This window comes from Mesorhizobium sp. SP-1A (genome assembly GCF_032460275.1).
GTDB lineage: Bacteria > Pseudomonadota > Alphaproteobacteria > Rhizobiales > Rhizobiaceae > Mesorhizobium.
Map to the genome: position 1 here is coordinate 54327 of NZ_JAVXZD010000007.1, position 57089 is coordinate 111415.

The following is a 57089-nucleotide window of genomic DNA, read 5'->3' on the forward strand; positions in this document are numbered from 1 at the left end:
GCCCTGCACCAGCGACGAGGCGCAGTTGCCGACGCCTACAATGCCGATGCGTATCTTTCTTCGTGCCGTCGCCATGCCGTGCACCTTGTTTCGGGGAGTGTCGGGCCGAACCGGCGAACCGAAGGAATGTTCCTTTCGAGGGGATTTTAGCGCGGCGCGAGGGATCAAACCCGACCTCCGCCCGTTCGGGTCGACCCGTCTGCCAGCGAAACGGCGATCATGATTGTCTACGGCGACCATATACGGTGCGAACCGGCCTCCAGTGTCTCGGCCTCGGTCGCGCAGGCGCTGGGAGAAGTTGGCCGCATGTCGCCGGGCATAGACCGGCACGCCGCCCTGGTGAGTGCCTTCGTCCGCGCCGGCGAGCTGGTTCAGGGCATCGCCGATGCCGAGTTCGAGCAGAGGGGATGCGACGCCCAATCTAAGGCACAGGAGGCGGGGGCGGCGGTGCTGGCCGCCATGGCCGCAGCCATAGACCGTTCATGGCAAAGCGGCTTCACGGCCGATCCCGACACCGGCCATCTGGTGCGGCGGCTGAACGGCCTCGCGACGGCCGGCTTCGTCCGGACCCGGACAGGCGAAGGTTACGCCCATTATGGACTGTATCCGGAAAGCTATCTGGCGGCGGCGCGCTCGTCGGGGCTCGGGCCCGATACCTGTGTCATCGGCATCAGGAGCGTGGGCGTCAGCCTGGCGGCGCTCGTCGCTTGCGCCCTTGGCGCGCGGGTCCCATTCAGCGTGCGCCCTGTCGGGCACCCTTTCGACCGCGAGATCCGGGCTGCTCCCGACCTTCTCGCCGAGGCGGACCGGCTCGGCGATTTCGCCGTCGTCGATGAAGGCCCGGGACTTTCCGGCAGCTCCTTCGCAAGCGTCGCGAAATGGCTTGTCGCGCAGGGCGTCGGCATGAATCGCATCCATTTTTTCCCGAGCCATGACAGCGAACCGGGCGCCATGGCGAGCCCGGATACACGCCGTATCTGGCAACGATGCGCACGGCATCCCGCTTCGTCGGACGCGGTACTTGGCGCAAGCGGCGGACTGCAGCAATGGCTGGCCGGCCGGATCGGCCCGCTCACTCGTCCGCTGCGACAGCACTCCATCGCTCCATCGATCCCGCAGGATGCGCGCTTCGCCAGAAGCAGGTTCATCGCCGATACCCGCGCCGGCCGTTGGCTGGTGAAATTCGCGGGTGTCGGGCAAAGCGGCAGACTGAAGCTCTTGGACGCTCAGGCTCTGGCCGATGCCTGCTTCGGTCCGCAAACGGTGGCGCTTTGCTACGGCTTTCTCGTGCAGAAATGGGCAGATGGCATCCCGATGACGGCATGCCGATATGATCGCGGCGAATTTCTGAAGCGGCTTGCCGCCTATCTGGCCTTCAGGGTGAGGCGGTTCGGCATGGCCGGTCCTGGCGCTTCGCTCGGCGAGCTTCGGCATATGGCGATCGAAAACAGTCGCGAGGCCCTGGGCGCCGAGGCGGCGCGGCAGATGGAAATGCGGCTGGCGGATCTTGAAACGCTCAGCGGCCGCATTCACCGAGTGCGCACGGACAACCGGTTGCATGCCTGGGAATGGCTGGTCACGAATGACGGCTTCCTCAAGCTCGATGCCGTCGACCATTGCTGTGCCCATGATCTTGTCGGCTGCCAGGACATCGCATGGGATCTGGCGGACGGCATTGCCGAGCACGATCTCCAGGCGGATGAAATTGTCTTGCTGGGCGAGTTGCTGAAGCGTGAAGGCATCGAAGTGGAGCGCGAACTGACCTCGATGCTGCTGCCCTGCTACCTCGCCTTCCAGCTCGGCATGTGGACCACAGCAGAGGGGGCCGGGCCGGGCAATGCGGGGGTTGCCGAACGCTACGCGCGAAAATTATCGCAGGCCTTGCGCGAAGCGCCGCTTTGAAACGGCCGTACTCACGGCAACCCCAATGAAGTGGCGAGGTCTCTTCTTTCAGGGCCGGCATTCTTCACGTCGGGAAGCGAGCGCCGGAAATGGCGCACGGTCATGGCGAGCCCTTGCCGCAGCGGGGTCTTGGGCTGCCAATGCAGGAGATTTCGGGCGCGGCCGATGTCGGGTCGGCGGCGGCGCGGATCATCGACCGGCAGCGGCATGAAACGGATTTTCGACGACGATCCGGTCATGTCCAGGATCAGCTCGGCCAGCTCCAGCACCGTGAATTCATCGGGATTGCCGAGGTTGACGGGGCCGCTCGGCGGCGGATCAACTTCCATCAGCCGGCAAAGCCCGTCGATCAGGTCGGCGACGTAGCAGAAGGATCGGGTCTGCGAGCCGTCGCCGTAGATCGTCAGCGGTTCGCCTTTCAGCGCCTGGACGATCAGGTTGGAGACGACCCGGCCGTCATGCGGGTGCATCCTCGGCCCGTAAGTATTGAAGATGCGCGCCACGCGTATGTCGGCGCGGCCGCTTCGGAGGAAATCGAAGCACATCGCCTCTGCGGCGCGCTTGCCTTCGTCATAGCAGGCGCGAGGCCCGGTGCAATTTACGCTGCCCGTATAGGCTTCCTCCTGCGGATGCAGATCCGGATCGCCATAGACTTCGCTGGTCGAGGCCTGGAGGAAGCGGGCTCCGCAGCGTTCGGCCAGTTCGAGAAGGTTGAGGGTGCCCAGGACGCAGGTCCGCATGGTGTGGACCGGATCGGCCTGATAGTGCGGAGGCGAGGCGGCGCAGGCGAGATTATGGATGCGATCGATCGGCCGGTCAGGCCGGATGGGCTCGCATACGTCATGTTTGAGCAGCGAAAAGCGGGGATGATCTTTCACCGGATAAAGATTGTCTTCGTTGCCGGTGATGAAGCTGTCGACGCACAGCACATGGTTCCCGCGGTCGAGCAGCATCTCGCACAAATGGGAACCCAGGAAGCCGGCGCCGCCGGCGACCATTGCAGTCCTTGGTTTTCCGGGACGGGCCATTCTCTTTCCCTTGCTATTGCTACGCCGCGCATGGGCCGGCGACATCGACACGTGACAGGCAATGCAGAAATTCGCGCGCCCGAGCCGTTCCGGTATGTCTGTCCAATACCAGGCGGCGTGCGCGGTTCGTGATTTCTTGCCGCCGCGGCTCGCCGGTTTCGGTCAGGATCGCGCAGACGTCCTCGGCGGTCGTGGCCAGTTGGATCGCCTCGCCCGGCGTGAAGAAGTCTTCGAGGCCGCGCCATGGATCGCTGATCGCAGGGCAGCCGCAGGCGGCGGCCTCGAACAGCCTGACGCTGGGGGACCAGCCGGCCGCGACCATGTCGGCGCGCGTGAGGTTCAGGGTGAACCGCTGCCGGCTGTAGAAAGATGCGTGCTGCGACGGAGGCAGATGGTCCATGCGCTCGATGTTTTCAGGCCAGCGGATCGTCGCCGGGTACTGCGCGCCTGCAACGACGAAGCGGCGTTCCGGCAGTCGTTGCGCGACCTCTATCAGAAGCCGCTCCAGCGCGGGCTGGCGGTCCGGGCTGTAGGTGCCGAGATAACCGAGATCCCAACAAGGCGCTTCCCCGGTCGGCGCATAGCGGGTCTCGTCGACCGAGCAATAGAGCGGCTCGGCGCGACGGGCATGAAATTCGTCCTGCAGGCGCTTCAGCGTCGGGCCGCCGGTGAAAGAGAAATACACGTCGAACAGGCGAAGTTGCCGCCGGGCGATGTATTCGTCGGCACCGCATGACAGCTTCGCAAGGGTGACCGGGGTGTCGATGTCGTAGAAGCAGAACAGGCCGGTCGAAAGCGTCGCCACCGTAGCGATGACGGCTACGCCGTCGGGCACGAAGGAGCCGACGATGACCACGTCGGCGCGCCTGATCCTGTCGGCATGAACCGTGTCGAGGTCCTGCACCTTGTCGTAAAAGATCAGGTCGCAGAAGCCAGGCTCCTTGAGGTCGCGATGCCGGGCGTACCAGGGCACGTCGCGCTCCAGGAAGGTCAGCCGATGGCCCAGTCCGTGCAAGCCCCGCATCAGCGCACGAAAGGTGGTTGCGTGACCGTTGCCCCACGACGAGGACAGTGAAAGTCCGAGAATGAGTATGTCGAGCGATCGCGCGGTCATTCAGCCGCCTCCACTGTCGACCGGTGCGCAAGGCGGCGGAAAGTCTCGTCGGCCAGCTTCGCCCGTTGTTCATAGGTGTGTTCCGACAGAACCCGCGCAAGCGCGGCTGTGCCGATCCGGCGTGCCCGCTCGGTGGAAAGCCCTTCGAGGACATCGACGACATCCCGGCCGTCGCGCGCGACAAGGATTTCCGCGCCCGGTTTCAGGAAAAGCTCGATCCCTGCCCAGGCGTCGCTGATCAGACAGCCTCCGGCGCCGGCGGCCTCGAAGATGCGGGTGGCGGGAGAAAAGCCGTTGCTGGCCATGCTCTCGCGGCTGATGTTGAGCACGGCCTTGGGGGTTGTGTTGAAGGCATTGTGGTCGCGCGTGCCGACATGGCCGATCCAACGGACGTTCGGCGGCACCGGCCTGTCCGCCCAGCCGGCTCCGCCGAGAAGAAAAGCCCTTGCCGGCATCTGTCCGGCGGGTCCAAGGAAGAACGTCTCCACCCGCCTTTCACGATCCGGCAGCCGGTTACCGAGAAAAGCGAGATCGCACTCGAAACGATTTGCCGGTTGGACGGGATGATGCGTTTCGGGATCGAGCGCGTTGTAGATCGGCACGCAGTGCCGGGCGCCCAGTGACTGGTAGGCACAGACGACCGGCTCGCCGCCTCCGTAGGTAAGAACGAGATCGATCCGCCGCAGGCACCGATGCAGCGGATGGTCGGGTTCGGCGCGTAGCCGGGCGAGGGTGGCAGGCGCATCGACATCCCAGAACACCGTCAATGCACCGGGACGCGCATGGCGCAGCATTTCCAGCAGGAGCGCCTCGTCTTCGTAACCCACGCCGCTGGCCTTGATGGCGATGTCGGCTTCGGCTGCCTGCGCCGTCACTTGCATCAGCGCCTGCGGTGTCGGTTCATAGACGACGACCGAACACCAGTCCGGCACGTCGATGTCGCGATGCTTCTGCCGATCGTAGACGTCAGGTTCATAGAAGGTGATTTCGTAGCCGCGCCGTGCAAGCGCCTTGAGAAGCCCGCGATAGTAGGTGGCGGCGCCGTTCCAATAGGAGGAAAGCAGGCTCGATCCATAGAAGGCCATCTTCATGCGGCGGCTTCCTTCTGCTTCATTTGACAGACGACGCCCACTGTCCCGCACCGCGACAGGATGTCGAACAACTCGTCGACGCGGTGGCCGCATGTGTGGCGCCCGGCAATGGTTTCAAGTCCGTTCGCGGCGAGCGCCTGAGCCAGATCCCCGTCGTTCAGGATCATGCGCAATAGCTGGGCCATCTCCTCTCCGCTGCGCGCGCGCAGATAATCGATGCCGGTGCGGAACAATCCTTCGTCGTCGTGCCAGGGCGCGGAGACGAGCGGTATGCCGCAAGCCAGCGCTTCGAACATGCGGATGGTCGGGATGCCGGGTAGGCTCTCCACATAGGGCCGCCGAGGAATGTGGACGGTTGCCCGGTGGCGGGCAAAGGCGGTGGGCACGTCCGCATTCGGCAGCCAGCCGCGATAGTCGATCCCTGCGTCGGCCAGCGCGGAAAGGGCAGCCGTCGGGTAGCGTACGCCGTGAACGCTCGCATTCAGCGCGAGGCGCTTCACCGGCCGGATCAGATATTCGTCGATTTCGTCCGAGCGCTCGTCATCGCCCCAATTGCCGATCCAAATCAGGTCGGCCGTTCTGGCGATTCTGGTGCGTGGCCGGAACAACCGTACATCGGCCGCCTCGTGCCAGGTGTAGACATTCTTTCCCCATCCCGCTCGCAGATAGCGCTCGCGCAGGGTTTCGCCGAATGCCAGCACGGCGTCATAATCATCCAGCGCCAGCGCCGATATCGCCGCGGTTTCCGAGACAGCGCGATGATGGGTGTCGTGAAATAAAAGCGTGAACCGGCCCCCTCCGCGCCGCGCCAGACCGAGCCGCCGGACGAGCGCGGGATCCGTCCATTCATGGACGACGACAATATCGGCTTGGAAAAGAAGGCTCTCATGGTCGAAATCGGCGTCATAGGAAATGGATTTCAGTTCGGGAAAATCCGTGGAGAAGCGGCGCGTCGCCTGCTGCCCTTGTTCCTTGAGAAGATTTGTCCTGCTCCACCCGTCCGCCGGTTCCAGCGCCGCCACCTTGTGCCCCCGGGCGACGAGTTCGCGCATCACGCCTCGCACGAAATGGGCGTTGCCGTGGTTCCAGTCCGAGACGAGGGAATGCGTGTAGAACAGGAAGCGCATCAGCATCTCCCGGCATGGACGGAGGTTGCTCGTTCATATGCGGCGCGCATGGCCGTGGCTTGCCGCGCAAGGGTGAAGGAAAGAGATCGGCGCAGGGCTGCCGCACCCAGCGCGTGGCGCAGCGGCGCATCCTCGATCAGGCAGTTTAATGTCTGCGCCAGCGCTTGGGCATCACCGGGCGGGAAAAAGGCCGCGGCGCCGGACCATAGTTCGCGATAGGTGGGAATATCGGCCAGCACCAGTGGCGTTCCTGCTGTCGCCGCTTCGAGCGCGGCCAGTCCGAACGGTTCATAGAGGGAAGGGGAGACGAAGATCCCGCAGCACGCCATCCGCTCGCGGATTTCCGCATGAGAGACCGGTCCAAGTCCGTTTGCCGACCGGAACACGAAACCGGTGCCGTTCGGACCATTCCCGGGCCCGGCGGCAATGATCGGCCACGAAGCCAGGGTTGACGCCCGGTCCAGAACCCGTGCGTTCTTGCCGTCGTCCCACCAGCGGCCCGCCGCGAAAACGGTGTCTTTGCGCTGTGCTGCATGGGTCGGCGGCTTGACAGCGTTGTGCACGACGATGGCGGTGCGACGAAGCTGATAGCACGCGTCCAGAGCCGCAGCATGGCTCGCGCTGGGAGCGACAACCAGATCGGCTTGCTCAAGGCCCGTGCGTGTCCGTTCGAAATGCCAGGTCCATTCAGGTGGCGGCGGTTCGTTGCGGACGGCCCGGAACCAGGTGCCGATGCAAGAGTGGGACACCGCCACGACGGGGCAGGGGAGGTCGAGGCCCACGGCTTGGCCGGGCTCGTTGAGATGCGCCAGATCAATGGCATGGTCGCGCAGCAACTCGGCAATCTCGCGGCGCAGGCCGGCCAGCTCCGCTTCGGTTCTTGCCATCCAATCGGGGGGTGTTTTCAGCCAGACGAGAGTGGCGAAGGCTTCGGCTTCGGCCTTTTGCTCGGCGCTGGGCGGAGGGCCCAGCCCGGCAAGCACGATCGCTTCGCCCGAACGCGACAGTTGCTCGGCCAAGGCCATGGCGTACTGCCAGACGCCGCCGACCGCGTCCACGGTCATCAATATTCGCTGCGGACCTGTTCTCAAGCGCTGGAGCATGGCTGCCCCCCGTCACCGGATGTCCATGTGGGCGGAAGGCTCATGCCACGAATCTTTCTGGCAGGCCCCGGGGAGCAGAATCGGCCAGCCATCGAGCGAGATCTTCGATCCCGCTCCGCCAGCCGATTTGAGCTTGCCATCCGACGGCATCGCGCAGACGGGTGGTGTCGGCTACGAAATAACGCTGATCGCCGGGACGTGGCTCTGCGCGATGGACCTGCGGCCGGCGGTCGGCAAGCTCGGCGATCAGGTCGAGAACGAGATTGAGGCTGACCGCGTTCGATGGCCCGCCGCCCAGATTGAAAGCCTGGCCCCGTAGCCGGTCGATATCCGCCAGCACGGCACGATAGGCATGGACCGCGTCCGATACATGCAGGATGTCACGGACCTGCCTGCCGTCGCCATAGATGGTGATCGGACGTTCGGCGAGAGCCTGGATGAGGAAATGGGCAACCCAGCCCTGGTCCTCGGTGCCGAACTGGCGTGGCCCGTAGATGCAGCTCATCCGCAGCACCGCGGTGCGCAGCCCGTAGGATTTGGCGTAGTCGAGCACATATTGGTCGGCCACGCCCTTCGAGCAGCCATAGGGCGTGCTGAAATCCAGCGGACGGGTCTCGTTGATGCCATGGCTGCGGATGGTCCCGTCGAGCGGCCAATAGCGGCCCTCGGCATGGCTGGTTTCGAGATCCGCCAGCGCGCCATAGACCTTGTTGGTGCTGGCGAAGATGACCGGGATGTCGCCGCCCGCCGCGCGAACCGCTTCCAGCACGTTCAGCGTGCCTCGTGCATTGACCTCGAAATCCTCAACCGGATCAGCCAGGCTGGTGGTCACCGCCGTCTGGGCCGCGAAATGGAATACGGCCTTTGCGTCGGACAGAATGGGCCGCAGGGCATGTGAATCGCGAACATCGATGATGTCCGCTCTCAACCGCCGGCCATGGCGCTCCCGCAGCCAGGCCAGATTGCGTTCGACGCCCCGCCGGCTGAGATTGTCGACGACCGTGACGTTTTCCCCGTCAGCCAGCAGTCGGTCGGCGAGATTCGAGCCGATGAAACCGCAGCCGCCGATGACGACGATTGCTCCACCTTTGCCCTGGCGCCTCATGAGACCAGTCCTCTGGCTTCGAGCTGCTGTCTCATTTCAGCGCCGCGGTCGACGGAGACTGCTCCGCGAACCCATGCCACGATCTCATGAAGCGATTGCTCCAGCGGACGGCTTGCCTGATAGCCAAGCAGCTCCCGGGCCCTACCGATATCGGCGAAACAATTCCGGATATCTCCGGTTCGCGCCTTGCCGAGAATCTCCGGCGCGCGATCCGGAATGCCCATGGCCTCGGCGAGCAGCCCTGCCACCTCGGCGATGGCATAGCTTCGCCCGCTGCCGATGTTGATCACATGGCCTTTTGCCTGCGGCTGTTCGAGAGCCAGCCGGAAGGCACCGGCCACGTCGCGCACATGGACGAAGTCCCTGCGCTGCCGGCCGTCTTCGAAAACCATAGGTCGTTTGCCGTTGACCAGACGAGAGGCGAAGTTGGCGAGCACGCCGGTATAGGGGTTCGACAAGGCCTGCCCGGGCCCGAATACGTTGAACAGCCGCAGGGCGACGGTATCGACGCCGTAGGCCTCGCCGAAGATCATGACGGCACGTTCCTGGGCGTATTTGGTCAAAGCGTATATGGACGCCAGATCGACACGCTTTTGTTCGTCGGTGGCGATCGGCGAGAGCGCCTCGCCTTCGGGCGTCAATGGATCCCACTGTCCTGCCTTCAGCCGCTCGGGATCGCGACGTGCGTCGTCGACGCCCCGCCCGTCTGGGGCGGCATAGGAGCCTTCGCCATAGACGCTCATTGAAGATGCGACGACGATCCGCTCGACCGGGTTCTTCAAAAGGCATTCCAGCAGGACGGCGGTGCCCAGATCGTTGGCGCCGACATAGCGGGCGATCTCGTACATCGACTGGCCGACACCGACCTCGGCGGCGAGGTGCACGACGGCGTCGATGCCCTGCAAGGCTTTCGCAACCGCTTCAGGATCGCGGATATCGCCTTTCAGGAGATCAGCTCCCGCCGGGAGCTCGACGTCGCCTGCGCCGTGGACCTGTTCGATAAGTGCGTCGAGGATGCGCACCTCGAAGTTCCGATCCAACAGTTCTGCCACGACATGACGACCGATGAACCCGCCGCCGCCGGTTATCAGAATGTGCTTCACAGTGTTTTCCCTCGGGTGGTGTCCGGTTTGCCGAACAAGCAGGCCAAAGGTTTGTTCCTTCGCCGATCCCGATCTCGCCAGGAGCCACGCAGAGGAACATAGCTTCGCTTCACCGGTTAGGCGCCGACGAAACCGAAGGGAAAAACCATGCGGGTGACTGTAGTTGGAGCCGGCTATGTCGGACTGACGACAGGTGTATGCCTATCGCAACTCGGCCATGAGGTGATCTGCGCGGACATCGACCGTGATCGGATCGGCCGCCTGAACACGGGCGTACTGCCGTTCAAGGAAGACGGGCTGGACGAGCTCGCCGCTGAAAACATCGCGCGCGGACGCTTGCGGTTTTCGGACGATCTGGCGATGGCGGCTGCGCGACGCGACCTTCTTCTGATCGCGGTCGGCACGCCCAAGGGCGCCGACGGGGAAGCGGACCTTTCCTTCGTCCGTCAGGCGGCGCGCTCGATCGCGCCGGTCATGTCTCCGAAGACCGTGGTCACCCTGAAGTCAACGGTTGTCGTCGGCACGGCTCGCGAAGTCCGCGAGATCATTGCGGAGGAACGTGGCGCGCTCGATTTCTGGGTCACATCGAATCCGGAGTTCCTGCGAGAAGGCACGGCCGTATCGGATTTCCTTTGTCCCGACCGCATCGTCATCGGCGCCGACGACCGCGATGCCGGCGAGCGGCTTGTCGAGCTTTATCGGCCAATTCTCGAAAAGGGGGTGCCGCTGCTCGAAACGGGGACGGCGAACGCGGAGCTGATCAAGTATGCGGCCAACGCCTTTCTTGCGCTGAAGATCGGCTTCATCAACGATGTCGCCGATCTCTGCGAGAGCATGGACGGCGACATAGGCGCGGTGGCAAAGGGGATAGGTCTCGACAGCCGCATCGGCTCGAGTTTCCTGATGCCCGGCCCCGGTTATGGAGGTTCCTGCTTCCCAAAAGACACGGAGGCCTTTGCGCGGACGGGCCGCTCCTACAATGTTCCGCAACCGCTCATCGAAACCCTTATCGCCAGAAACGATCTCCGCAAGCAGCGTATCGCCCGGCGTGTGCTGGAGGAACTGGCCGGGATTTCCGATCCGACGGTTGCCGTCTTCGGCGCCGCGTTCAAGGCCAATACCGATGATGTTCGTGAAGCGGCGGCGCTCCACATCGTGCCGGCACTGCAGCAGTCCGGCGTCGCCGTCAGGGCCTGTGATCCCTGGGCTCGGCACAATGCGGCAAGGTTGCTGCCATCCGTGGTCTGGGACGACGATCCCTACGTTGCTGCCAGCGGCGCGGACCTGCTCCTCATTCTCACCGAATGGGAGATTTTCCGCTTACTGAACTTCGGTCAACTCGCGGCCGCCATGCGCGGACGCAGGATCTTCGATTGCCGCAACCTGCTGGAGCCGCAGGAGGCGATGAGGCATGGCTTCCGTTACGTCAGCCTGGGCAGGGCGCCGATCCCCAAGAGAGAAAAGAAGATGGCGCACGCCGCCGGAATTCGCTGCGCGAACCGCCGCTTCCGCTCGCCCAACTGAGCCTCAGGGCAAAGAATTTCAAAGCAGCAGCATCTTTTTCGTGGTGGGCCCAGGCTGCTATCGCCGTTTGGGAGCAAGATGGGATTTCGAATTTCGCCGAGGCTTTTCTTCCGAGGTAGGAAGCAAAGCCAGCCTCGTGCCTATCGCAGCCAGCGCAAAGCTCGCACCGAAAGCCCATGCCAGCATCGCGATGGCGAGCGGCTGTCCGCTGAACAATGACGCGTAGAAGCCGATCACCACAAGGACAACGATGACTGCCGCAAAGAAGATCGGCCAAAAACCGCGTTGCCACATCATGGCCGTCTCCTTCCGCAGTCAAACTGCCTGCTCGGTCCGTGAGGGCCGAGCAGCGGTTGATCAGCGCATTAAGCCAAATGGCGCTTGGTGCCTCTCTGTCGATGCCGCATCACGCGTTGAGAACAGCCACGATCTTCAACGTGTCCGGATCGACGATCACGATGGTACCGTCCTCCATCACGAAATATTCGTAAGCTTTGTATTCGGGCACGATCTTGACGATGCGCGCCGGCAGCCTGTGCAGACGGATCTTCTTCGGGACCTCGGTTCCAACCGAGATCTGTATGTCGGTGCGACTTACCGGCTTGATCTTCTCTTCCTTGATGACGTTGCGAATCTCGGTGCGCTGTTCGACCGTGACATTGGCGGTCGATCCGACTGTGGTCTGGTTTTTGGACGTACCCTGGCTTTGCATATTCTGTTCATTGGTCGTGCTGGATTTGGTCTGCCCGGTTGCGGATTCGCCCTGCGTGCTCGTGCCCGACTGTCCCTGCACCTTCTGGGTCTGCTTGGTGCCGGAACTTTGGGTCTCGTTGGTGCCGGAATTGCTTTGCGTGCTCTCCTGCTTCGTCGTTCCGGACTTGCTCTGGGTGCTCTGCGTGCCCTGAGTGTTCTGTTTGGTCGGCTCATTGGCCTGGTTTTGACCATTCTGCCCGGACTGCGACTTCATGCCGTTTGTCCCCTGGGCATTCCGATCAGTCTTCATGGTGGGTTCGGCCTGCTGCTTGGTAGCCGCGCCGCCCTTGGTTTCAGAACCGGTGGACCGTTGTTTGCCCGAAGAGGCACAACTCTGGTCGCCCGACGGGCAGTTCGAACTGGCCCCGCCTTGCGTGCCGCCCTGCACGTCCTGCGTCGTGCCGCTCTGCGCAAAAGCCGCACCGGCGCCAATGCCGAGGCTCAACGCAATTGTACTTGCAACTAGAATTCGTCTCATGGGAACCTCCTTAAGTTCGTGATCCGAACAAGCCGTTCCCCATTTTGTTCCCGCCGTGGCTCATGGCAGGTAGGCCAGCCGACATGAAGGCAGATCCTTGGAGGCCGAGCCGAGTCCGCACCGCCCGGCGCCCCGCAAACCCTATTTTGAAGGGCGCACCTTGCGGTCATTCGTTCAGCCCGGCAGGTACTGTTTCGATGTTCAGCGCTCGTCGCGCTTTATGAACTCATGGCTGTTGTCGAGGACACCCGGTTGCTCCGGCTGCACCACGAGCGCCAGGTCAGCGTCATCGAACATCCTGAACCACTCGTCCCATTCGACCAGTTCGATGCCACCTGAGTTTGGGGGCCGCTCGGGCCTGTCCTGATCCTGGTAGGCCGCCTGATCGAAAACGATAAGAAGTTCGGGTTGAACACCGGCCTGGGGGGATACGTCGACGACGGCGGGAATTCCCATTCGGGCCGCCGCCCAGTCTCGAATCGCATCGTGGTCGGTCAGAACCGGTTTGTCGGCCATCGTGCACGCACTCCTTGTTGCAGACAGAACTGAGCTTCGGCTCGACGGTTCCTTGGAATTTGCAGCCCGTCACTCTCAGCGCCGACGGTCCTGCTCCACCGAGCACCTAGCGAAATGCAATGTCGTTCGATTGACCGGGGTGTCCAAAAGCCGATTCGACGTCACTCTGCGCGCAATTATTTTCGTAGATGCGGTCCAGAATGTCGGCCACTCTCGTAAAATCTTGCGCATCGGCGTTGAAGCCCGGGTCTGAGGCCAGCCGATGTGCCCATTCCCCAGCGGCGCGACCGCCCCATGCATCGGGGGGCGAGACGAGGACTTCGCGGCTGGTGCCGCGACGGAGCTCCGCCCTGAAGTCGTAGAACGAGCCGGCGACATTCGAAAAGGCCAACGCTCCTTCGGTTCCGAAGAAGGTTGCGCCGATGACGGCGTCGCGGCCGGCATGAAGATGCCAGGAGCAGGTGAGGCGCGCCACCTGATCTGTCTCGAACTCGAGCGTTGCCTGGGCGTAGTCCTCAACCTGATCGGCGCGACCGTGCAAGCGGCGACCGCGTGCGAACAGTTCGGCGCGGACCGCACCCAGTGCAGGGGAACCGAGCGTCCATAACAGCAGATCTACCAGATGGACGCCGAGATCCATCACGCACCCGCCGCCGGACAAGGCGGCGTCGTAGAACCAGGACTTGTCCGGCCCATAGGCGTTGTGGAAGGTCAGATCGGCGGCATAGACGCGGCCGATCGACCCTTCGCGGATCAGCCGGCGCACAAGCTGCATCGCTTCGGTGTGGCGATAGGAGAAATCGGCGCCAAGGAGGCGGTCGTTGCGCCGTGCCGCCTCGACCACAGCGGCGACTTCCGTTCCATTGATCCCCAGCGGCTTCTGGCAGAAGACGGCGACGCCGCTGTCGAGAGCCCGGATGGCCTGTTCGGCATGGAGCGCGCTCGGCGTGGCGATCAAAACGCCGTCAGGCCTCGTGCCCAGAAGCTCCTCCAGCGAGCCTGCCCTGACCGCATCGGGTGCGACCGCAAGTGCGGCATCGATCATTTCCGCGGAAGGGTCGCACACGGCGCAAGCCTCGTTGCCCGGCTGGGCAAGCACGGCCTGCATGCGATTGCGGCCGATCCAGCCGACTCCCAGGAAGGCCAAACGAAGTTTCTTCGCGCCCGGTCCGTTCTGCATCATTGCATCATCACCAGCGCCTTGACGAAGCCAGGCGGGTGGTCGCGGGTCGCTTCGATGGCCGAGCCGAGGTCCGGCAGCGCGAAGCGATGGGTGTAGAGACGTTCGGGAGAAAGAAGCCCGGCCAGGCACGCCTGCACGGCTTCCTCCACGCCTCCTACACATATGGTGCGGTCGCGCTCATGCGCGTTGACCACGTCGATGCCTTTCCAGTTCCACTGTTGCATGTCGACCTGTCTCGGTCCGTCCTGATGGTAGCCGGCGATGACCAGGCGGCCACCTTCGCAAACGAGTTCGCCGCCCAAGTCGAGCGGCCACTGCTTGCCGGTAGCTTCGATGACGCGCTGGCAAAAGGCACCGCCAGTGATCGTTCGGGTGCGCTCGATTATTGCGGCGTGATCGTCCATCACAATGGTTTCTGCCGCTCCCATCTCGCGGGCGAGGTCAAGGGAGGCACGGCGTCGCGAGACGGCGATGACCTGCGCGCCCGCCTGCGTCGCCAGCCTTGTCAGAAGGGCGCCCAGAAATCCGATGCCGATGATTGCGACCCGCTGGCCCGCCTTGATGTCGCTGCGGCGCAGTATGTTCATGGCGCATCCAAGCGGTTCGCCCGGAAAGGGCGATCCCGACAGCGACGACGGCAGTCTGACCACCGAATCGGCGTCGCCGACGTCGTATTGGGCGAAACTATTGGTGAAGAGGGTGGCCACGCGGTCGCCGGCCTTCACCGACGTCACCTCCGGACCGACGGCATCGACCACGCCCCAGCCCTCATGGCCAAGCGCACCGGGAGCCGTCGGGAAGCTCATCCAGTCCGGCCCTTCCCAAGGCGTGACGTTCGACGCGCAAACGCCGCAGCCTTCAAGGCGGACCCGCACCTGGCCCGGGCCCGGTTGCGGGACGGGAACCTCGACCATCTCGACCGTATGGGGAGCGACGACGACGGCAGCCTGCATCGTCTTTCCGGTTGCCTTGCCTTGTCCGCTTTGCGCGGCCGGCATATCCATAAAAAGCTCTTTCCGTGGTTGCTATCGGAGGGATTGGATCGCGATCCGGGCATCCGCGACCTAGGCGTCACGCTCCACGAATTTGTTGAAACGGCTTTCGCCGCCGCTCGAGGTTTTCTTCTGATAGAGAAAAGCGAGACCGTTACGGTCGAATATCTGGAAGAACCGGTCCCAGCCGATTTCCTCCAATTCGTCTTCCGGCTCGCCGAAATCGATCCTTAATATGCCGCCTGGCCCCGAGGTCTTCACGCGCGCAGGCTTTCCGCCTCGATCCTCGGCCCAGCGGCGAATTTCGTCGTGATCGGTGGTTGTGATCGCTTCGCTCATTGCGACCTCCATGTGATTTTCGCTGTAACAATGGATGAAGCCGATTGTTCCTTGGCCGCGGCGCCCGGCGAGGCCACCGGGCGCATCGAGATCAGTCGAATTCGCGCACCAGATGTGCTTCCTGTTCCAGGATCTCCACGACTTCCTCGCGCGGAAGATGGGTGAGCATCAGGCTCACGCAGCATTCGAGATAGGTCACGGAAGCGCGACGCAGGTATTCTTTCGTCCTCTCCTGGGAGTGGTTTTCCAGTCTTCTCCTGTCGATGCCCATGGAATTCTCCTGCGGCCGAAATCCCGACGACTTGTGGCGGCGGGCACGCCTTCAACCTCACGACCTGTGACTGATTTATCGGCCCGACTTTGGCGTAGATCGAAACTACTAACTGCCGGAACTCGACTTTGTTTCAGCCTCCGGCCTCGCCATGGACGATGGGCCAATTGCTCGGCGAAGATGCTCGCACAGTTGCGAATGTGGCCCGTCCTTCTGCCCGGTCCATAGGTAAGCACCTGCGTATACGGGTACGTCGCGGTCTATCGAGGATTTGAAAGGGAAGACGGCTGGTTTTTCACCGTGTTCCCATCCTGGGCGACCATAGGTCTCTGCATTCTTCCGGCCTGTCAGTTATCGATCTCCGCCGGCTGATATTGAAGGAATTGAAGGAACAGCTCCCGCTCCGTGGTAATGTCGAGTTTCTCGTAGATGCGGCGGCGGTGGTTCTTGGCCGTTCCCACGGTGATGCCGAGCCGCTGGGCGATGGTCTTCGTCGGATGGCCGGCCAGAATGAGCTGGACCAGTTCGCGCTCGCGCGCGCTGAGTTCGGGCCAAAGACCTTCGGGCAGAGCCGGCTCGCGGCGCGGCAGCGCCCCCAGGGCGGCTGGCGCTGAAGTGCGGGAGAAGTCCGGCTCCTTGGCCCTGATGTCCAGCGCGTGCAGGGAGGCGAAGACCGGGAGCCTCTCCGTGAGCAATGCCAGCTCGGAATCCCGGAACGGCTTTTCGGTCCGGTCCAGAAAGATGCCGAGGCACCAGTCGCCGCCGTCGGCCAGCAATATGCCGACCTCGTCGCAGATCCGCGACTGGGCGAGGAATTCGGCGATGTACTGGCCGCGCTTGACCTCGTCGTCGGCCAACGTCCTCAGCGGCACGATGCCGAGGCGCTGCTCGCGCCGCCAGCAGGCATAGAAGGGATCGAAGACATAGTAGTTTTCGAGGTAACGCCGCACCATCTCGTCGGAGAAACGCCGGTGCTTGACGAATTCCGGCATCCGGGTGGCCGAATAGCGGGTGACCGTGACGAGGTCGTGCGGGACGTCGGCGCCGATCAGGTCGATCAGCCGGTCGACATGCTCGGCCGTGCCGGTGGCGGCGATCGCTCGCGCCAAAGAGTCCCAGATCCTGCCTGTGCGCATGGTTTCTTCTCGGTGATCCATCCCGCCCCGTCATTGTGTCTTTAGGCATATGGCGTGGTCGCGCCGCACGAATCTAGGCTCGCCCTATCGTAGCCAAGTTTGCGGAAGGCGACAGTGAACCAACCAATCGTTATCGGTATCGACGCCGGCGGCACCATGACCGACACGATCCTCGTGGATAGCCAGGGGCACTTCAAGATCGGCAAGTCGGCGACGACGCCGAAAAACGAGGCGGAGGGCTTCCTCGCCTCGGCGGAAGACGCCGCCGACGCCTGGGGCATTTCGCTGGAGGCGCTGTTTTCAGGCGTCAACGTGGTGCTTTATTCCGGCACCGGCATGCTGAACACGCTCCTGTCGCGCACCGGCAGGAAGCTCGGCCTCATCACCACCAAGGGCCTGGAAGACATGATCCTGATGGGCCGCGGCCTGCAGGCCTGGGCGGATTATTCCTACGCCGACCGGCTGCATGCCGTCACCCACCATCATCCCGACCCGCTGGTGCCGCGCCGGCGAACCCATGGCGTCACCGAGCGCATCGACCAGTTCGGCGACGTCGTGCTGCCGCTCTACGAACACGAGGTGCACGAGGCAGCCTGCAAGCTGATCGCGGACAAGGTCGATGGCATCTGCATCATGACCATCTTCTCCCATGTCAATCCGGCGCACGAGAAGCGCATCGCCGAGATCTGTCGCGAGGAGATCAACAGGGCCGGCGCCGACATCACCGTCTACACCTCGCACGAGGTGCGGCCGGTGATCCGCGAGCAGTCGCGGCTGAACTCGGTGCTGATCGAAGCCTACGCCACCTCGCGCGGGCGCAGGCAGCTCAAGGGCATCGAGGATGTCTCGAAGAAATACGGCTTCAAATACGGCGTGCAGACGCTGCTCTCCTTCGGTGGCCTGACCTCCATCAACCATCCCCGCTTGCACGAGACGATGATCTCTGGTCCGATCGGCGGCATTCTCGGCGCGGCCTATGTCGGCAAGCTGATCGGCAACGACTCGCTCATCTGTTCCGACATGGGCGGCACCTCCTTCGACATGGGCGTGATCACGCGCGGCCAGACCCGCATCGAGAACGAGCCCTTGATGGACCGCTTCAAGCTCAACGTGCCGACGCTGCACCTGGATACGATCGGCGCCGGTGCGGGCATGATCCTGAAGGTCGACCCGCTGACGAAGAAGGTCTCGCTCGGGCCCGAAAGCGCCGGCTCGGATCCCGGCCCGATCTGCTTCGCCAAGGGCGGCACGGAACCGACCATCGCCGATTGCGACGCCATACTCGGCCGTCTCAATCCGAACTATTTCCTCGGCGGCAAGGTCAAGCTCCAGGTCGAGAAGGCCCGCAAGGCCTTCAAGGAAAAATGCGCTGATGTGCTTGGCGTCGGCGTGGAGGAAGCGGCCGAAGGCATGATCGACATGCTGGAAGCCGATGCCAACAACGCGCTGCGCCGCGTGATCTCGGGGCAGGGCATCCACCCGTCCGAGTTCACGCTTTTGTCCTACGGTGGCTCGGGGCCGCTGCATCTGGCGGGCTGCTCGAAGGGCATCGGCTTCAAGGATATCATCACCTTCCAGTTCGCGGCCGCCTTCTCGGCCTTCGGCTGCACGACGGCGGACTTCATGCGCCGCCATTCGGTTTCCACGCAAATCGATATTCCGGCCCGCGCTGGCGATGCGGAACTGGAAGCCTTTGGCGAGAAGGTCACCATGGTCTGGAACGACCTGACCAGGGCTGCCGTGGACGAGATGATCGCGGATGGCCACGCCCGCGAGAAGATCAGGACCGTGCCCTTCCTGATGATGCGCTACACCGGTCAGCTCGAGGACGTGGAGGTGATGGCGCCGTTGTCAGCTGTGAACTCGGCCGAGGATATGCGCAAGGTCATCGCCGAGTTCGAAGCGGTCTATGCCAAGGTCAACCATCGCGTCTCGCGCTACGGCGAGGCGGGCTTCTCGATCACCGAACTCGGCCTGATCGCGACCGCCGACAAGGTGAAGCCCGTGCTGGTCAGGCGGCCGCTCGGCAAGTCCGACCCGTCGCCCGCCCACAAGGGGGTGCGCGAGGCCTATATCGGCGGCCGCTGGCACAAGGCCGACCTCTACGAGATGGACTGGCTCCAGCCAGGCCACGAGGTCGTCGGCCCGGCGATCATCGAGCACCCGGCGACGACGCTGGTCGTGCACCCCGGCGATCGCGTCTGGGTCGATGAATGGACCCTGTTGCATTACTCCCATGCTTGAGAAGGCGAGACCCATGCTCGACAAACCCGCCTCCGCGCTTCGCATCCGTGAACGCCTGCTCGAGTCGGAGCGGCTGATGGAAGAAACCGGCTGCTACGACGGCATCACGGACCTGACGCTACGCAACCAGGATCCGCTGAAGTTCGAGACGCTGCACACCAAGCTGCGCGCCTATTGCGTGTCGGCGCGCGAGATGGCGCGGCGCATCTCCGCTTCGCCCGGCGTGCGCGAAGTCGGCGAGATGGTGGTGGCGATCTATACGCCGGAGGGCGACGCCATCGCGCTGTCCAACGGCATCATGGTCCATGTTCACACCATGAGCCGCTTCATCAAATGGATGATCCGCGAAGGCTACGAGGAGAACCCCGGCATTCGCGATGGCGACATCTTCGCCAACAACGATGCCTTCATCGGTACGGTGCAGGTGCCGGATGTCATGGACGTGGTGCCGATCTTCCATTCGGGAAAGCTCGTCGGCTGGGCCGGCGCGGTCTGCCATGAGCTGGAAGCGGGCGGCATCACGCCGGGCGGCGACGTGGCGCTGGCGCAGGAGCGCTTCACCGAAGGGCTGTTCGTTTGCGCGGAAAAGGTCGGCGAGAATGACGAGTTGCGTCGCGACTACGTCATTCGCTGCGAGCGCAATCTCAGGATGCCGATCTACTGGGTGCTGGACGAGAAGGCCAAGGTGGCGTCGTGCATCGACATGCGCGAGAGCGTCAAGGCGCTGATCGACGAGATCGGTCTGGATTACTGGATGCAGATCTCCAAGGAATTCATCGAGGAGGGCCGCCGCGCGCAGCTTGCGCGCACGCGCCAGCTCACGGTGCCGGGCATCTATCGCGGCCACACCTTCTACGGCCACGTCACCGCCGGCAAGCCGGGCTACCAGCCGCTCGGCGATCCCGACTGGCTCTACAACATGCCGATCGAGATGACCGTCTCCACCGACGGCAAGATCACCATGGATTTCGAGGGCACGCAGCCATGGGGCTACCACTCCATGAACTGCACGCCCGCCGGAATGGATGGCGGCATGTTCGTGACGCTGACCCAGCACATGAACTTCGAGGGGCTGGTCAATGACGGTGCCTGGATGGCGACGGAGCTGAAGCTGCCCGCCGGCACCTGGACCAACCCGGACAACGAGATGGTGGCAACCGCCACCTCCTGGGCGCTGCTGCTGCCGGCCTACGGCGTGTTCCAGCGGCTTTTGTCGCGCTCCTTCATCGCCCGCGGCTTCGTCGAGGAAGCCTTTGTCGGGCAGGTCAATTCGCCGATGATCGAGATGGGTGGCACCAGCCAGTACGGCACGCCCTTCGGCATGGCGCATTTCGAGTGCGCGGCGGCGGGTTCCGGCGCGCTCGCCATCAAGGATGGGTTGGACACGGCCTATGTCGGCTGGAACCCGGAATCGGACATGGGCAACATCGAGATCTGGGAACAGAACATGCCGATGGTCTATATCGGCCGTTCCATCGTCCCCAATTCCGGCGGCGCCGGCAAATACCGGGGCGGCTGTTCGTTCCTGTCCACCTGGCTGATCAACAAGACCGACCATCTGCGTCTGGTCACCTCCGAGCATTCCAGTCGCGTGTTCGACAATGGCGGTCTGTGCGGCGGCTATCCGGCGCCCACCTGCCAGAAGCACCGCGCCGTGCGCGGCTCCAACATCTTCGAGCTGGCGCAAAAGGGCGCGCCGCTGGCGCATCACACTGGCACCAACCCCTACCGCTCCGAACTGGAATTGCGGTTCGAAGGCGAACAGGTGACAGCGGAAGGCCCCTACATCACCGCGCCGCACAAGTCGGGCGATATCTTCACCCATTCCTATAATGGCGGTGGCGGCTACGGCGATGTGCTGGAGCGCGATCCGGTCAAGACCGCATGGGACGTGGAGAACGGCTTTCTCACCAAGGAGTCGGCCGAGGGCGTGTTCGGCATCGTCATAGAGGAGGACGCGGATGGCTTTCCGGTCGCCGATCTGGAGGCGACAAAGCGTCACCGCTCCGAACTGCGCGCCCGGCGCCTGGCGCGGGCGAAACCCGTCTCGGAGTGGATTTCGACCGAGCGCGATCGGGTAAAGGCGGCCGATTTCGCGCCGGAGGTGAAGAAGATGTACGCCAGCGCGATCAAGCTGTCGCCGCGCTTCACCAAGGATTTTTCCGATTTCTGGGGCGTCGACGGCAAGGCCGCCTTCGGCGTGGAGTGAGACAATGAGCAGCTACAGCAAGGAAGTCATCGCCGATCTGGTCGCGGGCACGCTGCCCTGGCCGCAGACGCGGCGCATCATGAGCGCCTACAAGGACGACGACCGGTTCTTCAAATATATCGCCGTGCTGCAGGACCGCGTCGGCTGGCAGGACCAGATTCTGTTGCCGGTCAGCGACCACCTGTTCATCTGCGAAAGCGCGGAGGGCCGCGTGACGAAATGCGAATGCGGCCATTCTTTCGGCGACTATCGCAGGAACTGGAAGCTCAAAGCCGCGATCATCGTGCGCGACACGGAGGAATCGCTGCGTGAAATCTATCCGAACAGCGACTTGCCCGATCCGGAATGGATGGAGATCCGCGAATTCATCTGCCCCGAATGCGGCACGCTGCACGAGGTCGAGGCAGCCGCTCCGGGTTATCCCATCGTGCATGATTTCGAGCCTGACCTCGAAGGCTTCTACCGCGACTGGCTGAACAAGCCCCTGACGCCGGATCGCTGACGGAAAACAACATGAGAACATTGAGCGGACGCAGCGCGGTCATCACCGGAGGGCTGACGGGACAGGGGCTGGCGATCGCGCACGCCTTGGCGCGGGAGGGCGCCAATGTTGCCGTCGGCTCCTATGTCAACGAAATGGCTGGCCGCAGCGGCGACGCTGCCGCCTATCCCGATCCGGCCGAGATCGCAGAGGTGCGCAAGGCGCTGGAAAGCCACGGCGGCAAGGTTTTTGCCGGCCATCTCGACGTGCGAGACAGCGCGGTGATCGAGGCGTTCGTGGCCGGGGCGGAACGCGCCTGCGGCCCGGCCGACATTCTGGTTAACGCCGCCGGCACCACGGCCGAGCAACCGGTCAGCGGCCATTCGGACGAGTTGTGGCTGAAGATCATCGACACCAACCTCAACGGCGCCTTCCGCATGACGCGCCGGCTGCTGCCGGGCATGATCGAGCGCGGCTTAGGCCGCATCATCAATATCGGCTCGACGGCAGCAACGGTCGGCTGGAAAGACAATCCGGCCTATTGCGCGTCGAAATCCGGCCTGCTCGGCCTCACGCGCTGCGTGGCGCTGGAGGGTGCCGCGCATGGCGTCACCTGCGTGATGATCAGCCCCACATGGGTCGAGACCGAGCTGATGCGCCGCAATGTCGCCCAGGTGGTGGCGCGCGAAGGCAAGGGCCGTACGACCGAGCAGGCGATGGCCGAGATCGCCGCGCAGAATCCGCAGCAGCGCATCATCCAGCCCGAAGAGATCGCCGCGCTCGCCGCATTCCTCTGCCGCGAGGAGGCGAGGGGCATCACCATGGAGAATATCCAGATCACCGGCGGCGCGCTTTGGTAGCGCCCAACCGGCGTCGCGCAGCGCGAGAACCGGCGTGCGCACCCGGTCGGTCTCGTCGCTGTCCTGCACCGGGATGGGTGATCTCGGAGCGGATGGAAGCGTTCCATGACGACCGGCTCGTCTTCGAGCGCGACCGCAACGCCCGAGTCCCGCGCGATTGTGTGTAAGGCAGGGCAGCGCGGCGGCGGTGCCGCGGACAGTTCGCGTCAAACTTCGTATTGTCGCGGCTGAAATCTTCCTCCAAATTCGAGTTCGGCCCTCGGCACGGACTCGGTCCATGCTTGAACATCGACATCCTCGTCAGATCGCAACGGTGGTTTCCGCCGATGCCGTCGGCTTTTCCAAGCTGATGCACATTGACGACGAGGCGGCGCTGCGCCTGTTCGACGAACGCCGGGCGCTGATCGTGGAGACGGTCGAGCGTGCCGGCGGCAACGTTTTCGGCGCCGCCGGCGACAGCATCATGGCCATGTTCGGCAACCCGATCATCGCGCTGAGCGCGGTGCTCCAGTTCCAGAAGGCGATCGGCGCCGCGAATGTCGCCGTGGCGCCAGACCGGGCCATGCCGTTCCGCACCGGCATCAGCTCCGGCCCGGTGATGATCCGGACCGACGGGGTGTTCGGCGATACGGTCAACATCGCCGCCCGCGTGCAGGAGTTCTCGCCGCGCGGCGGCGTAGCGCTCGCCGAAACCGCCTATTCCCAGCTCATGGGACGTTTCGAGCTCCACTTCACCGATCTGGGGCCCTTCCAGCTGAAGAACATTTCGGTGCCGGTGCGCGTCTTCGTGGTCGATTTCGACCGGCGGGATTTCACGCCGGGCGCCCTGACCGAAATGCGGTCGGTGCGGGCAGGCCAGACGGTTGCGGGCGGAGCGGACGATCTTCCGGCTCTTGCCGTGCTGCCGTTCCAGAACCTGACCGGCGACCCCACGCTCGCCTATCTCTGCGACGGCATCGCCGACGACATCCTGTTGGGCGTCGCCAACACGCGGTCGATCCCGGTCATCGCCAGGGATTCCAGCTTCCAGTTCCGCGATCCTTCGCTGACGACCGCCGCGATCGGTCAGTTGCTCGGCGCGCGCTATGTCGTTTCCGGGTCCGTATCCGGGGACATGAAGCAGATCAATCTCAATGCCTCGCTGGCCGACAGCTCCAATTCGCGCGTCATCTGGGCGGGACGGCTGGAGCGCGGCCTTGAAGAGGTGCAGCGGCTGCAGAGAGAACTGGGCGGCGAGATCGTCTCGCGGCTGGAGCGCGAAGTCGACCGGGTCGAACAGGTGAGGACGTTCCAGGTGCCGCCGGAAACGCTGTCCACCTGGCAATTGCTGCGGCGCGGACGATGGCACATGCAGCGCCGCTCCTCCGCGGATACGGCGCAGGCCTTCGCCTATTTCCGCCAGGCCTATGACGAGGACCCCAATTCGAGCGCGGTGCTCAATGAACTGGCCTGGTGGCACCTGTGGAAGGCGTGGCTGAATTTCGCGGATCGCGAGGAACTCAAGATCGTCGCCAACTATGCGCGCCGCTCCTCCCTCATGGACAGCCTCGACGCGCGCCCCTACTGCTATCTCGGCTTCGTCGAAATCCTGGAAGGCCGGCCGCAATCGGCCATCGATCTCTGCCGCCAGGCGATAGACATCAATCCGAGTTTTTCGCTTGCGCGCACGGGACTGGGCAGCGCCAGGACGCTGCTGCTGGAAACCCGCGAAAGCATCCATCAGTTGAGGGAGGCGATCCGGCTCAGCCCCTTCGAGACCTACCTCTTCCACAATCTCGGCGAACTGGCGGCGGCCCACACCGTCGATCGGAACTGGCGGGACGCAATCGACGCGGCGGACCGCTCCCTGTCCCTGGCGCCGAACTATTTCTACGCCAGCTATCTGAAAGCCGGCGCGCTGGCGCGCTGCGGGCGCTTCGAGGAAGCGAAGCGGGAGGCAGGATTTTTCCATGCCCGCCACCCCGGTTTCGAGCGCAAGTGGATCGAGTGGATTCCCTTCCGCGACAAGTCGGTCAACGAAGGCATGATCGGGAATTTCCAGCTTGCCGACCGATAAGGCCGCGGAGCGGGACGACATGTGAAGTTTTTCACAGAGATGAATTGCAGGAAGGTCGATCGCTAGAACAATCCGGGTCGAGGGGCGTCCATGATGTTCAAGTGCAGCCCGAAATACTTCCAGGGGATATCGCAGGCGCAGGCCGCGCTCCCGATCGGCGCGAATGTTCCGCCCTTCGATCTCGAACGAATGCGCTCAAGCGGCTGGACCGCGCGCGCGGTCGGCTATCTGTTCGAGCATCCCGATTGGTGGCTTTCGTTTTTCCGGACGTTCTGGCCGCGGGCGCGCTGCGGGCGTTTCCTGCTTCTGACGCGTAACGCCGATGTGCGCGAGGTGCTGGAACGGCAGGCCGAATTCGAGACGCCCTACGGGCCTGAAATGGTGGAATTCGCCGGCGGATCGGATTTCATCCTCGGCATGGCGGATGGCGCGGAATACCGGCGCCTGAAGTCCGTCGTGCTGGGCGCTTTCCCGCCGGCGGAGGTCGAAGCGCGCGTGCGGCCCATCGCTGCGCGGCGCGCGCGCGAGATCGTCGATGCGGCCGGCGACCGGCTGAACGCCGCCTGGGATTTGTTCCGCATTGTTTCGTCCACGATCTGCCGGGAATATTACGGCATGAAGGTGGACGATGAGGGGGCCTTCGCCGACTGGGCGATCGCGCTCAGCACGATGTTCTTTGGTGATCCGACCGCCAACCGGACGGTCCGCGAGCTGGCGATCGCCGCCGCCCGCAACATGCAGGCAGCCATCGACGGGTCGATAGACGCGATCGTTGCCGGCGGAGCGCTTCAGGACAGGCCGCTCGACCGGTTAGTCGCGGCCATGCAGCAAGAGCGCGTCAGCAGGTCCGAAATCCACGCCATCATGCTCGGCATGATCACCGGCTTCGGGCCGACCACATTGCTCGGCGGCGGCAATTGCCTCGACGTCGTCCTCTCGCGCCCGGAGATTTTCGCCGAACTGGCCACGGCGATCGCCGACCGGGACGACAAGCGTCTGGACAAGGCCATCGTGGAAGCGATGCGGTTCAAGCCCATCTGGGTCAGTCCCTGGCGTTACGCGCGGGAAGAACAGAAGATCGGGGCCGGCACCAGGAAGCCCTATAGGGTGAAGGGCGACACCGTTGTCTGGCCGGCGACGCGCTCGGCCATGTTCGACAAGCGAGCCGTGGAAGATCCCTGGAGGTTCAAGCCAGATCGCCCGAGCCAGGACTCGCTGGTCTTCGGCCACGGCATCCACAAATGCATAGGTGCAGCGCTGGCGCGCGTGCAGACGGCGGAATGCTTCCGCGCCCTGTTTTCACGGCCGGGCTTCCGCCGAGCCGCAGGCAGGCAAGGCCGGTTGAGACGGCTCGGTCCCTATCCCGACCGGCTGATGGTCGAGTTCGATCCGGCCGGCCAACAATCGCTGATCACCGTGATCGTGCCGGCCAGGCCCGGCGTGCGGAAGGAAGAGGTTGAGGCTCGCCTCGACGCCGTCGGCAACCCGTCGAACGGCGAGGTGCGCCAGAAACTCGACGCCGTCGGCACCATCCATTTCACCTCGATCTCGATCATCGAGACCGGGACGGCTGCGGATGGAAGCGCCAGGCTTCATCTTGTCCTGGAGATCGTGGGGGACGGAAGCAAGGCGGCCGTTCTTCGGGCCTTCGTCCATGCGCTCGGGGACCAGACGCGGCAGATGCTGGCGGAAGCTTCGGCCGATCCCGTCGGCGCCGATCTCGCAGCCTTCATGGACCGGCACGCCGAAGACGTTTCGCCGGATTTCGGCAGCCTGAACGGGCTCGTTTTCAGCGGCACGCCGGGCCACACGGTCGACCGCATCCTGCGTGAAGACAGATTGGCCAAAACGGCGATGCGAACCGTCGAGGAGCTTTCGGCGCGACCGGGCAGCGATGCCGCAGCCGTCCTGCAGGACGTGCGCAGCAGATTGCGGCGCGACAGGAGCTTCGACTGGGCCTTCATACCTGTCGCCAACGCTCTGGACGATCCGCCGAAGGGCGGCTGGAGCGCCGTTCAGCGTACTTTCCTGGCCAAGCCGGTCTACCTGACCGTCCTGGCGATCTATGCCTGCTGCTGGGCGCTGACTTACTACATGCTGTTTTATCCGACCCCGACATGGCCGCATTTTCTGCTGCGTCTCGGAACGGCGCTGATCCTCTCCGGACTCGGGATATTGTCGACGCTGGCTCTTATCGTCGCGCTTCTTCTGGTCTGGCTGCGGCGTCTGGAGACGGCCTCGACGGCCTCGATGGATTCCATCTCGCTGAAGCGGCTGGAGGAACTGCAGCAGCGCGAGGATCGCGGCATGCAGAACCACATGACCGCTGTCTCCACCATCAAGCCGGGTATTTTCCGGCGTCTTCTGCTGCGGTTCGTGTTCTATATCATCTCGATTGCGGCCACCCATATTTTTCGGCCGGGCTTCCTCTCCAGCATCGGCACCATTCATTTCGCGCGGTGGGTCTGCATTCGCGATACGGACACGCTGGTCTTTTTCAGCAACTACGGCGGCAGTTGGGAAAGCTATCTGGAGGACTTCATCACCAAGGCCTCCAAGGGCCTGACGGGGGTGTGGGGCAATACGGAGGGTTTTCCGCCACCGCGGTTCCTGTTCTTCTACGGCGCGCGCGACGGCGACCGCTTCAAACGCTGGGCAAGGACCCAGCAGATCCCGACCCGCTTCTGGTACAGCGCCTATCCGCACCTGTCGACCACGCTCATCCGCAAGAACGCCTTGATCCGCCAAGGGATATGTTCCGCTAAACTGAGCGAGGCGCGGGACTGGATCAGCCTGTTCTCATCGACCGAGCGGAAGCCTTCGACCCGGCTCGACCGGATACAGCGCCTGCTGCTGCCGGATGAGCCTCCTGAGGAAATACTGGAGCAGGGCGAAATCCAGTCCGTCGTCTTCGGGCCGATGGGACGCTTGGCGCATGGCAGGATGCTGGCGTTCCAAATACCGGAAAAGATCGACATGGAGCGGCGCAAAAGCTGGCTGGGCTATATCGCCAGCCATGTTTCCTTCGGCGATTCGGCTCCCGCCCACAGCGCCATGACGGTCCTGTTCGCCCCCGATGGCCTCTTGCTGCTGGGGCTGGACGGAGCGGCGGCGGGCGACGATCCGCTCGCCAGTTTCCCCCTCGCTTTCCGACAGGGCATGTCGAACCCCTATCGAAGCCGCATACTGGACGATGTCGGGTCGAGCGATCCTTCCGAATGGCTCTGGGGCTCGGGCAAGAATACGGTCGATGTGATCGTCAACTGCTACGCCGACGGTCCAGCCACGCTGGAGGGGATGGTCGAGATGCTGGAAAAGGCGTCATGCGAGGCAGGCATTCCTGTCGTGCACAGGCTCGATCTGTCCGTCATCCGGCCCTACACGACGGTTGCGGACGGCAACAGGCCGAAGGCGCGCGAGCATTTCGGCTTCCTGGACGGTATTTCGCAGCCGATCATCCGCGGAGCCGGGCGTGGTGCCGCCAATGCGGTGCCGCCCATGCATCTTCTCAATCCAGGCGAGTTCCTGTTCGGCTATCGGGACGAGCACGGCTTCTATCCTCCCGCCCCGGTCGTCCCGAGCGCGGCGGACCCGCTCGGCATCCTGCGGGCGATCAAGACGGACGGCAGCATCTCCGCCGTGGACCGCCCCTTGCACGATTTCGGGCGCAACGGCAGCTTCATGGTGGTGCGGCAGCTTTGCCAGCATGTGGACCGCTTCAACGACTACTGCCGCCAGGCCGCGCGTGAAGTATCGAAGCTCACGCGCGAACCCGTGACGCCGGACTGGGTGGCTGCCCGTATCGTGGGCCGGTGGAAGGACGGCACCTCGCTCATTCGCAGTCCCGACAAGCCTGCCGGCGGCACGCCCGACAATCAGTTCAGCTTCGGCGCGGAGGATCCCCAGGGCCTCAAATGTCCGCTGGGCGCACACATGCGCCGTTCCAATCCGCGCGCTTCACTCGATACCGATCTCGACACGCAGATACGCATCACCAAGCGCCATCGCATCCTGCGCGTCGGGCGCACCTACTCGGCGGACGGCAAGGACGGGAAGACCGAGCAGGGCCTGCTGTTCATGTGCGTGAACGCCAGCATCGAGCGGCAGTACGAGTTCATCCAGCAGACCTGGATGTCGGCCCGGAATTTCAACGGGTTGCGCGACGAGAAGGACCCGCTGATCGGTAACCAGACCGTTGACGAGGCAGGCGATCCGGTCGGGCGGTATGCAATTCCGCGATGGGAAGGATCAATCGCCCTGCAAGGCATGCCGTCCTTCGTCACCACGCGGGGAGGCGGCTACTTCTTCCTGCCCAGTAAATCGGCGCTGCGCTACATGCTGTCAAGATTGCGTTAGAGCACCTCGAGGACGCCAGCGATTGCACGATCGGGCAGGGGGTCAGCCGCCGTCTTCGCTCGTCATCTGGCGCAGTCCGCGCGCATTGACCACCTTGATGCGGCCGCGCCTTATGTCGATGAGCGCGCGGCTTCGCCAGTCGTTGAGCAGCTTGTTGACCGACTCCCGTGTCGCGCCCAGGAACTCGCCGATCTCGCTTTGGGAAATCGCGACCCAGCCGGTGGGATCGGCCAGGATCTCGTTGAGCAGGAGCAGCCGTTTGGCAAGGCGACCCTCGATCCCCAGGAACGCGTGGTCCCCCAGGGATTCGGTCACCCAGCGCACGCGCCTGCACACGAGGCGCAGCATCGAACGCGCCAGCAACGGGCTTTCCTGGATGCGTCCCAGCAATTGCATGCGGTCCAGCGAGACGATCATGCAATCGGTGCGGCAGATCGCCGTCGCCGTGCGCTGGCCGCCGTCAAGCGCGCCGATTTCGCCGATGATGTTGGGCGCGGTCTGCATGTTGGCGACGAGCTTCTGGCCGTCGATCGAATAGATCGAGATCTCGACCGAGCCGTCTATCAGCCCGAAGACCCGGTCGGCCCGGTCTTCCTGCAGGAACAGATGCCGGCCGGCCGGCATTCTGTCGGCGACGCAATTGTCGAACAACAGTTCGAAAAGATCGTGATCCGAGAAACTGCGGTCGACGATGCCGTCTTCCTCTTCCTCGAGCTCCAGCCGCGACATGTTCGCTGGCCGTGACTTCGGCCTGTGCGCGTCCAGCCAGATTATCTTGTCGGGAAAGTAACTCTTTCTGACCATGGCCGCGTCACCCTTCCTTGACGCTACGTAACATTGCCAGACGATCGCCCCCCGAGACAAGCGGCAATGCCATGAGAACCTGTTGCGGACGCATTTCCTTTCGGTCGCGTTCGAATTCTTTCACAAATGTGAGCTGTCTCACGGAGCGAGGCCCGCCCTTCAGTCATGGTTCGATCTCCGGTGAAGATGAAGGCACCCAGATGGGCAACGAGTTCGACGCGGCGGTTCCTGTCGGTTCGATCAACCGCTCGGCCGTGGCAAACAGCTTTTCCCGGTCCGTCCTCGCTTTCGGCAAGCCGTCGGGCAACATGATCCGTTCGCGGCTCATGGTCGGCATGCCGATGCGGAAGGGTGCCGATCGCCGGTCCCGGCCACTGACGAGGGGGGCATCTCTCTGCAGGTAGCAGTCGCAAGCGGGGGCGCCGGCTGCTCCTGCAGAGAGAGTTCTGCCGATATCCGTGCTGCCGCCAGGCCAAAAGAGACCAGAGGTCAGCGATGCCCGACCAATTCGAACCCGAAACGCGCCAGCCGCCCCATGCACCGACCATCGTCATCGTTGCGGGGCAGACGCTCGTGCGCACCTGCATAGTCCGCTTCCTGAAACATGAACTGGCGGGGTGGGACTTCATCGATACGGTTTCGACCGAGCATCTTGAAACCGCCCGTGCGGGCGATGTCCGCCTCGTCGCCCTGGACATGGCCGGCAGGGATATCGACACGCCGAGCCTGCGCACGGATCTGGCGACGATCGGCAGGTATTTCCCCAATGCCGCGATCGCGCTTTTGTCCGATACGGACGATACCCTGGCCATGTCGCGGGCTCTTGAGATGGGCGTTCGCGGCTATTTCACCATTTCTCTTGCGGTCGAGGTTGCGCTTGCGGGAGTCAAGCTCGTGCTGGCGGGCGGCGTGTTCTGCCCGCATCCGCTGGCTACGTTGCAACATGGCTCGGGGGTCGATGGGCCGGGCGCTCCCGCGAAACGCGCCGCCCCCGGCGACAAGCGGGAAATCGACCTGGACAGCACCGCGCGGCGCGACGGCGATTTTGCCGGCTTCACACCCCGCGAAGGGGACGTCCTGGCCGAACTGCAATGTGGCCACCCGAACAAGGTCATAGCCGAGAACCTGAGCATGTCCGGCAATACGGTGAAGATGCATCTGCAACACATCATGCGCAAGCTGCGGGTTCAGAACCGCACGGAAGTGGTTCTGCTGTTGAATTCCAGGAAACTCGCCTGGCGCGACGCACCGGCTCTATAGCCGGTGCGCGATACCACTTTCGCCGTACGGCGGTCCTTTGCGGACAATTGTTAAACTTATTCATGAATCCTAATAAAGCTAATACTTATGAGGTAATTCGCCTTGGGCGATTAACCATGACTCGGTCCTGAAATAGCGATAGCTTACAAGCGTCGGGCGTCTGAGAATCCTTGGGCAGGGAGAGAACAGGGGCCGGCAATGTCCGGCGATGCCGAAGATAGGAAAGATGGCGCGCAGACCATCGTCGTCGTGGCGGACCACACGCTAATCCGCACAAGCGTCGTCAGGTTCCTCAAATATGAGCTTGCCGACTGGAACTTTGTCGACATGGTGTCGACCGACGGGCTCTCGGACGCGCGCGGCAAGGACGTCTGTCTGGTCGCCCTCAGCGTGGCCGGACGGGATGTCCGAAGCAGCAGCGTATGCGACGATCTGGAAACCGTCGGCCGGGAGTTTCCCAAGGCCGCCGTCGCGCTTTTGTCCGACACCGACGATCTGCTGGCCGAGTCCTGGGCGCTGGAGATGGGTGTGCGGGGGTATTTCACCAATTCGCTTCCCATCGAGGTCGCGCTGGCCGGGGTCCGGCTCGTGCTTGCCGGCGGTGTCTTCTGTCCGCATCCGCTGGCGACCCTGAAATACAGCACCGAAAGCGGCTCGGGCGGCGGCACGCCGGGGCGGGACGTCTCGCCGGGCGACGAGCCTATCGAAGTGGGCGGTGCTGCGCGGCGCGAGGGGGTCGCAGGGTTCACGCGACGCGAGGCCGATGTCCTGGCCGAACTGCAACTCGGCCATTCGAACAAGGTCATCGCCGAGAAGCTCAACATGTCCGGCAATACGGTCAAGATGCATCTTCAGCACATCATGCGCAAACTGCATGTCCAGAACCGCACGGAGGTCGTCGTCCTGCTGGCGCCGAAGGAGGCAGCCTGGCGCAAAGGCGCCGTGGCCGAGTTGTCGAACGGCCTCGCACTGTGAACCGGTGGAGGCGTGAACCGGTGGAGGCGACGGGCAGTCCCCCGGTCAATTCTCCCGGAACGAGCGGTTGAAGCTGTCGAAGAGCGGCCGGAGCAGGTAGAAGGCGACGCTGCTCTGGCCGGTTTCGATGAGCGCCTGGGCGGGCATGCCCGGCACCATGTCGATCTCGCCTGTCTTCGTCACCCGCTCATCCGTGATGCGGATCGTCGCCGCGTAATAGGATTGTCCGGTCGCCTTGTCGGTGAGCCTGTCGGCCGAGACATAGGCGACTTCGCCCTTGAGCAGCGGAACGCGGCGCTGGTTGTAGGGCAGGAGATGCACCTGGGCCTTCAGCCCCGGATGGACGAGATTGATGTCCTCGGGCCTGACATGGGCCGAAACGATCAGCCGGTCGTCCGCCGGCACGAGGTCGAGCAGCGGCTCGCCCGCGCCCACGACGCCGCCGGTCGTGTGGATGCGCAGGTCGACCACCACGCCGGCCTGGGGAGCCCGCACGTCCGTGCGCGACAGTTGATCGTCTGTGGCCTGCAGGCGGTCGCCCATCTGCAGGATCTGGCTTTCGGTATCGCGCAGGTTCTGGGCGATCTCGTTTTGACGGTCGCTTTCGATCTTCACCAGACTGGCCTGCGCTTCGCTTATCACCTGGTAGGCGCGTGAAATCTGTGCCGCGGTTTCGCCGATCTGGCCGTCGAGGTCGGCCTTCATCTGTCCGAGATCGAGGAGTTTGGTCTTGCGCTCCACGCCCTTGGCCACCAGAGAGCTGATGGCGTCCAGCTGCTGCCGGGTAAGCTCCGCGCGCGTCGTCAGCGCCTCCTGCTGCGCGGTCAGGCCGGCGATTTCCTGCTTGACCTGGTTCATCTTCTCGTTGGTGACGGCGATCTCGGACTGCATCACCATATGGCGGGCCTCGAATATCTTCTTCTGCCCGGAAAGGATGGCCTCCATCGACGCGTTCTTCTCGGCCAAAGTCAGCAGCACCAGCGGGAAGCTGATCCGGTCTTGATTCTGCTGTTCGGCGACAAGCCGGGCGTGGCTGGCTTCGGCATCCCAGAGCTGGGTCTGCAGGCTGTCGAATTCGGCGCGCGGCTTGGTGTCGTCCAGCTTGATAAGCACCTGTCCGGGAACGACCGTCTCACCATTCTTGACCAGGATGTCGCGCACGATCCCGCCTTCCAGATGCTGGATGGTCTTGCGGCTCGATTCCGGTTCGACGACGCCAGTTGCGATCGCGGCGCTCTTCAGCGGAGCCAGCATCGACCAGACGCCGAAACCCAGCAGAAAGACGCCGACGAGGAGGTTGCCCGTCCAGGCGACGGCGCGGAGCTGCGGCTTGGCCGGCGCATCCGTCGGCACCTCATAAGCCGGCCGCCGCAGGGCCGGACGCGTCGAGGGGGCCGCTTTCTTCGGTGCCGGGAGCTGGCGGCGCGCCACGAGCGCGTCCGAAACCTTGACCGGCAAGCTCGCCATGAGAATCGGGATCACGATCTTGTCCAGCGTGTGGTTGCGTACCGACCTGGGATCGATCCAGTCCGAGATCGCGGACGCGGCGGTTCTCAGCATCTCGGAACGGAGCGCGAAGGGAGAGCCGAACTGCATATCCGTTCACCTCGCCCCGACGGCCGTCCGTGCGGGCGGCTGGAGATAGTTCTCGAATATCTGCTCGCTGTCGCCGAAGGCGGCGATGGTGCCGTTGCGCAGGATCGCGATCTTGTTGGTGACGGGCAGGATGCCCATGCGGTGCGTGATGATGACGGTGGTGATCTGCCTCGCTTTCAGCCGTTCGATCGCTTCGAACAATATGCGCTCGCCTTCGTAGTCGAGGCTCGAATTCGGATCGTCGAGCACGATCAAGGCGGGGTCGCCATAGGCGGCCCGTGCCAGGCCGAGCTGCTGCCGCTGCGCGCGAAGCAGGGTGCTGCCGCCGTCGCCGATGTCGGTCTCGTAGCCGTATGGCAGCCGCATGATGGTTTCGTGGAGCCCGGCGAGCTTCGCCGCCTCGACGACCTTGCGCGGGTCGGCGCCGTCGAGCCTGCCGATGACGTCCTTGACCGCGCCGCCGAAGAGTTCGATGTCCTGCGGCAGATAGCCGATCCTGCGCATGCCGGCGCAGCGGCGCAAGGCGGAAATGTCGACCCCGCCGAGCAAGGCGCGCCCGGACGTGGGCCGCGAGACGCCGGCAATGATGCGGCCGAGCGTCGACTTGCCGGCGCCCGAAGGCCCGATCAGCGCCAGGCAATCGCCCGCGGACAGATGCAGGCAGACATTGCTCAAGACCGGCGTTTGTGAAGCCGGCAACGCAAACCCGATATTCTCCAGAACGAGGTGGCACTTCGATTCCGGCAGCGTTATGGTCATGCTGAGCGAGCCGGGTGAAACAGCGTCGAGTATCCTGTTGAGGCGCTCGAACGCGTCGCGCGCCACCGAGAAGCCGCGCCATGCGCCGATGGCGCCTTCGACCGGCGCCAAGCCGCGGCCGAGAAGCAGGCTGGCGACGAAGATGATACCGGGGCTGCTGTTGTCCGCCAGGACCAGCCATGTCGCGGCGCCCATCACCAGGATCTGCGTCAGGGTGCGCACGGATTTCGACAGCGCGAGCATGATCTCGCTTCGCCGCACGGCCATGTCCTGCGCCGTCCGTCCGGTTTCGGCGTCGTGCACGATCATGCGCAGGGCGCCCTCCTGCATGCCCATGGCGCGGATCATGCCGAGATATTTCAGCGTCTGGGAAAACCGCGAATAGCTTCTGGCATGGGCGAGGTTCGCCTGCTCATGCGGTTCGCGGGCCGCGAATTCGGCCAGCACGGCAAACAAAAGCAGCAGGAGTGCGCTTGCCAGCCCGATCGCGCCGAGCAGCGGATGGACCATGAAAAGCAGGAGCAGGAAGACCGGCGCCCAGGGAATATCGAACAGCAGCGCGCTGGAAGGCGAATCGAGAAAGCTCCTCAGCGTGGAGAGATCGCGATAACAGTCCGCGGCGGCGACGGGATCGGCACGGGCCGCATATTCGAGCGAACCCGCCAGCACGATCGGTCGCATCCGCTGGTCGAGCCAACTGCCGATGCGCGAGAGCGCGGCGCGGCGCACAACATCCAGCGTCGAACCCACCACGACTGCCACTGCAATGATGATGGTCAGCATCGCGAGCGTGTCGGCGCTGCGGCTGGACAGCACGCGATCGTAGATCTGCAACAGGTAGATGGAGGGCGCGAGCAGGAAAATATTGTAGCCGCAGCTGTAGAGGAAGACGAGGCCGAATGCGCCCGCGCAGGCCCGCAATGCCATGACCAGAGGAGTCGCCTTGCGCCTGGATTGTCTAAGCGCCATCCTCGCATCTCCTCAACGAAGCTTTCGACGCCATTCGGCGCAAAGGCGAGCCGGTCAGGCGATCGTTTGGAGATCGTTCCCGGACGATGAGACCGGCGGCCGCGCCGCCGGTCCCGAGACAAGCATCAGATGGGCAGATGACTGAGATCGATGTCCACGAAGCTGTGGTCGAAGCTATGGTCGACACTGGTCGTGGTGGTGTTGGTGGTCGTGGTCGGATCCGAATGCACCAGCGCCGTCGAGATGTCGCCGCCGCGGGCCATGTTGCCGTTGCCGCCATTGCCGCCGACGCCGGCGAGAATGTTGGCGTGCTGGTCGGCGAACAGTTGCGTGTTCTGGGTCGCGCCCGTATCGGCATGGACCGCCGCCACGTCGCCGCCGGTCGCGGCACCCTGGTTACCGTTCGAATTCGCGCTGCCACCGGCTCCGCCGGATCCATTGTTGGTGATGGTGGACAGGAAGCCGTTTTCCGCCTCGGCTTCGCCGCCGTGTCCGGCCGTTCCTGCACCCCAGTCGGCCGATTGCCAGAGGTGATCGCCATTGTGGAGATCGACGTCGGAACCGGTTACGGACTGTGTGTTCGCCACATAGGCCGAGGGGTTGTAGTTGATCGTGCCGTCATTGTAGCCATCACCGCCATTGCCCGCATTGGCGTCGCCGGCATGGACGTGGCTCAGATTGATCGTATCGGACATCGTTGGGATTGCCATGTGAAAGTCCTCCGCTTTGATCTTGGCCCCCGCAGTTGCGACATGCTTCCGGCACCATGACCGGGGGAGGGAGCCGCGTTAAAACTGTGCTCGCGATGCCCTGTCGGAACCAGATGGAAATTGTGGCGTGTCCTTTTGGGTGGGGTGGGTGTAACCGCAAAAAGGAAGAAGCCGCGTCCGTCCCAGGCTCTCTGTTTTTCCAAAGGAGCACTGCCGGGACCGGCCGCGTCACCGCCGGCTCGATCCTCGTGGGTCATCGCAGGATTTCGTGGCGGTACACGCGGATGGGCAGCGGCCATCCGCCCAGTACGTGCGGGAATGCCGCCGCGTCGCCAGCGTTCGAAGCTTGGCCGGGCAAGCGGCTTCAGCTATGTATCAGGCCGAAGATGTCGTCGACCAGCGAACCGTGCGCGGCGCCGGTGGCATCGTGGCCGCCGCCCAGGCCACCCACGCCCGCCACCTGAAGGGCATGCTGATCGGAAAGGACATGGTCGATCTGTTGCGCGTCGGCCGTGCCGCCGGCGGGAACCGCGATGTTCATCGGCTCGAAATAGCCGACATTGACGTTGACCACGCTGCCGTTCGACACGCCTGTGCCGCCGCCGCCATCCGCCATGTTGCCGGTGAAGATGGTGTCCGAGGCCATGTTGAAGCCTCCGCCGTTACCGCCTATGCCGGCGATCTGCGTGCCGCCCTGGTCGAAGACGACATTGTTGGTCTGGTGGGCTTCGGCGTCGCCGCCGGCCGCACCGACGGCGATGTTTATCGGCGCGAAGATCGCGACGTTCACGTCCACCATGCTGCCGAGGAAGATGCCGTCGCCGCCGTGCCCGGCATAATTGTCGCCCGTGTAGATGGCGGTCGAACCGCCCGAGGAATGGCCAGTGTCGCTCCCGGCGAAATTTCCGCTGCCGCCCGAACCGCCGATGCCGGCGATCTGGGTCGTGCCCTGCTGCAAGATGGCCTCATTGGTCTGGTTCGCAACGGCCGATGAATGCGGTCCCGCCGCCACCGCCGTATTGACGGGTGCGAATGCGGCGACATCGGTGCTGACCAGACCGCCGATGAAAATCCCGGAGCCGCCGCTACCGGCATGATTGCCGCCGCCGGCGACGCCAAGGGCCGTGTTGCCGTCGCCGCCGTCACCGCCGAGGCCGGCCATTTCCGTGGAATGTTGATTGACGAACGCGCCATTTCCCTGATCCGCGCTGGCGGTGGAATAGGGCCCCGATATGGCCAGGTTGGACGGAACGAATATGGCGGTGGGCTGACTGCTGATGACACCTACGCTGATGCCGTCGCCGCCGCTGCCGGCCGAATTGGCCGGGGTTACATCCAGCGGCATCCATGTCGGCACCAGTGCCAGGTGCCCGGCGGCCGAGCCGGACAGCGTGTTCTGGCTGGCGCTCGTGTTGAGCGCGTCCTCGGTATTTTGACGAGGCTCAGTCATGGCCGTCTCTCCGAACCGGCTGCGCCGAGGGCATCGAGGCTGTGTCGCCCCCGACATGCTCCGACCTGGATCCGCGCGACACCGCAAAGACGTCACTCGGAACCGCTCGTATTATGAAGCTGTCGGAGAAAAAGCGGAGCCTGCAATTCGTCTACGCCCATTCAGGTGGGGAGGGCGGCAGGCCGTCGGCTATCCTTTCGCCGGTCGGGCCCAGGCCGTCATCCCCGGCCGGCGACGCGCCGGTCCTGCTTGCCTTCGTCAGCTATGTGCCCGAGCCGGCTCGACAAATCGGCGGCCGCATCGAGCAGGGTCTTGAGGTAGCTCGCATGGTTCCTGAGGCCGTCCTCGCGCGGGGCGACCAGACACAGCGTGGCAATGCAGACGGAATCGGCCCGATAGACCGGCACCGCGAAGCAATGGGTGAAGCTCTCGACCACGCTGTTGAAGGTATAGTAGCCGACCCTGGCCGCCTCGCGCACCTCGGCGATGAAGACGGCGGGATCGAGCCACTGCCCGTCAGGTAGGCGGAAGTCTTCCCTGGGGATGAAATCCAGGATTTCCTGATCGCTCATATGCGCGACCAGAAGCCGGCCGGATGCCGTCCACGGAATTGCCACGGGGTCGCCGACATTGGACGAAATGCGGAAGGGGCGCGACCCCTCCTTCATCTGCGCGACGGTGTATTTGTTGCCTTCCAGAAGGCACATCTGCGCGGTCTCGCGGGTCTCCTCGGCGATGTGGGTGAGCAGCCGGTCGCACTCCCGCATCAGGTCGAACTGCTCGGCATAGGCCATGCCGAGGAAATAGAGGTTGCGACCGAGGAACACGCGGCCGTCCTCGCCGCGATATTCCAGCACGCCCTGGCGCATCAGCTGGTTGACCAGCTCATAGACCGACGAGCGCGGCGCGCCGATGCCCGACGCGATCTCGTTGGGGCGCAGCGGCTGGCGCTTCAGGCGCAGGAAGTTGAGGATCTCGAAGGCGCGGTCGAGGCCGCGCGCGCGCCTGCTGACCATATCGTCCCGTGCGTCATCCACGCCTCACCTCCTTGATCGACTGTCGCGGAATCTAGTGCCGACTCACGGGGCTTTGTAGGCCACGCAGTCGATCTCCACCTTGCAGTCGACCATCATGCTCGACTGCACGCAAGCGCGGGCCGGCGGATGCTCCCCGAAATATTCGGCGTAGACGCCGTTGAAGGACCAGAAATCGCGCGGGTCGTCCAGCCAGACGCCGACGCGCACGACATGCTCGAGGCCATATCCCGCCTCCTTGAGGATGGCGATGACGTTCTCCATGGTCTTGCGCGTCTCGGGGATGATGCCGCCGCCGACGATCTCGCCGTTTTCCATGGCGACCTGGCCCGACACGTAGAGCCAGCCGTTGGCTTCGACGGCGCGGGCGAAAGGCAAGGGCTGCTTGCCGGCGCCGGTCTGGCCGGTGCCGTAGCGCTTGATCGTCATGTCTGTTCTCCGGATGCTAGTTGAATGTTGAGGTCTTGAGAAACTCGGCCAGCCGCTCGGTTTGCGGCTTGACGAACATCTCGCGAGGATCGCCTTCTTCGCCGATGCGGCCCTGGTTCATGAAGATGACGCGCGTCGAGACTTCGTAGGCGAACCGCATCTCATGCGTGACGAGAAGCATGCTCATGCCGTCGCGGGCGAGGTCCTTGATGACCTGCAGCACCTCGTTGACCAGTTCGGGGTCGAGGGCGGAGGTGACCTCGTCGAACAGCATCAGCTTGGGGTTCATGGCGATGGCGCGGGCGATGGCGACACGCTGCTGCTGGCCGCCCGAAAGCTGGCCCGGATAGCGGTCGCGACGTTCGGCGAGGCCGACGCGGTCCAGCCATTTCTCGGCCAGGCCACGCGCTTCGCCGCGGCTCATGCCCTTGACCTTGACCAGGCCGAGCATGACGTTTTCGGCGGCAGACATGTGCGGGAACAGGTTGAACTGCTGGAAGGCCATGCCGGTCATCGCGCGCTGGCGGGCGATTTCCTTTTCCTTCTTCTTGCGGCGCGCGCCATTGACCGTTTCGTAGCCGATCTCCTCGCCGTCGATGCTGATGGTGCCGCCCTCGAACTCCTCCAGCATGTTGATGCAGCGCAACATGGTGGTCTTGCCGGAGCCGGAGGAGCCGATGATGGAGATGACGTCGCCCTGGGCCATCGTGCAATCGACGCCCTTGAGCACTTCGACGTCGCCGTAGCTCTTGTGCAGGTTCTTTATTTCGAGAAGGTTGCTCATTGGAAGCCTCACGAAGGGACGGAGGTTTTGCGTTCGACGTAGCGGCCGAAACGTTCGATGCCGTAATTGATGACGAAGTAGAGGAAGCCCGCGAACAGGTAGAATTCGAGGCTGAGGAAGGTGCGCGAGATCAGCTCCTGCGTGCGCAGCAGAAGCTCGCTGACGCCGATGATCGACAGAAGCGTCGAGGCCTTGACCATCTCGGCGGCGGTGTTGACCCAGGCCGGCAGGACCTGCCGCAGCGCCTGCGGCCCGAGCACATAGGCGAAGGTCTGCGCAAAGGTCAGGCCGATCGCCTTGGCGGCCTCGGTCTGGCCCTTGGGGATCGACTGCAACGCACCGCGCACGATCTCGCCGACATGGGAAGAACAGAACACGGCGAGCGCCAGCACGCCCGCCTGGAACGGCCCCAGGTCGATGCCGACCGTGCCGAGCACGTAGTAGCTCGCCAGGACCAGCACGAGAACCGGGGTGCCGCGGATGAAATCGGTGTAGCCGCGCACGAGCCAGCGCAGCGGTCCCTTGCCATAGGTCAGCGCCAGCCCGACGCCAATGCCGACGACGGTGCCGACGAGGATGGCCAGCAGCGAAATGGAGACGGTGACGCCCAGTCCCTTGAGGATGGGGATGCGGGCGATCCAAAGCGTATTGAGGAAGGCGACGATATCCATGTCGATCACCGCGGAAGGGACATGCGCTTCTCCAACTGGCGCAGCAGGGCAGCCAGGAAGGAGCAGGTGGCGACGTAGAGAAGGCTGGTCACGATCCACGTCTCGATGACGCGGAAGCTCTCGACATTGATCTTGCGCGCCTCGAAGGTCAGTTCCGGCACGGCGATGGCGGCGGCGAGCGAGGTGTCCTTGAACAGCGAGATCATGGTGCTGGAGAGCGACGGCAGCACGTTGCGCAGCATCAGCGGGATGACGATCAGGTTGCGGATCTGCGACTGCCTGAGCCCGATGGCGAGCCCTGCTTCCTTCAGGCCGCCGGGCACCGCGACCAGACCGCCACGGAAGACTTCGGCCAGATAGGCGCCGGCATAGACCGACAGCGTGATGACGAAGCTTTCGATCTTGCCGAGGCGGATGCCGAGTTGCGGCAGCGCGAAGAAGGTGAACAGCACCAGCACCAGGATCGGCGTGTTGCGGATGATGGTGACGTAGATCTGCGCCGGCCGGCGCAGCAGCGCCTGCCTGGACAGCAGGCCGAAGGCGGTGACGAGGCCGATGATGCAGCCGATGGCGATCGCCACGAAGGCGAGGCCGAGGCTGAGCGCCAGTCCTTCGAGCAGCAGGTCGAAGCTGCGCCAGACCGCGGAGAAGTTGAGGGTGTAACCCATTTTGCGTCCTATAGGGTGCGGCCGATAGGGATGCGCCGGATCGCGGAGCGATGGCGCGGCACAAGATGTGGCCGCGCCATGCGGGTGCTTATTTGTATTCGACCGGGAAGCCGATCTGCGGCGGCGACAGTTCCTTGCCGAACCAGGTCTTGTAGGAGTTGGCGTAGAAGTCGAACTCGACGCCGGTCATGGCCTCGTGCAGGGCGGTGTTGACGAAGTTCAGCCAGTCCTGGTCGCCGCGCTTGACGCCGCAGGCGTAGGTCTGCGGGTTCCAGCCATAGCCGGCGTCCTTGTAGCGGTTCGGGTTCTGCTTCATGTACCAGGACAGCGACGACTGGTCGGTGGCGACAGCGTCAGCGCGACCGGATTCCAGGGCCTGGTAGATCAGGTCGACCGACTCGTACTGGTCCACCTTCGCCTCCGGCAGGGCGGCGTGCACCATGGATTCGGCGTAGACGTTCTGCAGCACCGAAACGGTCACGCCGGAGCCGGCTGCCTTGAGCGCGGCATAGTCGGCATATTTGCCGTCCGCCTTCAGCATCAGGCCAACGCCTTCGCGATAATAGGGAATGGTGAAGGCGATCTGCTGGGCGCGCTCCCCGGTCACCGTCATGAACTGGCAGGTCAGGTCGACCTTGTTGGTGGTGATGTTGGGGATGCGGGCATCCGACGACTGGTTCACATACTCGATCTTGTCAGGATCGCCGAACAGCGCCTTGGCCACGATGCGGCCCATGTCGATGTCAAAGCCCTGCAGCTTGTCGTCGGCGCTCTTGAAATGCCACGGCGCGTTCGTGCTGCCGGTGCCCATGATCAAATGGCCTCGCGCCAGAACTTCATCGAGCTTGCTTTGATTTTGCTGTGCGCTGGCAGGCATCGCAGCCAAGAGCGCCAATGCGGCCCCGGCCGCAAAGAGAGCCGTCTTCATCTCCCGTGTCCTCCGAAAAAGGGTTCCTGGTAACCTGTCCATTATTGTGGACATATGTCCGAAATAGTGGATTGACTGATCTACTGCCGCGCTGCATTGTTTGTCAAGCGGTTCGGAGGGATGATCCCGACGCTTCGACTTTTGGAGGTTTGGCTAGCGATGCATGACGAGATTCAGACGCCGGCGGTGCTGGTGGACATCGATGTCGCGAGGCGCAACATCGAGCGCTTCCAGGTTTATGCCGACAGCCACGGCCTCAAGGTCCGGCCGCACATCAAGACGCACAAGCTGCCGGTCTTGGCGGAGATGCAACTTGACGCCGGTGCGGTCGGCATCACCTGCCAGAAGGTCTCGGAAGCAGAGGCCATGGTCGCGGGCAGCAGCCGCCTGAGCGACGTGCTGATCACCTACAACATCCTCGGCCAGGACAAGCTCAGGTCGTTGGTCGCGCTGGCGCGCAAGGTGCGGCTGGCGGTCGTTGCCGACAACGCCACTGTGGTAGACGGCCTCTCGGTCGCCTTTTCGGCTTCCGGCGAAACGCTGGACGTTTTCGTTGAGTGCAACACCGGCGCCGACCGCTGCGGCGTCGCCTCGCCGCAGGACGCGGCCGATCTCGCCGGCCGCATCGCCGCGGCGCCCGGTTTGCGTTTTGCCGGTTTGATGACCTATCCGCCGGTCGGCGGCGCGGCGCGCGTGCAAGCCTTCATGACCGAGGCCAAGGCGCTGATCGAGGAACGCGGCATTCCCGTTCCTGCGATCACGTCGGGCGGCTCGCCCGACATGATGTCGGCGCACCTTGCGCCGGCGACGACGGAATATCGCCCCGGCACCTACGTCTACAACGATCGTTCGCTGGTGGCGCGCGGCGTCTGCGGCTGGGAGGATTGTGCGCTTACGGTGCTGGCCACGGTCGTCTCGGTTCCTGCCGCCAACCGCGCCATCATCGACGCCGGATCGAAGACGCTGACATCCGACCTGCTCGGTCTGACCGGCTACGGCCACGTGCTGGGCCGGCCGGACATCGCGATCGATCAGTTGTCGGAGGAGCATGGGCGCCTGCGCAGCGACGGCGACATAGGACTGAAGGTCGGCGAGCGCCTGCGCATCGTGCCGAACCATGCCTGCGTGGTGACCAATATGGTCGATGCCGTCTATGCGCTTCAGGCCGGGCAGGCACCGCAGCGCTGGCCTGTGCCGGCGCGCGGCAAGATCGTGTGACGAGAGCTTGCAATCACGCGCGGCAAGGTTGACCCGCACAACGGTGGCAGCCTGTCGCGGCAGTGGAAGCGTTCGAAACCATGCGTCCGCGCGAGGGCAAGCCGTCCTGAACCCGCCGGGCCGATCACGACAACCTGAAGCGGATCCGGATCGAAAGACTTGCCATGGCGGCAAGCAGGCCGTATCCTAATTTCAGAAGTTTCTGAAACTTCAGGATGAACAACATCACATGGACCTGCCGCCTCTCATCCAGGCCTTTGTGCTGCATTTCGGCGAGATGGGCAGCCGCTGGGGCATCAACCGCACCGTCGGCCAGATCTACGCGTTGCTATATCTCTCGCCCCGACCGCTCTGCGCCGAACAGATCGCCGAGGAACTGGGCGTCTCGCGTTCGAACGTGTCGATGAGCCTGCGCGAACTGCAGGCGTGGAACCTCGTCCTGCTCAAGCATCTGCCGGGCGACCGGCGCGACTTCTTCACCACGCCGGACGACGTCTGGCAGATTCTTCGCACGCTAGCCGAAGAGCGGAAGAAGCGCGAAGTGGATCCAACGCTCTCGGTCCTGCGCGAACTGCTGATGCAGAAGCCAAAGAGCGAACAGGAACGCTTCGCGCAAACGCGTTTGACCGAGATGTACGGGTTGATCGAGCAACTCACGAACTGGTACGACGACGTCAAGCGTCTCGAAACCGAGCGATTGGCGACGTTGCTTCGTCTTGGCTCGAAGGTCACGAAGCTCCTCGACGCGAAGGATCGGGTCGTGTCGCTTGGACGAAAGCACCGCGCGGCGCCGCAGGAGTGAGCCGATGCCTGTTGCTTCCAGGCCGGATCGTCGGCCAGCCTCGATTCCCGCCGCTATGCCGGACATGGTTTCGCTTGAGACGGCCGCGAAGGAGAAGCGTGCCGGAACCGAAACGGGCACCGTAGCCCCGGCTCCCTTCCTTGGCAGCAGGGCAGCGGCGTGGCTGCAGATCGCGGCCAGTCTCGTCTTCATTCCCCAGGCCGCAGCCATCTGCGCCGCGGTCGGCGCGATCGCCGTCGGCGGCGGTTTGCGCCAGGCGATCTGGCCGGCGGCCCTCGTCGCGGTGCTTGGCATCGTCAAGGCGCTGCTCGAGGCAGCCGGCAGCAGGATGGCTTTCAGGTCGGCGCGCGCGAGGCTGTCGGAACTTCGGGCGCGGGCGACGCTTGCCCTGTCGGCGGCGTCTCCGCTCGACACGGGCCGGCCGTCCTCGGGGCAGGCGGCCAGCGTGCTTGCCGAGCAGGCCGAAGCCGTGGTGGCCTATCTTGCCCGCTTTCGACCGGCGCGGCTGCGCGCGACGGTCGTGCCGCTGGTCATTCTCGCGATTGTTTTCGCGGTGTCCTGGCTGGCCGCGCTCGTCCTGCTGCTGGCCGCTCCGCTGATCCCGATCTTCATGGCGATGGTCGGCTGGCGTGCGAAGGAGGCATCCGAGAGGCAGTTGGGCAAGATGGGCAGCATGAACGCCTTCCTCCTCGACCGGCTGCGCGGCATCGCCACGATCCGCTCGCTGGGCGCGGTGGATGCGACGGCGGAGCGGGTGCGCGCTGAAGCCGAGGGCCTGCGCCGCCGCACCATGGCCGTGCTGCGCATAGCCTTCCTGTCCTCGGCGGTGCTCGAACTGTTCGCCGCGCTCGGCGTTGCCATGGTCGCGGTCTATGTCGGCTTTCATCTGCTCGGCCAGATCGGCTTCGGTGCCTGGGGCGCCAGGCTAAGTCTTGGCGAGGGGCTGTTCGTGCTGTTGCTGGCCCCGGCCTTTTTCGAGCCGCTGCGCGAACTTTCGGCGGCCTGGCATGATCGGGCGGCGGGCGAGGCAGCCATCGAGGCGCTGGAGCGTTTGGCCGACCGCCAAACGTCGTTGCCCGGAGCCGACGATGAAGTCCGGCACACGGTGCCGGTGCTCCACGCCGCGCCGGCAGTCCGGATCAACGGGCTGAGCTACCGTCATCCGGATCGCTCGCAATGGATTTTCGACGGCTTCGACCTTGCCATCACACCGGGGGAGCATGTCGCGCTGCTGGCGCCGAGCGGTGTCGGCAAATCGACCTTGCTTGCGCTCGTCGCCGGGCTCGCATCGCCGCAGGCAGGCCGCATCGTGATCGGTGGCACGCCGATGGACCAGGCCCACGCCATGGAACTGAGGCGATGCATGGGCTGGATCGGCCAGGCGCCGCATATTTTCGCCGGCACGCTCGCCGCCAACGTTTCGCTCGGCCGGCCGCAGGTCTCGGCGGGCGACGTCGCGGACGCGCTCGGCGCCATGGGTCTTGCCCATGTCCGCGACCGCGCTGCCATGGCTGTCGGTGAAGCCGGCGCCGGCCTTTCGGGCGGCGAGACGCTCCGGCTGGCGCTCGCCCGCGTCGCCGCGACACCCGATGCGACCCTGATCCTGGCCGACGAACCGACCGCCCATCTCGACAGCGGGACGGGACGCGAGATCATCGCAAGCCTGCTGGAACTGGCGCGCGGCAAGACATTGATCGTGGCAACGCACGATCCCGCGCTGGCGGCCCGCATGGACAGGGTGATCCGGCTCGAGAGCTCGCCTTTGGAGCGGGCCGCATGAAACGTGATCTCCAGGCGCTGCGACCCGTGCTGGCCCTGTTTTTGGCCGAACGAAGGGGCCTGCTGCTCGGCGGCGCGCTGTTGTCGGCGGTGGCGCTGCTGAGCGGCGTGGCTCTCATCGGCCTCTCTGGCTGGTTCATCACCGCGACCGCCATCGCGGGCCTGTCGGCCGGCACGGCGCTCGCCTTCGATGTCTTCGCGCCCGCCGCCGCCATCCGCCTTCTGGCTTTGGCCCGCACTGGCACGCGCTATGGCGAACGGCTCGTCACCCATGACGCGACGCTGCGTGTCCTCGCAGCCCTTCGCCAGCGCCTGTTCCGTGGCTGGGCCGAAGCACGATCCGCGCGGATCATGACGATGCGCCCGGCCCGCACGCTCTTCCAACTCACTCTCGATCTCGATGCGATGGATTCGCTTTATCTTCGCGTCCTCGTCCCGGCAGTCGCCGGACTTGCGACGGCAATCGCGGTGGTGATCGTGCTGGGTTTCCTGCACCCGTTAGCAGGCCTTATCATAGGAGGAACCCTTCTACTCGCAGGCTTCGGCATCGCCGTTTGCGCCGCAGCGTCCGCGCGCCGCCCGTCCAGGCAGCGGGCGAACGCAATGGAAGTGCTGCGCTCGCGCGTCATCGATCTCGTCAGCGGACAGGCGGACCTTGTCATGGCCGGCCGGCTCGGCGCCCAGCGCGCCGCCATCGCCAAAGCCGATGCGCGGCTCGCCGCGGCCGACGACGCCCTGAACCGGATCGATACGACCGCGACGGCGGCCCTCGCCGTCACCGGCTCGCTGTTGCTGGCGGCAACGCTCCTGATCGTGGCCCATCTTGCGGACGCGGGCGCCATCGGCGCGCCTGCCGCGGTGCTGGGCTTGCTGGTCGTCTTCAGTGCCATGGAGCCGTTCGCCGCGTTGAGACGCGGTGCGGTCGAGTTCGGCCGCACCGCGCTGGCCGCCCGGCGGATCGGCCCCCGGCTGCGGCGCCAATGGAGCGACGCCGCGGCGGTTGCGCCGCCGCAAGGGATGGCCGCGCGCCTCGACGGGGTTTCGGCTACGTATCCGCGAAGCGACAGGATCGTTCTGCGCGACCTATCGCTTACAATCGACCAGGGCGAACACGTCGCCGTCGTCGGGGAAAGCGGCGCCGGCAAGTCGACGCTGCTCGCGCTGCTCGCCGGCGATCTCGCTGCCGCGCAGGGCTGCATCGAACGGCAGTCGGCTACGCTGCTGACCCAGCGCACGCAGCTCTTCCAGGACACGCTGCGGGACAATCTTCGTCTCGCGGCCCCGCAAGCGCAGGATGGTCGCCTGTGGGAAGCGCTTGAGGCCGCCGGTCTGGACAAGGACGTCGCAGCCTTGCCGAACGGGCTCGATACGGCGCTCGGGGAAGGGGGCATGGGGCTGTCGGGCGGGCAGGCGCGCCGCCTGGCATTGGCGCGCCTGCTGCTTTGCGATGCGCCGCTGTGGCTGCTCGACGAGCCGACGGAGGGGCTGGACGGCGCCACGGCGCGCGACGTGCTGGTCCGCCTGGAGGCGCGCGCCGAAAGCCACACGGTCGTCGCGGCCACTCATATCCGGCGCGAGGCCGAAATCGCTAACCGCCTGCTGGTCATGGAGGCGGGCCGCGTCGTCGCCTCCCTGCGGCGAGGGGAGCCCGGCTTCGATGCTGCGCTCGCCAGGCTGCGACCCGACTGAGAACTGCCGACCAAACCGGAGCAAGCCGGAGAAACGCAAATGGAACTCGACATAGTAGATCTTTCGCGGCTGCAGTTCGCGATGACCGCGCTCTACCACTTCCTGTTCGTGCCGCTGACGCTCGGCCTCGCCATCCTGCTCGCCATCATGGAAACGGTCTATGTGATGACCGGTCGTGTCATCTGGCGCCAGATGACGAAGTTCTGGGGCACGTTGTTCGGCATCAATTTCGCCATCGGCGTCGCCACCGGCATCGTCATGGAGTTCCAGTTCGGCATGAACTGGAGCTATTACAGCCACTATGTCGGCGATATCTTCGGAGCGCCCCTCGCCATCGAAGGGCTGATGGCCTTCTTCCTGGAAGCGACCTTCGTCGGTCTTTTCTTCTTCGGCTGGGACAGGCTGTCGAAGATCGGCCATCTCGCCGCGACATGGGCCGTCGCGCTCGGCTCCAATTTTTCCGCGCTCTGGATCCTGATCGCCAATGGCTGGATGCAGAATCCCGTCGGGTCCGCCTTCAATCCGCAGACCATGCGCATGGAGGTGACGGATTTCTTCGCGGTGCTGTTCAATCCTGTCGCCCAGGCCAAATTCGTGCACACCGTTTCGGCCGGCTACGTCACCGCCTCTGTCTTCGTGCTCGGCGTCTCGGCCTGGTATCTTCTGAAGCGCAGGCATGTCGAACTTACCAAGCGCTCGATGACGGTCGCGGCCTCCTTTGGCCTTGCCGCTTCGCTGTCGGTCGTCGTGCTCGGCGACGAAAGCGGTTACCTGTCGACCGAGCACCAGAAGATGAAGCTCGCGGCGATCGAGGCGATGTGGAAGACGGAACCGGCTCCGGCTGCGTTCACCGCTTTCGGGTTTCCCGACCAGCAGGCTCGTACGACACACTATGCCGTCCATATCCCGTGGGTGATGGGGCTGATCGGCACCCGCTCGCTCACCACCGAAATCCCCGGAATAGAGGATCTCGTCACCAAAGCCGAGATGCGCATCCGCGCGGGCATCACTGCCTACGACGCCCTGCAAAAGATCCGCGCGTCGCAGGACATCAACGCCATTCCCGCCGAAACCCGCGCGGCATTCGAAAACAACGGCGCCGATCTCGGCTACGCGCTGCTGCTGAAGCGTTATGTCGACGATCCGCGCCAGGCGAGCGAGGCGCAGATCGCGCAAGCGGCCTGGGACACGGTGCCCAACGTGCCGACGCTGTTCTGGACCTTCCGTGTCATGGTGGGCCTCGGCGTCTTCTTCATCCTGTTGATGGTGGTCTTCTTCTATTTTGCCTCGCGCCACCGGCTCGAGCGCTATCCGTGGATGCTGCGGGTCGCCGTGCTAGCCATTCCGCTGCCGTGGGTTGCGGCCGAATTCGGCTGGATTGTCGCGGAGTTCGGCCGCCAGCCCTGGATCATCGAGGGTGTGCTGCCGACCGCCGCGGCGGTATCGAACCTCGGCGCGACGACCGTGCTCATCACCATCATCGGTTTCGCGACGCTCTATACCGTGCTGTTCGTCATCGAAATGTCGCTGATGGTGCGCGCGATCAGAAAGGGCCCGGATCCCGATCCCGAACCTGAGGCGGAGCTTGCGCCTCCCGTCCTCGTTGCCGCGGAGTAGATGACATGATCCTGCATGATTTGATCGACTACCAGACATTGCGCATCATCTGGTGGGTTCTGCTCGGCGTGTTGCTGATCGCTTTCGCCGTCATGGACGGATTCGACCTCGGTTCGGCGATCCTGCTTCCCTTCGTGGCGCGCAAGGACGTCGAGCGGCGTCTCGTCATCAACAGCGTTGGACCGATATGGGAAGGCAACCAGGTCTGGCTGATCGTCGGCGGCGGCGCGATCTTCGCCGCCTGGCCGCCGCTCTATGCCGTGTCCTTTTCCGGATTCTACCTGGCGATGTTCGCGATCCTGTTCGCGCTGATCCTGCGGCCGGTGGCCTTCAAATACCACTCCAAGCGCGACGGCGCCGGGTGGCGCTCCGCCTGGGACTGGGCGCTGTTCGTCGGCGGTCTCGTGCCGTCGCTCGTCATGGGAGTCGCGGTCGGCAATGTGCTTCAGGGGGTGCCGTTCCATTTCGGCAGCGACCTGCGCATCAGCTATGACGGAACGACGCTGTTCGAGTTGCTCAATCCTTTCGGCCTGCTGTGCGGCCTGCTGTCGGTGGCGATGTTCGTCATGCATGGCGCCAATTGGCTGGTGCTCAAGAACGACGGCCCGGTCGCGATGCGCGCCCGCAGCTTCGGAAGCGGCGCGGCGATCGCAACGATCATATTGTTCGCGATCGGCGGCTTTTGGCTGTGGAGCGGCATAGACGGCTATCGCATCACCACCCAGGTGATCACCGACGGTCCGTCCAATCCGCTCGGCAAGGCCGTGGAACAGGTTTCCGGCGCTTGGTTCGGCAATTATGCGGCCCATCCATGGATGATGGCCGCGCCGGCGCTCGGCTTCCTTGGCGCTGTCGGCAGCCTCGTCCTGCAGCGCACCCGGCATCAGGCCCTGACGATGCTCGCCAGCGCCGTTTCGATCATCGGCATCATCTCGAGCGTCGGACTGTCGATGTTCCCGTTCATCCTGCCGTCTTCACTCGATCCGAAATCGAGCCTGACGGTGTGGGACGCCTCCTCCAGCCATCTCACCCTGTTCATCATGCTGGTGGTGTCGGCGATCTTCGTGCCGCTGATCATGCTCTACACCGCATGGGTTTACCGGGTGCTATGGGGCAAGGTGGACGAAAGCGAGATCAGTCAGGGCAGCGGCCATGCCTATTGATCCCCGGCCCGTGAAATCCAAGGAGAATTGAGCGATGTGGTATTTTTCCTGGCTTCTTGGGCTGCCGCTGGCCGCGACTTTCGCCGTGCTCAACGCCATGTGGTACGAACTCGTCGAGGATGCCGCAGCGAAACACGTCGAAGAGACGCGGACAGCCGATCCCCGGGCAGCCAAGTCCAGACAATAGCGGCGCCGGTTTTGTCGAGGCCGATCCGTAACCGCGGGAAATGGCGCGCGCCGGACCTTCGCGGCCCGGAAGGCCTGCTGCTCGTGCAGAAGAGCGGCGCGCCTGCCTGCCCGCTTTTCCCCGAGACACTGCGCGAACGTTTCGAGGCGTGGATGGCCTTCGCGTGACCCGCGAGGCGAAGGTGGAAGGCGTTCACACCATTAGTGTGGTACACTGACAGCTGGCGCTGCCAGCGCCGAGTGCGTGGAGCGGTTGTGCAGCCGCGCACTGTGCGTAGGGCGGGTACCAGCATCGTCTTGTTCAGGGAGCGGTGTCATGAGTGTCCAAAGGACGTCCCTCGGCGAGAACCCGGCTTCCCTTCCCGCGATCAGGTTGTATGAGATTCCGTTCGTCGCGCGCTATCTCGCGACCCTGATGATGGTGGCGTTCGCCGCGGTCGTGGCTGTCGGCATCGACAGCAAGATAGCGATCCCGAACCTGTCCCTGGTTTTCGTGGTTCCTGTCGTTGTCGCGGCGGTCGTCTTCGGCCTCTGGCCTTCGCTTTTCGCAGCCATATTGGGCGCGCTTGCCTACAATTTCTTCCTCACCGAACCACGCTACACGCTGCGCGTCGATGACCCCGCGAACATATGGGCGATCGCGCTGCTCTTCGTCGTCGGCTGCATCGCAAGTGCCGTCGGCTCGACCGCGAGGCGCAGGACGGACGATGCCGAACGGCTGAAACGCCAGGTTGGCGCGCTGCAGCTCTTCGGCCGCGACATGGTCGCGGACCAAGCCGTCGAAGCGGCTATTCTCAACGCCGCCAACACGCTCCATGCGCTCTTCAGGGTGCCTGTGGTGGTGATGGCCATGGCGGATGCGAAGGTCGACGTCGTCGAGAAGCGGGGGAATATGGATCTTGCCGACCTCGAGATCGAGGCGGCGCGCTCGGCGCTTGCATCAGGCAAGTTCGTCCCGGCGCGTCTGTATCCGTTCGACAGCTCCCGTTTCGATTTCTGGCCCGTGCCCGGACCCGCAGGACGACGCGTCGTCATAGGGGTGGCGTTCGATCCGGATGATCGACCGCTTCTGGCCGGCAACCTGGTCGAAATCGTCGCGAATTCGCTGGCCCTTGCGCTCGCCCGCCGCTGAAAGCGAGTTGAAAGCTTGGCGCGTTATGGTTCGGGAGGCGGCAGGGAGGCCGCGACGCCGAGCCAAGCGGGCCGGCGAGGAGGAGTTGCGGCGACAGCGTCGGCCGCCAGACTGGAGGAAAACCCCGTGACCGGTTTCATCTCGAAATGCGCGCTGCGCGCAGCCGCCGTCGCGCTCGCCATGAGCGCCGTGAGCACCGCCTTCGCGGCCGACAAGATCACCATCATCGTCGGTGGCATGGAAAAGCAGATCTACCTTCCCGCCATGCTCGCCCAGCAGCTCGGCTACTTCAAGGACGAGGGACTGGACGTCGAATTGCTGAATTCGCGCGCCGGCGTCGAGGCAGAGAACGAGCTTCTGGCCGGAGCGGTGCAAGGCGTTGTCGGCTTCTACGACCACACCATAGACCTGCAGGCGAAAGGCAAGTTCATCCAGTCGATCGTGCAGTTCAGCCAGGCTCCCGGCGAGGTCGAGCTTGTCTCTTCCAAGCACCCCGACATCAAGTCGCCGGCCGATTTCAAGGGCAAGACGCTGGGCGTCACCGGGCTCGGTTCCTCCACCGACTTCCTCACCCAGTATCTCGCCGTGCGCAACGGCCTGAAGCAGGGCGACTACACATTGCTACCGGTGGGTGCCGGCAACACCTTCATCGCCGCCATCAAGCAGGACCAGATCCAGGCCGGCATGACGACGGAGCCGACGATCGCGCGCATGCTCAAGACCGGTGAGGCCAAGGTGCTGGTCGACATGCGCACACCCGAGAAGACCGACGCCGCGCTCGGCGGCCCCTATCCGGCCGCGTCGTTCTACGTGCAGACAAGCTGGCTCGAAGACCACAAGGAAGACGCCCAGAAACTGGCCAACGCCTTCGTCAAAACGATGAAGTTCATCGCAACCCACTCGGCCGAAGAGATCGCCGAGAAGATGCCGAAGGACTACTATGCCGGCGACAAGGCGCTTTACGTGCAGGGTCTTGCCGACGGCAAGGCGCAGTTCACGCCGGACGGCCGCATGCCCGCCAACGGGCCCGAAACCGTGCTGAAGGTGCTGTCCACCTTCAAGAAGAACCTGCAGGACAAGCAGATCGACCTGTCCAAGACCTACACCACGGAATTCGTCGACGCCGCCGCCAAACAGGCCAGCGCCAACTGACGCAGTTCCTTCCCCTCGGCCGGGTTGACGGCCGGGCCGTGGGGACGCTCCCTGCGGAAGGCCGCACCGCGTCCCGCCGGTGAGAGCCAGATCAGTTCCGGCTTGAACAGGTTTGCCGGAGCCGCTCTGTCCGTTTGTTTTACGCATTTCCGAGCGCAAAACCTCCGCACATGCGGAAGTGCTCGATGACAGGAGTATGCCATGCCCATGCTGGCCCAGAACGATGCCGCCGGGAATGCCAAGGACCACGTTCTCGCTGCGGAGAAAGTGTCTCCGACCGCTTCCGTGGCGGACGCCGCGATCGCCATCGAGGATGTGACGCTGCGCTTCACCACGCCCGACGGTCATATGATGACGGCGATCCGCGACTTCACCATGACGGTGGCGCGGGGCGAGTTCGCCTGCGTGGTCGGCCCGACCGGCTGCGGCAAGTCCACCACGCTGAATCTCGTCACCGGCCTACTGCGGCCCACCACCGGCACCGTGGAGGTGATGGGCAAGCCGGTCGACGGCATCAGCCGCGACATCGGCTTCGTCTTCCAGGCTGATGCGCTGTTCCCCTGGCGCAGCGTCATCGACAACGTCGCCGCCGGCCCGCTCTATCGCGGCACGCCAAAGGCCGAGGCCTATGAGCGGGCGCGCGACTGGATCGCCCGCGTCGGCCTGGCCCGCTTCGAAAAGCACTATCCGCACCAGCTTTCCGGCGGCATGCGCAAGCGCGTGGCGCTGGCGCAGACTTTCATCAACCAGCCCAAGATCCTGCTGATGGACGAACCGTTCAGCGCGCTCGACGTGCAGACCCGCACCAACATGCAGGACGAATTGCTGACCTTGTGGTCGGAACTGAAATCTTCCGTAGTGTTCGTCACCCACGATCTGGAGGAGGCCATCGCGCTGGCCGACAAGGTCTATGTGCTCACGGCCGGGCCGGCGACGGTCAAGAGCGTCTACCGCATCGACCTGCCGCGCCCGCGCGTCATGGCCGATATCCGCTACGATTCCCGCTTCGTCGAGATCGCCCGCGTCATCTGGGACGATTTGCGCGAGGAGGTGCAGCTCGGCCAGAGCCGAACCATGCAGACCGGCCATTGACAGGAGGACCCGCCATGACCGCAGCCCTCTCCGCCCCGCAGTCCGCCGCATCGATCGCGCCCAACGAAGCCATCGCCTCGGCTGAAAAGCGCGCCCGCGATCGCATCCGCCGCCGCCATGCGCTGGTCATCGGCCTGCGCCTGGCCATACTGGTCGTGTTCCTCGGCCTATGGGAACTGGGTGCCGAAACCGGCGTCATCGACCCGTTCTTCTTCTCCAGCCCGTCCGGCATCTGGGAACAGATCGTCAGCTGGGTCACCGAAGGCACCTCGCAGGGACCGCTCTGGCAGCAGATCTACGTGACGCTGGAGGAAACCTTCCTCGGCTTCGCCATCGGCGCGGTGGGCGGCGTCATCGCCGGCATCGTCCTCGGCCGCAACAGGCTGCTGGCCGATGTCTTCTCCATCTACATCAAGATCGCCAACTCCGTGCCGCGCGTGGTCCTGGGGTCGGTCTTCATCATCGCGCTCGGCCTCGGCATGGCGTCGAAGGTGGCACTGGCGGTGGTGATGGTGTTCTTCGTCGTGTTCGCCAACGCCTTCCAGGGCGTGCGCGAGGCCGACCGCGCCATGATCGCCAACGCGCAGATCCTCGGCGCCTCGCCGGTGCAGATCACGCGCACCGTCATCATCCCCTCGGCCATGAGCTGGATTCTCGCCAGCCTGCACGTCTCCTTCGGTTTCGCGCTGGTCGGTGCCGTGGTCGGCGAGTTCCTGGGCGCGAAGCAGGGCATGGGCCTGCTGATCTCCACCGCCCAGGGCGCCTTCAACGCCAACGGCGTGTTCGCGGCCATGATCATTCTCGCGATCATGGCGCTCGTGGTCGAGTTCGTCATCACCCAGGTCGAGAACCGGCTGGTGAAATGGCGCCCCGCGCCGTTCAACGAACAGGGGACCTGATTATTTCTCGCGGCTGCCGCGCGCCAGCGGCAGATGCACCTCCACCACGAGACCGCCGGCCGCGCCGTCCGCAAGGGCGACGCGGCCGCCTGCGTTCTCGGCGACCTCGCGCACGATGGCCAGTCCGAGCCCGCTGCCTTCCTCCGGCGAGCCGGCGATGCGATAGAAGCGCTCGAACACATGCTCGCGCTCGGCCGGCGCGATGCCTGGCCCGGTGTCGGCCACGGTCAGCACCGCTTCGCGCCCCTGCGCCCTCGCGGCCACGGTGACGCTGCCGCCTTCGGGCGTGTAGCGAAGGGCGTTGTCCACCAGGTTGACGATCATCTCGCGCAGCATGGTGCCGTCGCCCGTCACCGGCACGGAGCCGCCTTCGTCTTCCAGCCCGAGATCGACATGCCGGCCCACCGCCATCGGCGCCAGCGTCTCCAGCACCTGGCGCGCGGCCTCGGCGAGGTCGATGCGGTCGGCGCGCGGTCGCCGGCTACCCGGCTCGGCGCGTGACAGCGTCAGCAATTGCTCGGCGAGCCGCGCCAGGCTCAATGCACTCTGCTGCAACGCCGCCAGCGCCTCGTCGCGTTCGGCCTTGCCGCTCTCGCGTCGTGCATAGGCGGCCTGCGTCGAAAGCAGCGCCAGCGGCGTGCGCAACTGGTGCGCGGCGTTGGAAATAAAGCGCCGCTGCGCCGCCATCTGCGCGCGCACGCGGTCCATATAGGCGTTGAGCGCCTCGATCAGCGGGCGTATCTCGCTTTGCGCGCCCGGCACCGAGATCGGCTCCAGATCGGTCCTGTCGCGATGGCGCACGGCGTCCCGCAGCGCCAGCAGCGGCACCAGACCGCGGCTCAACCCCACCAGCACGAACAGGGCCGCGATAGCGACGAGCGCGACTTGCTGGCCGAAGGCCGACAGCCACAGCCGCCGCACCATGGCTGCGTGGCCGACCAGCGTAACCCCCACCGTCACGGTGATGGGCGAATCCGCACCGGCGCCGACGACGGGATGGGTGAAGGAGAGCAGCCGCAATTGCGCGCCCCGATATTGCGCCGACGCACCCTCGGGCGCGCCGGAAGGCGGCACCGGCAGATCGGGGTAACCGGTCAGCAGGCGGCCCTGCGCCGTGGCGACATGGTAATAGACGCTGTCGCGGTCGCCGGTGTCGAACAGCTCGATGGCCGCAGGCGGCACTGTCGCGTCGAGCACGCCGCCGATCACCGACACCTGCTCGGCGATGGCACGCGCCGACCCGAGCAGCATGCGGTCGGTGACGAGGTCCGCGGTGGCTACCGCGTTGCCGTGGCTGGTCCATAGGTTCACCGTGGCCAGTCCCGCCAGAGGCAGCACCACCCAGGCCAGCAGGTGCAGCCGCAAACTGCCGGGCCGGGTCCGGCCCTTCAGCCTAATCCTCATGGCGCAGAAGATAGCCCAGGCCGCGCAGCGTGACGATGGAAACGCGCGAGCCCTCCAGCTTCTTGCGCACGCGGTGCACGTAGATTTCTATGGCGCTGGGATCGGCCTCGGTGTCGAAATCGTAGACGGCGGCTGAAAGTGCTGCCTTGCTCACGGTGCGGCCGGTTTTCAGAACGAGTTGTTCGAGAACCGCATGTTCGCGGGGCGTCAGCGCCAATGGTTCGCCGGCCAGCGTGAACAGCCGCGTGTTGGTGTCGAAAACCAGGCTGCCAAGCGTAATCACCGGGGCGGAGCGGTCGCTGGCACGGCGCAGTTGCGCGCGGATTCGCGCTTCGAGTTCCTCGATCTGAAAGGGCTTGGCCAGATAGTCGTCCGCCCCTTCGTTCAAGCCTTTGACACGGCCGTCTAGGCTGGCATTGGCTGTCAGCACGATGACGGGTACGCGGCTGCCGGCGGCGCGCAGGTCGCGAAGCACTTCCAGTCCGCCGCGCCGGGGTAGCGACAGGTCGAGGATGACCAGCGCGTATTCGCCGACCGCCAACAGATGATCGGCTTCTTCCCCGTCATGTGCGATGTCCACGGCATAGTTGGCCTGGCGCAGCGTCTTGCCGAGCCAGGCGGCGAGCTCACGATTGTCCTCCACCAAAAGCAGCCGCATGGGCGCGTCCTCGTATACGGCCGAACCCATGCTGAATGCACGATTTTGCTGCTTTCGCCAAGCTCGGGCCGGAGCAAGCAAGCCGGGCCGCGGCGGTGTCTTGCATCATGCGGGTTGCGCCGCTGCCGGCATGAGCCGCGGTATCGGAAATATCCGGTCGTAGGCCGCGTTGTAGACGAACGTGTAGACCAGGTAGAAACCCACGAAGCTCATATCCATGAGGAAGGTGTGCCACAGCGTCATGCCGAGATACCAGGAGATCGGCGGCAGCAGGATTGCGAGCAGGCTGG

53 protein-coding genes (2 of these 53 cut by a window edge) are annotated in these 57089 nt (G+C 64.4%); 22 read left to right on the forward strand and 31 right to left on the reverse strand.

Annotation, left to right across the window (positions count from 1 at the left end; translation table 11 throughout):
* A protein-coding gene (locus QU595_RS24965) for an inositol-3-phosphate synthase (protein ID WP_315927032.1) crosses the window boundary here: on the reverse strand, positions 1–75 show its start. Its footprint begins 1035 nt before the window's first position; only the first 75 of its 1110 coding nucleotides appear in the window; it begins with the start codon at positions 73–75; the stop codon falls past the left edge of the window.
* Between the two features lie 144 nt (positions 76–219).
* On the opposite strand from QU595_RS24965, the gene QU595_RS24970 reads away from it, so the two are divergent.
* Complete coding sequence (locus tag QU595_RS24970) at positions 220–1902, forward strand: hypothetical protein (protein ID WP_315927034.1); 1683 nt, start codon at positions 220–222, stop codon at positions 1900–1902.
* Positions 1903–1913: 11 nt separating this feature from the next.
* Here the strand turns inward: QU595_RS24970 and QU595_RS24975 are convergent, their stop codons facing one another.
* The 7 genes from QU595_RS24975 to QU595_RS25005 form a co-directional block, all read right to left on the reverse strand.
* On the reverse strand, positions 1914–2930 hold the full coding sequence (locus QU595_RS24975; RefSeq protein ID WP_315927036.1) for a UDP-glucuronic acid decarboxylase family protein: 1017 nt from the start codon (positions 2928–2930) through the stop codon (positions 1914–1916).
* Between the two features lie 19 nt (positions 2931–2949).
* Complete coding sequence (locus tag QU595_RS24980) at positions 2950–4044, reverse strand: glycosyltransferase (protein ID WP_315927038.1); 1095 nt, start codon at positions 4042–4044, stop codon at positions 2950–2952.
* Entirely contained in the window at positions 4041–5135 is a 1095-nt protein-coding gene (locus QU595_RS24985; RefSeq protein ID WP_315927040.1) for a glycosyltransferase, read from the reverse strand. Before QU595_RS24985 ends, QU595_RS24980 begins: the two co-directional genes overlap by 4 nt.
* Positions 5132–6262, reverse strand: coding sequence for a glycosyltransferase (locus QU595_RS24990; RefSeq protein WP_315927042.1), 1131 nt, complete (start codon positions 6260–6262; stop codon positions 5132–5134). The genes QU595_RS24985 and QU595_RS24990 overlap by 4 nt, the downstream gene beginning before the upstream one ends.
* On the reverse strand, positions 6262–7326 hold the full coding sequence (locus QU595_RS24995; protein WP_315927044.1) for a glycosyltransferase family 4 protein: 1065 nt from the start codon (positions 7324–7326) through the stop codon (positions 6262–6264). Before QU595_RS24995 ends, QU595_RS24990 begins: the two co-directional genes overlap by 1 nt.
* A 79-nt stretch (positions 7327–7405) precedes the next feature.
* Complete coding sequence (locus tag QU595_RS25000) at positions 7406–8470, reverse strand: NAD-dependent epimerase/dehydratase family protein (protein ID WP_315927046.1); 1065 nt, start codon at positions 8468–8470, stop codon at positions 7406–7408.
* Positions 8467–9573: an NAD-dependent epimerase/dehydratase family protein gene (locus QU595_RS25005; RefSeq protein ID WP_315927048.1), complete on the reverse strand. Its 1107-nt coding sequence runs from the start codon at positions 9571–9573 to the stop codon at positions 8467–8469. Before QU595_RS25005 ends, QU595_RS25000 begins: the two co-directional genes overlap by 4 nt.
* Positions 9574–9720: 147 nt before the next feature.
* Here QU595_RS25005 and QU595_RS25010 point away from each other — a divergent pair, with 147 nt between their 5' ends.
* Positions 9721–11097 (forward strand): UDP-glucose/GDP-mannose dehydrogenase family protein, encoded by a 1377-nt coding sequence (locus QU595_RS25010; RefSeq protein ID WP_315927050.1) that lies wholly within the window; start codon positions 9721–9723, stop codon positions 11095–11097.
* Positions 11098–11154: 57 nt separating this feature from the next.
* Here the strand turns inward: QU595_RS25010 and QU595_RS25015 are convergent, their stop codons facing one another.
* From QU595_RS25015 to QU595_RS25050, 8 genes are all read right to left on the reverse strand, one after another.
* Positions 11155–11394: a hypothetical protein gene (locus QU595_RS25015; protein ID WP_315927052.1), complete on the reverse strand. Its 240-nt coding sequence runs from the start codon at positions 11392–11394 to the stop codon at positions 11155–11157.
* Between the two features lie 109 nt (positions 11395–11503).
* A complete protein-coding gene (locus QU595_RS25020) occupies positions 11504–12328 on the reverse strand; it encodes a DUF1236 domain-containing protein (protein ID WP_315927054.1) in 825 nt (274 codons plus the stop codon).
* Between the two features lie 201 nt (positions 12329–12529).
* Positions 12530–12844 (reverse strand): hypothetical protein, encoded by a 315-nt coding sequence (locus tag QU595_RS25025; RefSeq protein WP_315927056.1) that lies wholly within the window; start codon positions 12842–12844, stop codon positions 12530–12532.
* A gap of 106 nt (positions 12845–12950) precedes the next feature.
* Positions 12951–14027: a Gfo/Idh/MocA family oxidoreductase gene (locus QU595_RS25030; RefSeq protein ID WP_315927058.1), complete on the reverse strand. Its 1077-nt coding sequence runs from the start codon at positions 14025–14027 to the stop codon at positions 12951–12953.
* Entirely contained in the window at positions 14024–15031 is a 1008-nt protein-coding gene (locus QU595_RS25035) for an MDR/zinc-dependent alcohol dehydrogenase-like family protein (protein WP_315927060.1), read from the reverse strand. Before QU595_RS25035 ends, QU595_RS25030 begins: the two co-directional genes overlap by 4 nt.
* Before the next feature lie 60 nt (positions 15032–15091).
* On the reverse strand, positions 15092–15358 hold the full coding sequence (locus QU595_RS25040) for a hypothetical protein (RefSeq protein WP_315927062.1): 267 nt from the start codon (positions 15356–15358) through the stop codon (positions 15092–15094).
* 91 nt (positions 15359–15449) lie between these two features.
* Entirely contained in the window at positions 15450–15629 is a 180-nt protein-coding gene (locus tag QU595_RS25045; protein ID WP_315927064.1) for a hypothetical protein, read from the reverse strand.
* A gap of 347 nt (positions 15630–15976) precedes the next feature.
* Entirely contained in the window at positions 15977–16765 is a 789-nt protein-coding gene (locus QU595_RS25050) for a LuxR family transcriptional regulator (protein WP_315927066.1), read from the reverse strand.
* A 114-nt stretch (positions 16766–16879) separates the two neighbouring features.
* Between QU595_RS25050 and QU595_RS25055 the strand changes: the two genes are divergently transcribed.
* From QU595_RS25055 to QU595_RS25080, 6 genes are all read left to right on the forward strand, one after another.
* On the forward strand, positions 16880–19009 hold the full coding sequence (locus tag QU595_RS25055) for a hydantoinase/oxoprolinase family protein (protein ID WP_315927068.1): 2130 nt from the start codon (positions 16880–16882) through the stop codon (positions 19007–19009).
* Between the two features lie 13 nt (positions 19010–19022).
* Positions 19023–21218 carry a hydantoinase B/oxoprolinase family protein gene (locus QU595_RS25060; RefSeq protein ID WP_315927070.1) on the forward strand — a complete coding sequence of 732 codons (2196 nt, stop codon included), beginning with the start codon at positions 19023–19025 and terminating at the stop codon, positions 21216–21218.
* Positions 21219–21222: 4 nt separating this feature from the next.
* Positions 21223–21720, forward strand: coding sequence for an acetone carboxylase subunit gamma (locus QU595_RS25065; protein ID WP_315927072.1), 498 nt, complete (start codon positions 21223–21225; stop codon positions 21718–21720).
* An 11-nt stretch (positions 21721–21731) separates the two neighbouring features.
* The gene (locus tag QU595_RS25070; RefSeq protein WP_315927075.1) at positions 21732–22559 is read left to right on the forward strand and encodes an SDR family NAD(P)-dependent oxidoreductase; all 828 of its coding nucleotides are present in this window, start codon (positions 21732–21734) and stop codon (positions 22557–22559) included.
* 277 nt (positions 22560–22836) lie between these two features.
* Complete coding sequence (locus tag QU595_RS25075) at positions 22837–24615, forward strand: adenylate/guanylate cyclase domain-containing protein (protein ID WP_315927077.1); 1779 nt, start codon at positions 22837–22839, stop codon at positions 24613–24615.
* Between the two features lie 93 nt (positions 24616–24708).
* Positions 24709–28971 (forward strand): cytochrome P450, encoded by a 4263-nt coding sequence (locus tag QU595_RS25080; RefSeq protein ID WP_315927079.1) that lies wholly within the window; start codon positions 24709–24711, stop codon positions 28969–28971.
* Positions 28972–29013: 42 nt separating this feature from the next.
* Here the strand turns inward: QU595_RS25080 and QU595_RS25085 are convergent, their stop codons facing one another.
* Both QU595_RS25085 and QU595_RS25090 read right to left on the reverse strand, forming a co-directional pair.
* Positions 29014–29775 (reverse strand): Crp/Fnr family transcriptional regulator, encoded by a 762-nt coding sequence (locus QU595_RS25085; RefSeq protein ID WP_315927081.1) that lies wholly within the window; start codon positions 29773–29775, stop codon positions 29014–29016.
* Between the two features lie 163 nt (positions 29776–29938).
* Positions 29939–30103 (reverse strand): hypothetical protein, encoded by a 165-nt coding sequence (locus QU595_RS25090; RefSeq protein WP_315927083.1) that lies wholly within the window; start codon positions 30101–30103, stop codon positions 29939–29941.
* A 167-nt stretch (positions 30104–30270) separates the two neighbouring features.
* Between QU595_RS25090 and QU595_RS25095 the strand changes: the two genes are divergently transcribed.
* A complete protein-coding gene (locus QU595_RS25095) occupies positions 30271–31035 on the forward strand; it encodes a response regulator transcription factor (RefSeq protein WP_315927085.1) in 765 nt (254 codons plus the stop codon).
* Between the two features lie 198 nt (positions 31036–31233).
* Positions 31234–32010, forward strand: a complete 777-nt coding sequence (locus QU595_RS25100) for a response regulator transcription factor (RefSeq protein ID WP_315927087.1) — start codon at positions 31234–31236, stop codon at positions 32008–32010.
* A gap of 45 nt (positions 32011–32055) precedes the next feature.
* Here the strand turns inward: QU595_RS25100 and QU595_RS25105 are convergent, their stop codons facing one another.
* The 10 genes from QU595_RS25105 to QU595_RS25150 all read right to left on the reverse strand — a co-directional run bounded on the left by QU595_RS25105 (position 32056) and on the right by QU595_RS25150 (position 42008).
* Positions 32056–33477, reverse strand: a complete 1422-nt coding sequence (locus QU595_RS25105; RefSeq protein ID WP_410000567.1) for an HlyD family type I secretion periplasmic adaptor subunit — start codon at positions 33475–33477, stop codon at positions 32056–32058.
* Positions 33478–33612: 135 nt separating this feature from the next.
* A complete protein-coding gene (locus QU595_RS25110; RefSeq protein ID WP_315927090.1) occupies positions 33613–35334 on the reverse strand; it encodes a type I secretion system permease/ATPase in 1722 nt (573 codons plus the stop codon).
* A gap of 125 nt (positions 35335–35459) precedes the next feature.
* Positions 35460–36044: a PE-PGRS family protein gene (locus tag QU595_RS25115; RefSeq protein WP_315927092.1), complete on the reverse strand. Its 585-nt coding sequence runs from the start codon at positions 36042–36044 to the stop codon at positions 35460–35462.
* Between the two features lie 364 nt (positions 36045–36408).
* Positions 36409–37494, reverse strand: coding sequence for a hypothetical protein (locus tag QU595_RS25120; RefSeq protein WP_315927095.1), 1086 nt, complete (start codon positions 37492–37494; stop codon positions 36409–36411).
* A gap of 218 nt (positions 37495–37712) precedes the next feature.
* The gene (locus tag QU595_RS25125) at positions 37713–38510 is read right to left on the reverse strand and encodes an IclR family transcriptional regulator (RefSeq protein WP_410000568.1); all 798 of its coding nucleotides are present in this window, start codon (positions 38508–38510) and stop codon (positions 37713–37715) included.
* A gap of 63 nt (positions 38511–38573) precedes the next feature.
* Positions 38574–38957, reverse strand: coding sequence for a RidA family protein (locus QU595_RS25130; protein ID WP_315927099.1), 384 nt, complete (start codon positions 38955–38957; stop codon positions 38574–38576).
* Between the two features lie 16 nt (positions 38958–38973).
* The gene (locus QU595_RS25135) at positions 38974–39741 is read right to left on the reverse strand and encodes an amino acid ABC transporter ATP-binding protein (RefSeq protein WP_315927101.1); all 768 of its coding nucleotides are present in this window, start codon (positions 39739–39741) and stop codon (positions 38974–38976) included.
* Between the two features lie 8 nt (positions 39742–39749).
* Complete coding sequence (locus QU595_RS25140; RefSeq protein WP_315927103.1) at positions 39750–40412, reverse strand: amino acid ABC transporter permease; 663 nt, start codon at positions 40410–40412, stop codon at positions 39750–39752.
* Between the two features lie 5 nt (positions 40413–40417).
* Positions 40418–41080: an amino acid ABC transporter permease gene (locus QU595_RS25145; RefSeq protein WP_315927105.1), complete on the reverse strand. Its 663-nt coding sequence runs from the start codon at positions 41078–41080 to the stop codon at positions 40418–40420.
* 88 nt (positions 41081–41168) lie between these two features.
* Positions 41169–42008 carry a transporter substrate-binding domain-containing protein gene (locus tag QU595_RS25150; protein WP_315927107.1) on the reverse strand — a complete coding sequence of 280 codons (840 nt, stop codon included), beginning with the start codon at positions 42006–42008 and terminating at the stop codon, positions 41169–41171.
* Positions 42009–42167: 159 nt separating this feature from the next.
* Between QU595_RS25150 and QU595_RS25155 the strand changes: the two genes are divergently transcribed.
* The 12 genes from QU595_RS25155 (at position 42168) to QU595_RS25210 (ending at position 54737) form a co-directional block, all read left to right on the forward strand.
* On the forward strand, positions 42168–43226 hold the full coding sequence (locus QU595_RS25155; protein ID WP_315927109.1) for a D-TA family PLP-dependent enzyme: 1059 nt from the start codon (positions 42168–42170) through the stop codon (positions 43224–43226).
* Positions 43227–43455: 229 nt separating this feature from the next.
* The gene (locus tag QU595_RS25160) at positions 43456–44028 is read left to right on the forward strand and encodes a GbsR/MarR family transcriptional regulator (protein WP_315927111.1); all 573 of its coding nucleotides are present in this window, start codon (positions 43456–43458) and stop codon (positions 44026–44028) included.
* Between the two features lie 4 nt (positions 44029–44032).
* A complete protein-coding gene (cydD, locus tag QU595_RS25165) occupies positions 44033–45808 on the forward strand; it encodes a thiol reductant ABC exporter subunit CydD (RefSeq protein ID WP_315927113.1) in 1776 nt (591 codons plus the stop codon).
* Entirely contained in the window at positions 45805–47496 is a 1692-nt protein-coding gene (gene cydC / locus QU595_RS25170; RefSeq protein ID WP_315927115.1) for a thiol reductant ABC exporter subunit CydC, read from the forward strand. The genes cydD and cydC overlap by 4 nt, the downstream gene beginning before the upstream one ends.
* Positions 47497–47535: 39 nt before the next feature.
* The gene (locus QU595_RS25175; RefSeq protein ID WP_315927117.1) at positions 47536–49113 is read left to right on the forward strand and encodes a cytochrome ubiquinol oxidase subunit I; all 1578 of its coding nucleotides are present in this window, start codon (positions 47536–47538) and stop codon (positions 49111–49113) included.
* 5 nt (positions 49114–49118) lie between these two features.
* A complete protein-coding gene (gene cydB, locus QU595_RS25180; protein WP_315927119.1) occupies positions 49119–50276 on the forward strand; it encodes a cytochrome d ubiquinol oxidase subunit II in 1158 nt (385 codons plus the stop codon).
* A 34-nt stretch (positions 50277–50310) separates the two neighbouring features.
* Positions 50311–50463 (forward strand): cytochrome bd-I oxidase subunit CydX, encoded by a 153-nt coding sequence (cydX, locus tag QU595_RS25185; RefSeq protein ID WP_315927121.1) that lies wholly within the window; start codon positions 50311–50313, stop codon positions 50461–50463.
* A gap of 11 nt (positions 50464–50474) precedes the next feature.
* Entirely contained in the window at positions 50475–50630 is a 156-nt protein-coding gene (locus tag QU595_RS25190; protein ID WP_315927123.1) for a hypothetical protein, read from the forward strand.
* Positions 50631–50778: 148 nt separating this feature from the next.
* A complete protein-coding gene (locus QU595_RS25195) occupies positions 50779–51594 on the forward strand; it encodes a DUF4118 domain-containing protein (protein WP_315927125.1) in 816 nt (271 codons plus the stop codon).
* Positions 51595–51774: 180 nt separating this feature from the next.
* A complete protein-coding gene (locus QU595_RS25200) occupies positions 51775–52746 on the forward strand; it encodes an ABC transporter substrate-binding protein (protein WP_315927311.1) in 972 nt (323 codons plus the stop codon).
* Between the two features lie 201 nt (positions 52747–52947).
* Positions 52948–53838: an ABC transporter ATP-binding protein gene (locus QU595_RS25205; protein ID WP_315927127.1), complete on the forward strand. Its 891-nt coding sequence runs from the start codon at positions 52948–52950 to the stop codon at positions 53836–53838.
* A gap of 14 nt (positions 53839–53852) precedes the next feature.
* Positions 53853–54737: an ABC transporter permease gene (locus QU595_RS25210; RefSeq protein WP_315927129.1), complete on the forward strand. Its 885-nt coding sequence runs from the start codon at positions 53853–53855 to the stop codon at positions 54735–54737.
* Here QU595_RS25210 and QU595_RS25215 read toward each other — a convergent pair whose 3' ends face one another.
* From QU595_RS25215 to QU595_RS25225, 3 genes are all read right to left on the reverse strand, one after another.
* Positions 54738–56141, reverse strand: a complete 1404-nt coding sequence (locus QU595_RS25215) for a sensor histidine kinase (protein ID WP_315927131.1) — start codon at positions 56139–56141, stop codon at positions 54738–54740.
* Positions 56131–56799 carry a response regulator gene (locus QU595_RS25220; protein ID WP_315927132.1) on the reverse strand — a complete coding sequence of 223 codons (669 nt, stop codon included), beginning with the start codon at positions 56797–56799 and terminating at the stop codon, positions 56131–56133. The genes QU595_RS25215 and QU595_RS25220 overlap by 11 nt, the downstream gene beginning before the upstream one ends.
* A gap of 105 nt (positions 56800–56904) precedes the next feature.
* On the reverse strand, positions 56905–57089 hold the 3' end of the coding sequence (locus QU595_RS25225) for a PACE efflux transporter (RefSeq protein ID WP_315927134.1). 262 nt of this gene lie beyond the right edge of the window; 185 of the gene's 447 nt are visible here — the last part of the coding sequence; its start codon lies off the right edge, out of view; its stop codon occupies positions 56905–56907.

Coding starts and splice junctions, on each gene's coding strand:
- QU595_RS24970 (WP_315927034.1), top strand. CDS start 220: ATGATTGTCTACGGCGACCATATACGGTGCGAACCGGCCTCCAGTGTC.
- QU595_RS24975 (WP_315927036.1), bottom strand. CDS start 2,930: ATGGCCCGTCCCGGAAAACCAAGGACTGCAATGGTCGCCGGCGGCGCC.
- QU595_RS24980 (WP_315927038.1), bottom strand. CDS start 4,044: ATGACCGCGCGATCGCTCGACATACTCATTCTCGGACTTTCACTGTCC.
- QU595_RS24985 (WP_315927040.1), bottom strand. CDS start 5,135: ATGAAGATGGCCTTCTATGGATCGAGCCTGCTTTCCTCCTATTGGAAC.
- QU595_RS24990 (WP_315927042.1), bottom strand. CDS start 6,262: ATGCGCTTCCTGTTCTACACGCATTCCCTCGTCTCGGACTGGAACCAC.
- QU595_RS24995 (WP_315927044.1), bottom strand. CDS start 7,326: ATGACCGTGGACGCGGTCGGCGGCGTCTGGCAGTACGCCATGGCCTTG.
- QU595_RS25000 (WP_315927046.1), bottom strand. CDS start 8,470: ATGAGGCGCCAGGGCAAAGGTGGAGCAATCGTCGTCATCGGCGGCTGC.
- QU595_RS25010 (WP_315927050.1), top strand. CDS start 9,721: ATGCGGGTGACTGTAGTTGGAGCCGGCTATGTCGGACTGACGACAGGT.
- QU595_RS25015 (WP_315927052.1), bottom strand. CDS start 11,394: ATGATGTGGCAACGCGGTTTTTGGCCGATCTTCTTTGCGGCAGTCATC.
- QU595_RS25020 (WP_315927054.1), bottom strand. CDS start 12,328: ATGAGACGAATTCTAGTTGCAAGTACAATTGCGTTGAGCCTCGGCATT.
- QU595_RS25025 (WP_315927056.1), bottom strand. CDS start 12,844: ATGGCCGACAAACCGGTTCTGACCGACCACGATGCGATTCGAGACTGG.
- QU595_RS25030 (WP_315927058.1), bottom strand. CDS start 14,027: ATGATGCAGAACGGACCGGGCGCGAAGAAACTTCGTTTGGCCTTCCTG.
- QU595_RS25035 (WP_315927060.1), bottom strand. CDS start 15,031: ATGGATATGCCGGCCGCGCAAAGCGGACAAGGCAAGGCAACCGGAAAG.
- QU595_RS25040 (WP_315927062.1), bottom strand. CDS start 15,358: ATGAGCGAAGCGATCACAACCACCGATCACGACGAAATTCGCCGCTGG.
- QU595_RS25045 (WP_315927064.1), bottom strand. CDS start 15,629: ATGGGCATCGACAGGAGAAGACTGGAAAACCACTCCCAGGAGAGGACG.
- QU595_RS25050 (WP_315927066.1), bottom strand. CDS start 16,765: ATGCGCACAGGCAGGATCTGGGACTCTTTGGCGCGAGCGATCGCCGCC.
- QU595_RS25060 (WP_315927070.1), top strand. CDS start 19,023: ATGCTCGACAAACCCGCCTCCGCGCTTCGCATCCGTGAACGCCTGCTC.
- QU595_RS25065 (WP_315927072.1), top strand. CDS start 21,223: ATGAGCAGCTACAGCAAGGAAGTCATCGCCGATCTGGTCGCGGGCACG.
- QU595_RS25070 (WP_315927075.1), top strand. CDS start 21,732: ATGAGAACATTGAGCGGACGCAGCGCGGTCATCACCGGAGGGCTGACG.
- QU595_RS25075 (WP_315927077.1), top strand. CDS start 22,837: ATGCTTGAACATCGACATCCTCGTCAGATCGCAACGGTGGTTTCCGCC.
- QU595_RS25080 (WP_315927079.1), top strand. CDS start 24,709: ATGTTCAAGTGCAGCCCGAAATACTTCCAGGGGATATCGCAGGCGCAG.
- QU595_RS25085 (WP_315927081.1), bottom strand. CDS start 29,775: ATGGTCAGAAAGAGTTACTTTCCCGACAAGATAATCTGGCTGGACGCG.
- QU595_RS25090 (WP_315927083.1), bottom strand. CDS start 30,103: ATGAGCCGCGAACGGATCATGTTGCCCGACGGCTTGCCGAAAGCGAGG.
- QU595_RS25095 (WP_315927085.1), top strand. CDS start 30,271: ATGCCCGACCAATTCGAACCCGAAACGCGCCAGCCGCCCCATGCACCG.
- QU595_RS25100 (WP_315927087.1), top strand. CDS start 31,234: ATGTCCGGCGATGCCGAAGATAGGAAAGATGGCGCGCAGACCATCGTC.
- QU595_RS25105 (WP_410000567.1), bottom strand. CDS start 33,477: ATGGCGAGCTTGCCGGTCAAGGTTTCGGACGCGCTCGTGGCGCGCCGC.
- QU595_RS25110 (WP_315927090.1), bottom strand. CDS start 35,334: ATGGCGCTTAGACAATCCAGGCGCAAGGCGACTCCTCTGGTCATGGCA.
- QU595_RS25115 (WP_315927092.1), bottom strand. CDS start 36,044: ATGGCAATCCCAACGATGTCCGATACGATCAATCTGAGCCACGTCCAT.
- QU595_RS25120 (WP_315927095.1), bottom strand. CDS start 37,494: ATGACTGAGCCTCGTCAAAATACCGAGGACGCGCTCAACACGAGCGCC.
- QU595_RS25125 (WP_410000568.1), bottom strand. CDS start 38,510: ATGGTCAGCAGGCGCGCGCGCGGCCTCGACCGCGCCTTCGAGATCCTC.
- QU595_RS25130 (WP_315927099.1), bottom strand. CDS start 38,957: ATGACGATCAAGCGCTACGGCACCGGCCAGACCGGCGCCGGCAAGCAG.
- QU595_RS25135 (WP_315927101.1), bottom strand. CDS start 39,741: ATGAGCAACCTTCTCGAAATAAAGAACCTGCACAAGAGCTACGGCGAC.
- QU595_RS25140 (WP_315927103.1), bottom strand. CDS start 40,412: ATGGATATCGTCGCCTTCCTCAATACGCTTTGGATCGCCCGCATCCCC.
- QU595_RS25145 (WP_315927105.1), bottom strand. CDS start 41,080: ATGGGTTACACCCTCAACTTCTCCGCGGTCTGGCGCAGCTTCGACCTG.
- QU595_RS25150 (WP_315927107.1), bottom strand. CDS start 42,008: ATGAAGACGGCTCTCTTTGCGGCCGGGGCCGCATTGGCGCTCTTGGCT.
- QU595_RS25155 (WP_315927109.1), top strand. CDS start 42,168: ATGCATGACGAGATTCAGACGCCGGCGGTGCTGGTGGACATCGATGTC.
- QU595_RS25160 (WP_315927111.1), top strand. CDS start 43,456: ATGGACCTGCCGCCTCTCATCCAGGCCTTTGTGCTGCATTTCGGCGAG.
- cydD (WP_315927113.1), top strand. CDS start 44,033: ATGCCTGTTGCTTCCAGGCCGGATCGTCGGCCAGCCTCGATTCCCGCC.
- cydC (WP_315927115.1), top strand. CDS start 45,805: ATGAAACGTGATCTCCAGGCGCTGCGACCCGTGCTGGCCCTGTTTTTG.
- QU595_RS25175 (WP_315927117.1), top strand. CDS start 47,536: ATGGAACTCGACATAGTAGATCTTTCGCGGCTGCAGTTCGCGATGACC.
- cydB (WP_315927119.1), top strand. CDS start 49,119: ATGATCCTGCATGATTTGATCGACTACCAGACATTGCGCATCATCTGG.
- cydX (WP_315927121.1), top strand. CDS start 50,311: ATGTGGTATTTTTCCTGGCTTCTTGGGCTGCCGCTGGCCGCGACTTTC.
- QU595_RS25195 (WP_315927125.1), top strand. CDS start 50,779: ATGAGTGTCCAAAGGACGTCCCTCGGCGAGAACCCGGCTTCCCTTCCC.
- QU595_RS25200 (WP_315927311.1), top strand. CDS start 51,775: ATGAGCGCCGTGAGCACCGCCTTCGCGGCCGACAAGATCACCATCATC.
- QU595_RS25205 (WP_315927127.1), top strand. CDS start 52,948: ATGCCCATGCTGGCCCAGAACGATGCCGCCGGGAATGCCAAGGACCAC.
- QU595_RS25210 (WP_315927129.1), top strand. CDS start 53,853: ATGACCGCAGCCCTCTCCGCCCCGCAGTCCGCCGCATCGATCGCGCCC.
- QU595_RS25215 (WP_315927131.1), bottom strand. CDS start 56,141: ATGAGGATTAGGCTGAAGGGCCGGACCCGGCCCGGCAGTTTGCGGCTG.
- QU595_RS25220 (WP_315927132.1), bottom strand. CDS start 56,799: ATGCGGCTGCTTTTGGTGGAGGACAATCGTGAGCTCGCCGCCTGGCTC.